This is a genomic window from Pseudomonas sp. DrBHI1 (genome assembly GCF_002205115.1).
Classification (GTDB): Bacteria; Pseudomonadota; Gammaproteobacteria; order Pseudomonadales; family Pseudomonadaceae; genus Aquipseudomonas; species Aquipseudomonas mosselii.
Genome location: NZ_NIBE01000004.1, coordinates 1 through 55,316 on the forward strand (window position 1 = coordinate 1; position 55,316 = coordinate 55,316).

Annotated in this window: 54 protein-coding genes and 1 tRNA gene (1 of these 55 running past the window's edge); 31 read left to right on the top strand and 24 right to left on the bottom strand. The window is 64.7% G+C overall.

The window, feature by feature from the left end; genetic code table 11:
* Positions 1–166 precede the first annotated feature (166 nt).
* The gene (locus CC207_RS00325) at positions 167–1,453 is read right to left on the bottom strand and encodes a leucine-rich repeat-containing protein kinase family protein (RefSeq protein WP_028692217.1); all 1,287 of its coding nucleotides are present in this window, start codon (positions 1,451–1,453) and stop codon (positions 167–169) included.
* Between the two features lie 152 nt (positions 1,454–1,605).
* On the opposite strand from CC207_RS00325, the gene CC207_RS00330 reads away from it, so the two are divergent.
* Positions 1,606–3,495 (top strand): propionyl-CoA synthetase, encoded by a 1,890-nt coding sequence (locus tag CC207_RS00330; protein WP_088851395.1) that lies wholly within the window; start codon positions 1,606–1,608, stop codon positions 3,493–3,495.
* A gap of 81 nt (positions 3,496–3,576) precedes the next feature.
* On the opposite strand, the gene zapE (CC207_RS00335) is transcribed toward CC207_RS00330, so the two are convergent.
* A complete protein-coding gene (gene zapE, locus CC207_RS00335) occupies positions 3,577–4,650 on the bottom strand; it encodes a cell division protein ZapE (RefSeq protein WP_088851396.1) in 1,074 nt (357 codons plus the stop codon).
* Positions 4,651–4,756: 106 nt separating this feature from the next.
* On the bottom strand, positions 4,757–4,999 hold the full coding sequence (locus CC207_RS00340) for a hypothetical protein (RefSeq protein ID WP_028692214.1): 243 nt from the start codon (positions 4,997–4,999) through the stop codon (positions 4,757–4,759).
* A gap of 295 nt (positions 5,000–5,294) precedes the next feature.
* Between CC207_RS00340 and CC207_RS00345 the strand changes: the two genes are divergently transcribed.
* Positions 5,295–5,369, top strand: a tRNA-Gln gene (locus CC207_RS00345).
* A gap of 55 nt (positions 5,370–5,424) precedes the next feature.
* Here the strand turns inward: CC207_RS00345 and CC207_RS00350 are convergent.
* From CC207_RS00350 to CC207_RS00360, 3 genes are read right to left on the bottom strand one after another with little or no spacing between them, the layout of a single operon-like run.
* Positions 5,425–7,809 (bottom strand): hybrid sensor histidine kinase/response regulator, encoded by a 2,385-nt coding sequence (locus CC207_RS00350; RefSeq protein WP_088851397.1) that lies wholly within the window; start codon positions 7,807–7,809, stop codon positions 5,425–5,427.
* A gap of 11 nt (positions 7,810–7,820) precedes the next feature.
* Positions 7,821–8,282 carry a response regulator gene (locus tag CC207_RS00355; RefSeq protein WP_028692212.1) on the bottom strand — a complete coding sequence of 154 codons (462 nt, stop codon included), beginning with the start codon at positions 8,280–8,282 and terminating at the stop codon, positions 7,821–7,823.
* A gap of 16 nt (positions 8,283–8,298) precedes the next feature.
* Positions 8,299–10,548 (bottom strand): ATP-binding protein, encoded by a 2,250-nt coding sequence (locus tag CC207_RS00360; protein WP_069017068.1) that lies wholly within the window; start codon positions 10,546–10,548, stop codon positions 8,299–8,301.
* Between the two features lie 323 nt (positions 10,549–10,871).
* Here CC207_RS00360 and CC207_RS00365 point away from each other — a divergent pair, with 323 nt between their 5' ends.
* From CC207_RS00365 to CC207_RS00395, 7 genes are all read left to right on the top strand, one after another.
* On the top strand, positions 10,872–11,399 hold the full coding sequence (locus tag CC207_RS00365) for a spore coat U domain-containing protein (protein ID WP_028692210.1): 528 nt from the start codon (positions 10,872–10,874) through the stop codon (positions 11,397–11,399).
* Positions 11,400–11,423: 24 nt separating this feature from the next.
* On the top strand, positions 11,424–11,957 hold the full coding sequence (locus CC207_RS00370) for a spore coat U domain-containing protein (protein ID WP_028692209.1): 534 nt from the start codon (positions 11,424–11,426) through the stop codon (positions 11,955–11,957).
* Between the two features lie 17 nt (positions 11,958–11,974).
* Positions 11,975–12,508 carry a spore coat U domain-containing protein gene (locus CC207_RS00375; protein WP_028692208.1) on the top strand — a complete coding sequence of 178 codons (534 nt, stop codon included), beginning with the start codon at positions 11,975–11,977 and terminating at the stop codon, positions 12,506–12,508.
* A 3-nt stretch (positions 12,509–12,511) separates the two neighbouring features.
* Positions 12,512–13,015: a spore coat U domain-containing protein gene (locus tag CC207_RS00380; protein ID WP_028692207.1), complete on the top strand. Its 504-nt coding sequence runs from the start codon at positions 12,512–12,514 to the stop codon at positions 13,013–13,015.
* Between the two features lie 34 nt (positions 13,016–13,049).
* Positions 13,050–13,826 (top strand): molecular chaperone, encoded by a 777-nt coding sequence (locus CC207_RS00385; protein ID WP_069017070.1) that lies wholly within the window; start codon positions 13,050–13,052, stop codon positions 13,824–13,826.
* A 68-nt stretch (positions 13,827–13,894) separates the two neighbouring features.
* Positions 13,895–16,228 (top strand): fimbria/pilus outer membrane usher protein, encoded by a 2,334-nt coding sequence (locus CC207_RS00390; RefSeq protein ID WP_088851419.1) that lies wholly within the window; start codon positions 13,895–13,897, stop codon positions 16,226–16,228.
* Positions 16,225–17,193: a spore coat U domain-containing protein gene (locus tag CC207_RS00395; RefSeq protein ID WP_028692204.1), complete on the top strand. Its 969-nt coding sequence runs from the start codon at positions 16,225–16,227 to the stop codon at positions 17,191–17,193. The genes CC207_RS00390 and CC207_RS00395 overlap by 4 nt, the downstream gene beginning before the upstream one ends.
* Before the next feature lie 68 nt (positions 17,194–17,261).
* On the opposite strand, the gene CC207_RS00400 is transcribed toward CC207_RS00395, so the two are convergent.
* The 3 genes from CC207_RS00400 to CC207_RS00410 form a co-directional block, all read right to left on the bottom strand.
* Positions 17,262–18,410: a M14-type cytosolic carboxypeptidase gene (locus CC207_RS00400; protein WP_088851398.1), complete on the bottom strand. Its 1,149-nt coding sequence runs from the start codon at positions 18,408–18,410 to the stop codon at positions 17,262–17,264.
* 115 nt (positions 18,411–18,525) lie between these two features.
* Complete coding sequence (locus CC207_RS00405) at positions 18,526–19,041, bottom strand: DUF4880 domain-containing protein (RefSeq protein ID WP_088851420.1); 516 nt, start codon at positions 19,039–19,041, stop codon at positions 18,526–18,528.
* Positions 19,042–19,472: 431 nt separating this feature from the next.
* Positions 19,473–19,787 carry a DUF6124 family protein gene (locus CC207_RS00410; protein WP_062361083.1) on the bottom strand — a complete coding sequence of 105 codons (315 nt, stop codon included), beginning with the start codon at positions 19,785–19,787 and terminating at the stop codon, positions 19,473–19,475.
* Between the two features lie 129 nt (positions 19,788–19,916).
* Between CC207_RS00410 and CC207_RS00415 the strand changes: the two genes are divergently transcribed.
* Positions 19,917–20,573 (top strand): LexA family transcriptional regulator, encoded by a 657-nt coding sequence (locus CC207_RS00415; protein WP_062361195.1) that lies wholly within the window; start codon positions 19,917–19,919, stop codon positions 20,571–20,573.
* Between the two features lie 354 nt (positions 20,574–20,927).
* On the opposite strand, the gene CC207_RS00420 is transcribed toward CC207_RS00415, so the two are convergent.
* The 4 genes from CC207_RS00420 to CC207_RS00435 are packed head-to-tail and all read right to left on the bottom strand — an operon-like array spanning position 20,928 to position 26,483.
* Positions 20,928–22,883, bottom strand: a complete 1,956-nt coding sequence (locus CC207_RS00420) for an acetyl/propionyl/methylcrotonyl-CoA carboxylase subunit alpha (protein WP_088851399.1) — start codon at positions 22,881–22,883, stop codon at positions 20,928–20,930.
* Positions 22,880–23,689, bottom strand: a complete 810-nt coding sequence (locus CC207_RS00425; protein WP_028692514.1) for a gamma-carboxygeranoyl-CoA hydratase — start codon at positions 23,687–23,689, stop codon at positions 22,880–22,882. Before CC207_RS00425 ends, CC207_RS00420 begins: the two co-directional genes overlap by 4 nt.
* Before the next feature lie 3 nt (positions 23,690–23,692).
* Positions 23,693–25,300 carry a carboxyl transferase domain-containing protein gene (locus CC207_RS00430; protein ID WP_069016852.1) on the bottom strand — a complete coding sequence of 536 codons (1,608 nt, stop codon included), beginning with the start codon at positions 25,298–25,300 and terminating at the stop codon, positions 23,693–23,695.
* A gap of 19 nt (positions 25,301–25,319) precedes the next feature.
* Positions 25,320–26,483: an isovaleryl-CoA dehydrogenase gene (locus tag CC207_RS00435; RefSeq protein WP_028692512.1), complete on the bottom strand. Its 1,164-nt coding sequence runs from the start codon at positions 26,481–26,483 to the stop codon at positions 25,320–25,322.
* A gap of 285 nt (positions 26,484–26,768) precedes the next feature.
* Between CC207_RS00435 and CC207_RS00445 the strand changes: the two genes are divergently transcribed.
* Positions 26,769–28,439: an AMP-binding protein gene (locus CC207_RS00445; RefSeq protein WP_088851400.1), complete on the top strand. Its 1,671-nt coding sequence runs from the start codon at positions 26,769–26,771 to the stop codon at positions 28,437–28,439.
* Here CC207_RS00445 and CC207_RS00450 read toward each other — a convergent pair.
* Positions 28,414–28,674: an acyl carrier protein gene (locus CC207_RS00450; RefSeq protein WP_036986668.1), complete on the bottom strand. Its 261-nt coding sequence runs from the start codon at positions 28,672–28,674 to the stop codon at positions 28,414–28,416. The genes CC207_RS00445 and CC207_RS00450 overlap by 26 nt on opposite strands.
* Before the next feature lie 223 nt (positions 28,675–28,897).
* Positions 28,898–29,059: a hypothetical protein gene (locus CC207_RS27095; protein WP_167388392.1), complete on the bottom strand. Its 162-nt coding sequence runs from the start codon at positions 29,057–29,059 to the stop codon at positions 28,898–28,900.
* A 138-nt stretch (positions 29,060–29,197) separates the two neighbouring features.
* Here CC207_RS27095 and CC207_RS00455 point away from each other — a divergent pair, with 138 nt between their 5' ends.
* The 7 genes from CC207_RS00455 to CC207_RS00485 all read left to right on the top strand — a co-directional run bounded on the left by CC207_RS00455 (position 29,198) and on the right by CC207_RS00485 (position 40,293).
* The gene (locus tag CC207_RS00455) at positions 29,198–31,216 is read left to right on the top strand and encodes an alpha-1,4-glucan--maltose-1-phosphate maltosyltransferase (protein WP_088851401.1); all 2,019 of its coding nucleotides are present in this window, start codon (positions 29,198–29,200) and stop codon (positions 31,214–31,216) included.
* A gap of 158 nt (positions 31,217–31,374) precedes the next feature.
* Positions 31,375–34,692 carry a maltose alpha-D-glucosyltransferase gene (gene treS, locus CC207_RS00460; protein ID WP_088851402.1) on the top strand — a complete coding sequence of 1,106 codons (3,318 nt, stop codon included), beginning with the start codon at positions 31,375–31,377 and terminating at the stop codon, positions 34,690–34,692.
* On the top strand, positions 34,693–36,903 hold the full coding sequence (gene glgB / locus CC207_RS00465; RefSeq protein WP_088851403.1) for a 1,4-alpha-glucan branching protein GlgB: 2,211 nt from the start codon (positions 34,693–34,695) through the stop codon (positions 36,901–36,903).
* Positions 36,904–37,033: 130 nt separating this feature from the next.
* Positions 37,034–37,354, top strand: coding sequence for a hypothetical protein (locus tag CC207_RS00470; RefSeq protein ID WP_028692506.1), 321 nt, complete (start codon positions 37,034–37,036; stop codon positions 37,352–37,354).
* Positions 37,355–37,375: 21 nt separating this feature from the next.
* The gene (locus CC207_RS00475; protein WP_088851404.1) at positions 37,376–38,524 is read left to right on the top strand and encodes a PQQ-dependent sugar dehydrogenase; all 1,149 of its coding nucleotides are present in this window, start codon (positions 37,376–37,378) and stop codon (positions 38,522–38,524) included.
* A 72-nt stretch (positions 38,525–38,596) separates the two neighbouring features.
* The gene (gene zapE / locus CC207_RS00480; protein WP_069016856.1) at positions 38,597–39,697 is read left to right on the top strand and encodes a cell division protein ZapE; all 1,101 of its coding nucleotides are present in this window, start codon (positions 38,597–38,599) and stop codon (positions 39,695–39,697) included.
* A gap of 11 nt (positions 39,698–39,708) precedes the next feature.
* Positions 39,709–40,293: a DinB family protein gene (locus tag CC207_RS00485; protein ID WP_028692503.1), complete on the top strand. Its 585-nt coding sequence runs from the start codon at positions 39,709–39,711 to the stop codon at positions 40,291–40,293.
* A 7-nt stretch (positions 40,294–40,300) separates the two neighbouring features.
* Here CC207_RS00485 and CC207_RS00490 read toward each other — a convergent pair whose 3' ends face one another.
* Positions 40,301–40,669: a CesT family type III secretion system chaperone gene (locus CC207_RS00490; protein ID WP_028692502.1), complete on the bottom strand. Its 369-nt coding sequence runs from the start codon at positions 40,667–40,669 to the stop codon at positions 40,301–40,303.
* A gap of 308 nt (positions 40,670–40,977) precedes the next feature.
* On the opposite strand from CC207_RS00490, the gene CC207_RS00495 reads away from it, so the two are divergent.
* The 12 genes from CC207_RS00495 to CC207_RS00550 are packed head-to-tail and all read left to right on the top strand — an operon-like array spanning position 40,978 to position 47,943.
* Positions 40,978–41,751 (top strand): helix-turn-helix transcriptional regulator, encoded by a 774-nt coding sequence (locus CC207_RS00495; protein ID WP_028692501.1) that lies wholly within the window; start codon positions 40,978–40,980, stop codon positions 41,749–41,751.
* A 32-nt stretch (positions 41,752–41,783) separates the two neighbouring features.
* Positions 41,784–42,206, top strand: a complete 423-nt coding sequence (locus tag CC207_RS00500) for a CesT family type III secretion system chaperone (protein ID WP_158216126.1) — start codon at positions 41,784–41,786, stop codon at positions 42,204–42,206.
* On the top strand, positions 42,203–43,714 hold the full coding sequence (sctC, locus tag CC207_RS00505; protein ID WP_088851405.1) for a type III secretion system outer membrane ring subunit SctC: 1,512 nt from the start codon (positions 42,203–42,205) through the stop codon (positions 43,712–43,714). Before CC207_RS00500 ends, sctC begins: the two co-directional genes overlap by 4 nt.
* A 1-nt stretch (position 43,715) precedes the next feature.
* A complete protein-coding gene (sctD, locus tag CC207_RS28170) occupies positions 43,716–44,615 on the top strand; it encodes a type III secretion system inner membrane ring subunit SctD (protein WP_062361107.1) in 900 nt (299 codons plus the stop codon).
* The gene (locus CC207_RS00515; protein WP_028692500.1) at positions 44,605–44,802 is read left to right on the top strand and encodes an EscE/YscE/SsaE family type III secretion system needle protein co-chaperone; all 198 of its coding nucleotides are present in this window, start codon (positions 44,605–44,607) and stop codon (positions 44,800–44,802) included. Before sctD ends, CC207_RS00515 begins: the two co-directional genes overlap by 11 nt.
* A gap of 1 nt (position 44,803) precedes the next feature.
* Complete coding sequence (locus CC207_RS00520) at positions 44,804–45,064, top strand: EscF/YscF/HrpA family type III secretion system needle major subunit (RefSeq protein ID WP_028692499.1); 261 nt, start codon at positions 44,804–44,806, stop codon at positions 45,062–45,064.
* A 2-nt stretch (positions 45,065–45,066) separates the two neighbouring features.
* The gene (locus CC207_RS00525) at positions 45,067–45,417 is read left to right on the top strand and encodes a YscG family type III secretion system chaperone (RefSeq protein WP_028692498.1); all 351 of its coding nucleotides are present in this window, start codon (positions 45,067–45,069) and stop codon (positions 45,415–45,417) included.
* Entirely contained in the window at positions 45,414–45,635 is a 222-nt protein-coding gene (locus CC207_RS00530) for a hypothetical protein (RefSeq protein ID WP_062361109.1), read from the top strand. The genes CC207_RS00525 and CC207_RS00530 overlap by 4 nt, the downstream gene beginning before the upstream one ends.
* Positions 45,632–45,970 (top strand): type III secretion system inner rod subunit SctI, encoded by a 339-nt coding sequence (sctI, locus tag CC207_RS00535; RefSeq protein ID WP_028692496.1) that lies wholly within the window; start codon positions 45,632–45,634, stop codon positions 45,968–45,970. The genes CC207_RS00530 and sctI overlap by 4 nt, the downstream gene beginning before the upstream one ends.
* 7 nt (positions 45,971–45,977) lie before the next feature.
* Positions 45,978–46,718, top strand: coding sequence for a type III secretion system inner membrane ring lipoprotein SctJ (gene sctJ / locus CC207_RS00540; protein ID WP_088851406.1), 741 nt, complete (start codon positions 45,978–45,980; stop codon positions 46,716–46,718).
* Positions 46,715–47,329 (top strand): SctK family type III secretion system sorting platform protein, encoded by a 615-nt coding sequence (locus tag CC207_RS00545; RefSeq protein ID WP_088851407.1) that lies wholly within the window; start codon positions 46,715–46,717, stop codon positions 47,327–47,329. The genes sctJ and CC207_RS00545 overlap by 4 nt, the downstream gene beginning before the upstream one ends.
* The gene (locus CC207_RS00550) at positions 47,308–47,943 is read left to right on the top strand and encodes an HrpE/YscL family type III secretion apparatus protein (protein WP_088851408.1); all 636 of its coding nucleotides are present in this window, start codon (positions 47,308–47,310) and stop codon (positions 47,941–47,943) included. Before CC207_RS00545 ends, CC207_RS00550 begins: the two co-directional genes overlap by 22 nt.
* Before the next feature lie 409 nt (positions 47,944–48,352).
* Here the strand turns inward: CC207_RS00550 and sctU are convergent, their stop codons facing one another.
* From sctU to sctN, 8 genes are read right to left on the bottom strand one after another with little or no spacing between them, the layout of a single operon-like run.
* On the bottom strand, positions 48,353–49,399 hold the full coding sequence (gene sctU / locus CC207_RS00555) for a type III secretion system export apparatus subunit SctU (RefSeq protein WP_062361113.1): 1,047 nt from the start codon (positions 49,397–49,399) through the stop codon (positions 48,353–48,355).
* Positions 49,396–50,184 (bottom strand): type III secretion system export apparatus subunit SctT, encoded by a 789-nt coding sequence (gene sctT / locus CC207_RS00560; RefSeq protein ID WP_028692491.1) that lies wholly within the window; start codon positions 50,182–50,184, stop codon positions 49,396–49,398. The genes sctU and sctT overlap by 4 nt, the downstream gene beginning before the upstream one ends.
* A complete protein-coding gene (gene sctS, locus CC207_RS00565) occupies positions 50,181–50,447 on the bottom strand; it encodes a type III secretion system export apparatus subunit SctS (RefSeq protein ID WP_028692490.1) in 267 nt (88 codons plus the stop codon). The genes sctT and sctS overlap by 4 nt, the downstream gene beginning before the upstream one ends.
* A gap of 1 nt (position 50,448) precedes the next feature.
* Complete coding sequence (sctR, locus tag CC207_RS00570; RefSeq protein ID WP_088851409.1) at positions 50,449–51,102, bottom strand: type III secretion system export apparatus subunit SctR; 654 nt, start codon at positions 51,100–51,102, stop codon at positions 50,449–50,451.
* Complete coding sequence (gene sctQ, locus CC207_RS00575; RefSeq protein WP_088851410.1) at positions 51,099–52,022, bottom strand: type III secretion system cytoplasmic ring protein SctQ; 924 nt, start codon at positions 52,020–52,022, stop codon at positions 51,099–51,101. Before sctQ ends, sctR begins: the two co-directional genes overlap by 4 nt.
* Positions 52,019–52,861 carry a type III secretion system needle length determinant gene (locus CC207_RS00580; RefSeq protein WP_088851411.1) on the bottom strand — a complete coding sequence of 281 codons (843 nt, stop codon included), beginning with the start codon at positions 52,859–52,861 and terminating at the stop codon, positions 52,019–52,021. Before CC207_RS00580 ends, sctQ begins: the two co-directional genes overlap by 4 nt.
* Positions 52,855–53,325, bottom strand: coding sequence for a YscO family type III secretion system apparatus protein (locus CC207_RS00585; protein WP_088851412.1), 471 nt, complete (start codon positions 53,323–53,325; stop codon positions 52,855–52,857). Before CC207_RS00585 ends, CC207_RS00580 begins: the two co-directional genes overlap by 7 nt.
* Positions 53,316–54,644, bottom strand: coding sequence for a type III secretion system ATPase SctN (gene sctN, locus CC207_RS00590; RefSeq protein WP_028692486.1), 1,329 nt, complete (start codon positions 54,642–54,644; stop codon positions 53,316–53,318). The genes CC207_RS00585 and sctN overlap by 10 nt, the downstream gene beginning before the upstream one ends.
* A gap of 208 nt (positions 54,645–54,852) precedes the next feature.
* On the opposite strand from sctN, the gene CC207_RS00595 reads away from it, so the two are divergent.
* On the top strand, positions 54,853–55,316 hold the 5' portion of the coding sequence (locus CC207_RS00595) for an HrpJ domain-containing protein (protein WP_088851413.1). The gene runs 379 nt beyond the window's last position; 464 of the gene's 843 nt are visible here — the first part of the coding sequence; its start codon is at positions 54,853–54,855; its stop codon lies beyond the right edge, outside the window.

Sequence of the window (55,316 nt, forward strand, 5' to 3'; positions counted from 1 at the left end):
CCCCATGTGAGAGTAGGTCATCGTCAAGATTCATTTCGCAAAACCCCTATCTGCGCGAGCAGGTAGGGGTTTTGTCTTTTCCGCGTTCCAGGCGCGAACGCCGCGCTCCCGGTAGGAGCGGCCTTGCCGAGGCGTCGGACCGGTCGGAAAGGGGCCGCACAGGTCTTTACGCGAGTTGTGTCGCCAGTTCGTTGAAAGATGGACGGGCCAGTACATCGGGTTGCTGGCAGCGTTCAGCCAGTTCCCCTAACACTGTATCGGGCTTGTCGCAGCGTACCAGCAGTTCCTCGACAAGAATGCCGAAAGCCCTTGTTTCCAGGCGTTCGAGCGCGCGTGCGGGGAGACTGTCGTCCTGTGGATGGAACGAGGCGGCGCCGAAGTCGCCCAGCAGGCACTGGCCATTCGCATCGAACAGGATGTTGTGGGCATACAGGTCGCCGTGATTCAAGCCTCGACTGTGCAGGTGGGCGCAGACCGAGGCAATACCGGCAACGAGGTGTCGCAATGCTGGCAAGGTCAGTTCTCGTGTGCCGGGGTAACGGTCACGGGTGCAGCTGTCTAGGCTGGGTGGGCCGGCCAGGTTCGACCAGTGCGAATCGATCAATTGCATCACCAGCGCCGGAAGCTGCTGCGGATGGTCGTCGATGCGCCCGGCCAGGCGTACCAACTGGGGGTGGTCACCGGCGGCGATACAGGCGCTCATCTCCGCCAGCGGCGAACCATCGCTGGTAATCGCGCCTTTGTACAGCTTGACCGCCACCGGTGCCGCCTGGCCGTTCCAGTGCGCACGGTGGATCACTCCAGAGGCACCACGGCCAAGCTCTTCTTCCAGGCGGATATCCTTCCAGTGAAGGGAGGGGCAGTTCTCCTGCGTTACAGGGGCGACAAAACCTGGCGGCAGGGGATTGTCGGCGTAGGCCAACCAAGCCAGGCGCGGCATGCGCAGCAGCCAGTCGGGCAGGGTGTCCAGCCGGTTGCTGGCCACGCGCAGCAACTCCAGCCGTACGCAATTGGCCAGGCCTTCAGGCAGGGTGGTGAGCCGGTTGCCGGCGAGCATCAGCTTCTGCAGCTGTGGGCAATTGCCCAAGGCCTCGGGCAATTGCTCCAGTGCGTTTTCTGTCAGCACCAGCGAGCGCAACGAGCGCGGCAGCGCCTGGGCGTCGACCCGGGTGATGCGGTTGTTCCTGAAACCCACTGTCTGCAGGGCTTGGCAACGGCCAATGGCGTGAGGCAGGTGGGTGAATCGGTTGTTCGAGCAGAACAGCACCTTGAGGCGATTCAAGCGGTGCAGGTCGTCGGGCAGTTCGCTCAGCCTGTTGCCGGAGAGGTCCAGTACCTCGAGGCTGTCGGCCAGGTCAAAGATCTCCCGAGGGAAATCGATCAAGTCCTGGCAGAGATTGAGGCGAGTGATGCCGCGCAGGCGGCCGGCGCGTAGGTCGTCGAGGGTATGCATAGGCTGTTCTGTCTTGATGAACGGCCATTGTAAGCAGACAGGTGCGGCAAATCTGCATATGGGTTGCGACTTAAGTCCGATGGCGGGCGGGCCGCGCCGGTCCATACTCAGGGTTCGCCCTTCAATAACAACAAGTACCGGGTTGCGAACCAATGACTTATCAGCACAGCTACGCCCATTCCATCACCGATCCCGCCACCTTCTGGCAGGCCCAGGCCGAACAGCTGGCCTGGCAGCGCAAGCCTACCCTGACCCTGCAGCAGAACGCCGACGGCACCCACAGCTGGTTCGCTGATGGGCGCCTCAACAGCTGTCACCTGGCCCTCGATCATCAGATCGAGCAGGGCCGCGGCGAACAGATGGCGTTGATCTACGATTCGCCCGTGACCGGCGTGCAGCAGACCTTCACCTACCACCAGCTGCGCGACGAGGTGGCGCGCCTGGCCGGGCTGCTGCGCTCGCTGGGCGTGGGCAAGGGGGACGGGGTGATCATCTACATGCCAATGGTGCCCCAGGCGGCGATGGCCATGCTCGCCTGCGCCCGCATCGGCGCGGTGCACTCGGTGGTGTTCGGCGGTTTTGCCGCCAACGAGCTCGCCCTGCGCATCGACGATGCTCGACCGACGCTGCTGCTGACGGCATCCTGCGGCCTGGAATTCGACCGGGTGATTGAATACAAGCCCCTGGTCGATCGCGCCCTGCAGTTGGCCCGTCATCAGCCGCGGCATGTACTGGTGCTGCAGCGTCCGCAGGCGCGCGCCGAGCTGCAGGCCGGGCGCGACCTGGACTGGCAGCAAGCGCTGGTTGGCGTCGAGCCGGTAGCGCCGGTGGCGCTCGACGCGGGTGACCCGCTGTACATCATGTACACCTCCGGCACCACCGGCAAACCCAAGGGCATCGTGCGCGAGAATGGCGGCAACGCAGTCGCCCTGTGCTACGCCATGCGTCATGTCTACGGCATGCAGGCGGGTGATGTGTGGTGGGGGATTTCCGATGTGGGTTGGGTGGTGGGTCATTCACTGATTGTCTACGGGCCGCTGATGAGCGGCTGCACCACGGTGTTTTATGAGGGCAAGCCGATTCGTACTCCGGATGCCTCGGCCTACTGGCGGGTGGTCGAGCAGTACAAGGTCAACGGCTTGTTCTGTGCGCCCACCGCCATGCGCGCGATTCGCAAAGAAGACCCGGAAGGCGAGTTGATCCGTCGCCATGACCTGGGCTCGCTGCGCCAACTGTTCCTGGCCGGTGAAAAGCTCGACTCGAGTACCCATGAATGGCTCGAGCGGGTCAGCGGCAAGCCGGTGCACGACCATTGGTGGCAGACCGAGACCGGTTGGCCGGTGACCGCGCCTTGCGTTGGCCTTGAAGGCAGCGCGGCGCGGCCTGGGTCGAGCAACCGTGCGGTACCGGGTTATCACGTGCAGGTGCTGGACGACGACGGCAAGCCGCTGGGGCCCACCCAGCAGGGCGCGATCGTCATCGCCCTGCCGCTGCCGCCGGGGTGCAGCCAGACGCTGTGGGGCGATCACGAGCGCTACCTGCAGGCGTACCTGCACAGCTACCCGGGCTATTACCACACTGGCGACGGCGGTTATCTGGACGAGGACGGCTTCGTTTACATCATGGGTCGCACCGATGACGTGATCAACGTCTCCGGGCATCGGCTGTCGACTGGCGAAATGGAGGACCTGGTGGCGCGTCATCCGGCGGTGGCCGAGTGCGCGGTGATCGGTGTGCACGACGAGATCAAGGGCCAGGTGCCGTTGGCGCTGGTGGTGCTCAAGGACGGCCAGGGCATTGGCGAGACGCAGTTGCAGGGTGAGCTGGTGGCCAGCGTGCGCGAGCAGATCGGCGCGCTGGCTTGCTTCAACCGAGTGCGCTTGGTGAAACGCCTGCCCAAGACCCGCTCGGGCAAGATCCTGCGGGCGGTACTGCGCAAGATCGCCGATGGGCAGGACTACGTGCCGCCCTCGACCTTGGACGATCCGGCGGTGCTGGCGGAGATCGAGGGGGTGCTGTCTGATCTGCCCAGGGCGAGTTGAAGTCATCGCGGCGCAAGCCCGCTCTCACGCAATCCTCAGGGGCAGAACATGACGTGGGAGTGGGTTTGTCGGAGCGCAGGGTCAGGTCGGACCGGCCTGGTGCAACTGCCCCAGCCGGCTGCGGGTGCGCATGAGGTCGGCCAGCGCCCCACCCAGGCTTTGTTCCAGTGACCGCTTGGCGATCACCGTCACTTGGCGATCTTGGTCGTACAGCACGTCCACCAGGTTGACGAAGCGCTGCTGCGCCGCCAGCGAGCACTCGGCCAGATCGTCCAGGCCCTCGATGATCCAGTGGTCGTAGCGCTCGGCCAGGGCTAGGTAGTCGATCACCGCGGTAGGCTGTTCGCACAGGTCGTGGAAGCTGAACACGACCTGGCGTCCGTTGCTGGCCAGGACGCGCAATGGGCGCTGGTTGACCTCCAGTTGCAGCGGCTGCGGCATGGGTAGCCGCAAGCGCTCGCGCTGCTGCGAATTGCCCGGCCAGACATAATGCCCTTGGGTAAATCGCTGATGCGCGCGGTTGGCCGGCAGGCTGCGAAAATCCGTGTCCCCGTCCACCTCCAGCACCTGCATGCGGCTGTTGATCAGGCGGATCACCGGCAGGAAGCGCTGGTGGTACAGCGGGTTGGGCAGCAGTCCCTCAGGGGCGTAGTTGGAGGTGACCAGCAGGAGCACGCCACGGGCGAACAGGGCATCGAACAGCCGGGTGAGCAGCATGGCGTCGCCGATGTCGTGGACGTGGAACTCGTCGAAGCACAACACCTGGCAATCCCCCAGCAGCTCGTCGAGGGTTGCCCCTAGGGCGTTGTCCAGCGCTCGATAGCGATGCATTCCCTGGTGCAGGCGGGCGAAAAAGTCGTGAAAGTGCAGGCGACGCTTGGCTGGAGTCGGCACGGCCTGGAAGAAACCATCGAGCAGCCAGCTCTTGCCGCGCCCGACCGCGCCGTACAGGTACAGGCTGCGTGCCTGGCCTGTCGCGAATGCGGCCAGCTGCGCGGCCATCGCCGTGATCACCCGGCGTTGCCCGTCACTCAGGGTGTAGCCGCGTTCGGTCGCGCGGTCCTGGAAATTGTCCGCAAGGGTGGTATCCGCAGGCGGTTCGTGGCGCAAACGCTGGCCGAGCAGGCGCAAGGGTGCGGGAATCCAGGTGGGCAAGTGGCAGGCTCCTCGGAGCGGAACTGGGGCAGGGCATAGCTTGCGCGACGCCGTGCATTTTGACCAATCGAGAATCCACCGGGCAATGATCGTGAAATGCGATAGGTCATGCCTTGTGCTCCAGCTGGCGTTCGATCATGTACTTGATCGCCAGGCGACGCTCCTTGAGATGGCGCAAGTCGTCGTCCTGGAAGTTGCCCGCCGAGATCGACTCGGCGGCCAGGACCTGGTTGTCGATGTCCATGTACTCGTCGAGCAGGCGGTCGAGCTGCGGGTCGCGTTGGCGTCGCTGCTGGACGATCTCGCGAGGGTAGTGCAAGTCCTGGTAGAGGTCGTGGGAAACGGGCATGGCGTCCTCCTTGTGATGCGCCGACGGGGTCTATCTGATTGGAAGGGAGGAACGTAATTGTGTTGAAGCGAGGCGGGGGAATTACGACGAATGGTCGTCCTGGTCGCTCACGGGCAGAAACCCCGCGAAAAGGTTCGCTACAAGTAACCTGCTGTTTTTCTGCGATTTTTTTAAAAAAAAGCTTTCCACTTCGAAAAAAGGTTGTTAAAGTGCCGGCCATTCCCAAGCAGCAACTCACGGTGCTGCAAGGAGTTGTCAGTGAGGCGGTGATTGATTCACTTGCCAGATCCGATACAGGGGCGTCGCCAAGCGGTAAGGCAGCAGGTTTTGATCCTGCCATGCGTTGGTTCGAATCCAGCCGCCCCTGCCATTTTCAAGCTGTACACTCTCCCCAAATCGCCTTTCGGCGATTTTTTCGTTTCTGCCTATCTATTTTCCAGAAGCTCGGCCAGTGCCTGGGCAAGAGCATGCTCGCTTACCGGTTTCTGAATCACCAGGCTGCCGGGCAGTTCCAGCCCCTGCAACTCGGCATACCCCGTCAGGAATACCACGGGCAGGTCAGGGAAGCGCTGACGCGCAGCCAGCGCCAGTTGCGCACCATTGAATTCCGGCATGGCAAAATCGGTGAGTAGCACCTCTATTTCATCGTTCAGCAGTGCCAATGCCTGCTCGCTGCTGTGCGCCTGACGCACCTGATAGCCATGGCGCAGCAGAACGTCGCTCATCATCTCGCGTACCAGATGGTCGTCATCCACCAGCAGCACACTGCGCCTGCCGGCAGGCCGCGCCGGCAAAGCCTGCGTACTTTGTTCCTGGGTTGCCGGCGCCTCCGGTTGATGCACCGCGGGCAGGTAGACACTGACCTGTGTGCCGCGCCCCAGCGCGGTATCGATGCGCACGCCACCGCCTGACTGCTTGGCGAAGCCGAACACCTGGGCCAGCCCCAGGCCTGAGCCCTTGCCGATGTCCTTGGTGGTGAAGAAGGGCTCGAACACCTTGGCCAGCACTTCTTCACTCATGCCGCAGCCGGTATCGCGAATCGACAGTACAACGTATTCGCCCGGATCCGGGTCTTCCGGGCGCAGAGGGCGGGCACTGATCCGGCCGTTGCGGGTGGCCAGCGTCAGTTGACCGCCGTCGGGCATCGCGTCACGGGCATTGATGGCAAGGTTGAGGATGATCATTTCGGTCTGGGTAATATCGGTCAACGCCTGCCAAAGGCGGGTATCCAGGTCCAGCCGCACCGAAATGTTGCCGCCCAGTGTGCGTCGCAACAGCTCCTCCAACCCGGACAGGGTGCGGTTGAGGTTCACTGGCACCGGTTCGAGTCGCTGTTTGCGGGAGAATGCCAGCAATTGCGCAGTCAGCTTGGCTCCGCGCTCACCGGCTTCGCGGATGTGCTGAAGGCGGGTGAGGGCCTTGTCCAGTGAGCCTTTGTCCAGATCGCGTTGGAGAAAGCTGGCGCCGGTGAGAATGACCGTCAGCAGATTGTTGAAGTCGTGCGCCACGCCTGCGGTGAGCTGGCCGACAGCTTCCAGGCGCTGCATCTGTTGCAGTGTTGCCTCTATGCGTTCGCGTTCGGCAATTTGTTCGCGCAGGTTCTCGTTGGCCTTGGCCAGTTCCAGCGTAGCTTCGCGTTCGCTGGTTATGTCCCGGGCGACCACGTACAGCAGGCTGTCATCAGGAACCACCACCCAGGACAGCCAGCGTGGTTGGCCATTGGCATGCAGGATACGCCCGACGAAGCGGGCGCTGGTGTTACCCGAGGACAACGCGGCCAGTTCTGCGAGTAGTGCCTGCTGGTCGCTTTCGAGCACCAGTTGCAGAAGCGAAGTCTGGCCCAGGCGTTCGCGGGTGAAGCCCAGGCTGGCTTCCCAGGCCGGGTTCAGGGTGACCGGCGTCAGGTCCTTGTTCAGTACTGCCAGCAGGTCCTGGGACAACTCCCATGCGCGGTCGCGTTCCCGGGTACGCTGCTCGACCCGCTCACCCAGCATTTCGTTGAGCTGTTCCAAGGCGCGCGTGGCCTGGCGTTGCTGGTGAATATCCTGCAATACTCCGGAGAAGCGAACGCATCGGTTGTCGACGAACTGGCTCTGGCCGCTGGAAAGCAGCCAGCGAGGCTCCAGGCCATTGGGCTGGGCGATACGGAACTCTGCGCGGTACAGGCCGTCACTGTCCGGGCGCATGGCCTGCTCGACGGCTGCGCGGACCCTTGCCAGGTCTTCGTGGAAGATACCGTCGTAGAACACCTCGAGGGTCATTTGCGTCTCGGTGGGAAGGCCGAACAGCGTCTTGCAACGGTCATCCCACAGCAGCAGGTTCTCCTGCGGGCGGAAATCCCAGCTGCCCATGCCTGCCGCGTCGATGGCGATGCGCGCCCGGGCCTCGACGTCGGCCAGTGCCTCCTCGGCACGGCGCCGACGCTGGCGCTCGTGTACCTCTGTCAATGCCCGATGCACTGCCTTGGGCAGCAGGGGCAGGTTCTTCTTCAGTACGTAGTCGGTGGCGCCCAGGCGGATCATCTCGACCGCATGCTCTTCGCCATAGATGCCGGAAAGGAAGATGAACGGTATGTCCGGTGCCAGGCGCTGGACAATGGCCAGTACATCAGTGCCCGATGAGCCCGGTAGCACACAGTCGCACAGGATCAGGTCGTAGCTGTCTTCGCGCAGGGCATGCTCGACGCCGACATGGTCGAACACCAGCCGTGACTGGACCTGCAGCCCGCTGCGTTCCAGGCACAAAAGCGTCAGCTCGGCGTCCATCGAGCTGTCTTCGACCAGCAGCAGGCTGAGTGGTGCGCCTTGCATTGCCAGCTGACTCAATTGCTGCCGCGCCTGTTCAGGCGCAGCGAGCCGGGCGGCGGTTCGTTGAGTACCGCCCAGAACACGCCCAGATCGGAGATCGCTGCCACGAACTCCTTGAACTCCACGGGCTTGACCACGTAGGCATTGACGCCCAGTTCGTAGGCGCGCAATAGGTCGGGTTCTTCTCGCGAGGAGGTCAGCATGACCGTCGGGATGCTGCGCAACTCGGCGGTATCGCGCACTTGCTTGAGTACCTCAAGGCCATCAACCTTGGGCAGCTTCAGATCAAGCAGCAGCACCGCCGGGTTGCCATCGTCACGCTCGGCGTAGGTGTTGCGTCGCAACAGGTAGTCCAGGGCTTCGGCGCCATCGCGCAGCACGATGACCTCATTGGCCAGTTGGCTGCGCTCCAGTGCCAGGAGGGTCAACTCCAGGTCCCTGGGGTTATCTTCGACCAGCAGAATGGGTTTGAGCATGATAGGTGCAGACGCCTCAGGAATGCGGTTGATGGCGAGGAAGGGTGAAATGGAAGCTGGCGCCCTGGCCGACCTGGCCTTCAGCCCAGACCCGGCCGTCGTGGCGCTCGATGATGCGACGCACGCTGGCCAGGCCGATGCCGGTCCCTTCGAATTCTTCCATGCGATGCAGGCGCTGGAACACACCGAAAAGCTTGTTGGCATAGGCCATGTCGAAGCCCACGCCGTTGTCGCGCACGTACACCTCGGTCTCCAGTTCGTGCTGCACGGCGCCGATTTCGATACGCGCGGGGCGGCGTCCACGGCTGTATTTGATGGCATTGGCGATGAGATTGTACAGGGCCATGTTGATGAACGCCGGATCCGCGATGACTTTGGGCATGGAGGCGACCATCCAGATGATTTCGCGCCCCTGGTAATCGGGCTCGAACTCCTGGCGGATGGTATCGACCAGGGTGTTGAGGTCGACGTCCGCCAAGCGCAGCGCCGAGCGTCCCATTTGCGAGAAGTTTAGAAGGTTGTCCACCAGTGAACCGGCAAAATGTGCGGCCTCATCGATGTGGGACAGGAAGCGTCGACCGCGTTCGCTCAAGTGTTCGCCCTCGATTTCGCTCAGCAGCTCGGTATAGCCGGCGATATGCCGCAACGGTGCGCGCAGGTCGTGGGAGACGCTATAGGAGAAGGCTTCGAGTTCCTTGTTGGAGCGTTTGAGCTCTCCGGCCAGTTGCGCCAGTTCCTCGGCCTTGCGCAGGACGATGCCCAATACGGCCATGCGCAGTTCGAGCACGCCATCGACGATGAGGGGACTCCAGGGGGCGCTGAAACCACGCACTTCCTCCTCCCAGCGTTCGAAGCTGTGGCGTGGATTGAGGTGTCCTTGGGGGCTGATCGCTTTGTCCGGCCGTCCGGCCCAGTTGACCAGGCGGGTTTGCTCAGGGCGAAACCACACCAGGTAATGCGAGTGCAACTGCGAGATCGCAACGGCCAGTACTCCGCCGACACAGCTGGCGAGCTCCGGCAGAGCTTCGATGTCACGGCTCACGTTATCGGTATGGAACACCTCCTCTTCGCCGCGCTCGCCCAGCCAGTGCACCAGGGCATTGACCTGCGCCGCAGAAGGTGTGTCTCCGATCAGGTCGCAGCGCTCGGCGCTGATGATGGCTGCGCCACTGGCTCCGGCGAAGGCCAGCAGCACTTCGGGCTGGTCGAGCAGGCCTTCGCTCACGCTGTCACGATCGGCCATCGCCGCCAGCATGCGTACGATGCGCTCACGCAGCTCGAGCAGGGTACGGGTGCGGTCGTGGGATTCGCGTGACTCGATCTGCAGCGACAGGACACTGGCAAGCAATTCGCACGCGGTGCGCGTCTGGAAGTCCACCGGTCGGGGGCGCTCGTGGTGGCAGGACACCAGCCCCCATAGTCGACCGTCGACCACGATGGACAGCGACATGGAGGCCAGGGTGCCCATGTTTCGCATGTATTGCAGATGCACGGGCGACACGCTGCGCAGGGCCGCAAAGCTCATGTCCAGCGGCTTGCCGGTCATCGGGTTCAGCGGCGGCAACAAGGGAGAGGGCTGATAGTTGGCATCTTCGATCAGGCGGATGCGATTGACCCGGTACAACTCCCGGGCCTGGCGAGGAATGTCAGACGCAGGGAAGCTCAGCCCCAGATAGCTTGGATAGCCAGGGTCGGCCTCTTCGGCCAATACCGTGCCGTTGCCCTCGGGATCGAAACTGTAGGCCTTGACCCGTCCGAAGGCGGTGAGGCGTTTGATCTGCCGCACCGAATGCTGCAGCAGTTCCTCGACGCTGGTGGCTTTGTGCACGGTGCTGACGAAAGCGCGCACCAACGGATAGTAGTCCCCCTGATAAACGCCCTCGGACTTATGGCTCGATTCGAATTCGAGAATCAGCACCTGATCATGCCGATGGGCGAGCACGCGCAGCAATGACTGGCTGGGTGCGTCCTGGCGCAAGTGCACGTCGCCAATGTGAAAAGGGAAGACGTCTCCTTGCGGCAAATAGCCCAGCTGGCCGCTCAGGTCGAAGTCAGCGCTGACCAGATCCGGGAAGGCCTGGCCGAGCAGTTCGCCTGCGGGTATGCCGAACCATCGCTCGGCGTTCTCGCTCGCCTGCAGGACGCGCAACGTGCTCTCGTCAACAGCCAGCAGGAAACCCTGGGGCTGAATGCTGCCCGGAACCTGGATCGGCTCCTGGGCGCAGCGCTCGATCGCCTGGTCGAGCGGGGTCTGGTCGGTCGTCACGGGACTCTCCTGTAGGTTCCGTCCATGCATGAGTCATGCGCTAGCACAAAATATTGCGGATGAACGGTACCAGAATGGTGGCCGCCATGCCGGAGTCTGGTCATTGGAAAGTGGGCGGGCGCCGAGGTTTCGTTCCAGACCGGAAAATTTCCTTCTGAGCCCTGCCGGTGATGGGCTGCGCGGCAGCCCCGGTGACACAAACCGGCAAGCACAGGTCCAGCCCTGCCATTTTCATTAATGCCAAAGAGGGGTAGGCCTTCCCCGGCTTGGATCCAATCGCGCTGCTACGCTCAAGCTCAATCCATACGCACAAGGATCGACCGGTGACGGAGCGCTTTGTGGCCCTGCTGTTGGGCCTGTGGTTGAGTGGCAACGCCATGGCAGCGGATTTCCTCGTCGAAGTGCAGGTGCGCGTGCAGCGTGGTTGCATGCTGGTCAACCAGCAACGCGACGCCGGTTCGCAGGCGTTGGGGCGCATCGACCTGGGCAGCGCGGCGCGCCTGGATGGCCCGGCTGCGCCGGTCAGTGGCGTGCTGCTCGCACAGCGCCCGCCGCGGTTGGAGTGCAACCCGGACACCCCGTACCAAGTGCGTGTCGATGGCGGCCAGCACGGCGGCGTCGGCGAAGTGCGCTACCTCGTAAGCCCCGATGCCCTGGCCCGGCCGATACCTTACCGGCTGTACCGTGATGCCGCCTGGCATCAGCCGCTGGCGGTGGACGTGGCGCAATCGGCGCGGGTACCGGACAGCGGCTCGGTGGAGCTGCCCCTCTACGCACGGATCGACAAGCTGGCCTGGGCCCCCCGCGCCGGGCTGTACGCCGACCTGCTCAAAGTTACGGTCACCTGGTAGGGAGGCTGCATGCTCATGGACGTGTTGCACCGTGGTTCGATCCTGCTACTGACCCTCGGCCCGCTGCTGCTGCCCAGCGGCGCGGCCCACGGCACCACCACCGGCTTTATCCAGGCACGGCTGGTGATCAGCGCCGCCTGCCAGATCAGCAGCGACCCGCAACCGGCTACCCTGGGCAACCCGGGCCTGATGGACTTCGGTGCCCGCGGGCCGACCTGGGACCAGCCGCTGACCAGCCGGGTCGACGAGGCCGGCGGCGAGGGCAGCCTGCAGATCAGTTGCTCGCCGCAGGTGCGTGCCTTCAGCGTGCGCATCAACGGCGGGCAGAACGGTGGCGACGGCGTGCGCCGCCTGCGCAACGGCCGCGAGCTCATTCCCTACCAACTGGCCATCGATCCGGGCGGCAACAGCCGTTATGGCATCGGCCAGGCCCGTACCTTCACCATCAGCGGCACCCAGCAGGTGCCCGTGCCCATCTATGGCGTGGTGGTCGCGCAACCGCGCGCGCTGCCCGCCGGGCTGTATCGCGACACCCTCAGGGTGACTCTGGACTGGTAACACGCAAGGAGACTCCGATGCCCAAGCACCTCACCCGCTACATCTTCGCCGGTCTTGGTCTGGCCCTGGCCGCCCAGGCCCAGGCGGCCACCGTGACCGGCACCATCAGCTCGACCCTGACGCTGACCGCCGCCTGCCAGGTCAACGGCAGTGGCGGCAGCTCGGGGCTGAACTTCGGCAGCCTCAACTTCGGCACCCAGGATTCGCTGTTCACCACCGCCAATGGCCAGGTGCTCGGTGGCGGCGGCGGGGCCATGAGCATTCTCTGCTCGGCAGGCACGGTGCCGACGATCAAGGTGCGTGCCGGCGCCCATGACTCGCAGTCCGCCGGGGGCACCCGGGCACTGGCCGATGGCGCGGGCAATTTCGTGCCTTACGACTTCTACACCGACGCCGGGCACACTCAATTACTGGCGATCGACGGCACCATCACCCTGCCGACCAGCACGGGCGTGGCGCAGACTGTCAACCTCTACGGGCAGGCCCGTGGCAAGGCCGGCCTGCCGGCCGGGGTGTACACCGACACGGTGGCGGTCGAGCTGAGTTTCTGAGCCATGCCGGGCGCGGTGCGGCTGCTGGCCGTCGGGCTGTGCCTGGCGCTGACCCAGGGTGCCCACGCGGTGACCACCAGCACCTTCCAGGTGACGGCACAGATCGTCGCCGGCTGCCTGGTGGTCGGCGGCGTGACCGCCTATGGCGTGCTCGACTACGGCACCAGCTCGGCGCTGTCCACCGCCACCCTGAGCACTTCGCTCGGCGGCAGCACGGTGACCTTCCAGTGCACCCCCGGCGTGGCCCTGAGCATGAGCCTGGACGGCGGCCAGAACAGCGCCAGCGGCACGCGCAATCTCAAGCGTTCGGGGGGGGCGCAACTGTTGGCCTACCAGCTGTACCGCGACGCCGCGTTCAGCCAGAGCCTGGGCATCGGCAGCAGCGTGGCGGTGAGCTACAGCGACCCGACGGCGATCAAGTTGCCGGTCTATGGCCGTACCACCCTGACCGGCACCTTGCCGGCGGGGACCTACACCGATGTCGTGCAAGTGACGGTGACCTGGTGAAAGGCCACTGCGGATAACAGAGAAGGAGAGGGGCATGGGGGCAGGCGCTAACTGGGCGCGTGGGGTCATCGGGCTGCTGCTGTTGGCCAGTGCACCGGCCTTCGCGGCCACTTCGGTGCTGATCTGGCCGATCGACCCGGTGCTGGAGGCCGACCAGAAGGCCGGCGCGCTGTGGCTGGAAAACCGTGGTTCTGCGCCGACCAGCCTGCAGGTGCGGGTGTTCGCCTGGCGCCAGGGCGAGTACCAGGAGCAGTTCCAGGCCCAGCGGGAGATCATCGGCAGCCCGCCGGTGGCCAATATCCCGCCGGGGCAGAAGCAACTGATCCGCCTGACCCGCACCGGCAGCTCGCCCGCGGGCCAGGAGCAGGCCTACCGCATCATCATCGACGAGATCCCTTCGCCGCTGCCGACCGATGCCGCCAGCGAGGGGCCGAAAGCGGCAATCCGCCTGCAGATGCGCTACTCGGTGCCGCTGTTCGTCTACGGCGAGGGGCTGTGGGGCAAGCCCGACCCAGAGGGCAGGCGCAGTGCAGAGGGCGTGGGCAAGCCGCAGTTGAGCTGGCGCGCGGTGACGGTGCAGGGCAAGCCCTATGTCGAGCTGCGCAACACGGGGCCGGTGCATGCGCGGCTGACCGACGTGGTGTTGCAGCAGGCCGGCCAGGACCGGCCGCTGGTAGAGGGGCTGCTCGGCTACGTGCTGCCCGGCGCCAGCATGCGCTGGCCGGCACCGGCCACGCCGGGCGCGGCCAGCGTGCTCAAGGGACGGGTCAACGGCCAGGAGGTGGCCCAGGCCATCAAACAGGGGCAATAAGCCGCGCTTGAACGGATCACAGGGGCCAGGGAGGACCCGGTAATGGTTGGGAGTCGTGTGTGAGCTGGGTGTGGGTGGCAACGCACCGGTTGTGCCTGGGCCTGGCGGTACTGGGGCCCGGCCTGGGCGTGGCCGACGAGCTGCCGCCGCCACCCTCGGAACAGGCCGCCATCGCCGACGCCACGCTGTACCTCGACCTGCAGGTGAACCAGGTGGCCAAGGCTGAGCTGGTGCCGGTGCAGCAGCGCGCCGGGCGCCTGTACCTGGCCAGCGAGGTCTTGCGCGAGGCGGGCATCAGGCTGCCGGGCGAACCCCAGGGCGAAGTGGCCCTGGACGAGATCCCCGGCTTGCACAGCGACTACGACAGCCAGAACCAGCGCCTGCTGCTGCAGGTGCCGCCGGCCTGGCTACCCGACCAGCAGGTCGGCGAGCGCAACCTGTACCCGGCCAGTGACGCCCGCAGCAGCTTCGGCGCCTTGCTCAACTACGACGCCTACCTCAACGACACCGATGAGGGCGGCAGCTACCTGGCCGCCTGGAACGAGCTGCGCCTGTTCGACGACTGGGGCACCTTCTCCACCACCGGGCAGTGGCGCCAGTCGTTCAATGGCGCCCAGGCCCAGGGTCGGCAGGGTTTCCTGCGCTACGACACCACCTTCCGCTACACCGACGAGCAGCGCCTGCTCACCTATGAGGCGGGCGACCTGGTGACCGGTGCGCTGCCCTGGACTACCTCGGTGCGGGTGGGCGGCCTGCAACTGTCCCGCGACTTCGGCGCCCGTCCCGACCTGGTCACCTATCCGCTGCCGGCCTTTGCCGGCGAAGCTGCCGTGCCGACCTCGCTGGACCTGTTCATCAACGGCTACAAGAGCAGCAGCACTGAACTGCAGCCGGGCCCCTATACCCTGACCAACGTGCCGTTCATCAACGGCGCCGGCGAAGCGGTGGTGGTGACCACCGACGCCCTCGGCCGGCAGGTGTCGACCACCTTGCCGTTTTATGTCACCAGTAGCCTGCTGACCAAGGGGCTGTCGGACTTTTCGGTGGCCGCCGGCAGCCTGCGCCGCGACTATGCCGTGCGTGATTTCGCCTATGGCCCGGGGGTCGCCTCGGCGACCTTGCGTCACGGGGTGTCCGACTATTTCACCCTGGAAACCCATGCCGAGAGCGCCGAGTCGCTGATGCTCGGCGGCTTGGGTGGCAACCTGCGCCTGGGTACCTTCGGCGTGCTCAACGCGGCGCTGACCCAGAGCCGTTTCGAAGGCGATACGGGCCAGCAGGTGGCGCTGGGCTACCAGTACAACAGCCGGCGCATCGGCTTCAACTACCAGCGCGTGCAGCGCCACGGCGACTACGCCGACCTGTCGCTGGTCGACAGCCCCTTCACACGCCTGAGCCAGCGCAGCGAGCAGGCCACCCTGAGCCTCAACCTGGACCGCTACGGCAGCCTTGGTGCCGGCTATTTCGACGTACGCGCCGGCGACGGCACGCGCACGCGGCTGATCAACCTGAGCTGGAGCAAGCCGCTGTGGCGCAACAGCAGCCTGTACCTGTCGGCCAACCGCGAGGTCGGTGACAGCCAGTGGGCGGTGCAGGCGCAGCTGGTGATCCCCTTCGACCTGCGCGGCACCCTGGCCTTCAGCGCCGAGCGCAGCAAGGACGGCCAGGACCTGCAGCGAGTCAACTACAGCCAGGCGGTGCCGGTGGGCGGCGGGGTGGGCTACAACCTGGGCTATGCCACCGGCGGCAACCGCGACGACTACCGCCAGGCCGACCTGACCTGGCGTCTGCAGTCGGTGCAGTTGCAGGTGGGCGCCTACGGCAGCAGCGGCGAAATGACCCGTTGGGCCGACGCCAGTGGCTCGCTGGTGCTGATGGATGCAGGCCTGTTCGCCGCCAATCGCATTGACGACGCCTTCGTGGTGGTCAGCACCAGCGGTTACGCCGACGTGCCGGTGCGTTACGAGAACCAGCAGATCGGTCGCACCGACCGCAACGGCCATCTGTTGGTGCCGTACAGCAGCGGCTACTACCGCGGCAAGTACGAGATCGACCCGATGGACCTGCCTGCCGATGTGCTGGCGCCGCAGGTGGAGCAACGCGTGGCGGTGCGCCGTGGCAGCGGCTACCTGCTGGAGTTCCCGCTCAAGCGTGTGCTGGCGGCGAGCTTGGTGCTGGTCGATGCTGACCAGCAGGAACTCAAGCTGGGCAGCCGGGTACGCCATCAGGAAAGCGGCGGCGAGGCGGTGGTGGGGTGGGATGGGTTGGTCTACCTGGAGAACCTGGCACCGCACAATCGCTTGCAGGTGGACAAGGCCGATGGCGGGCAGTGCCAGGTAGCCTTCGACCTGCCTGAAGGGCAGGGGCCGATTCCGCTGATCGGCCCGTTGGAGTGCCGATGAACTGGCTGATCCGCGGATGCCTGGCGGGTCTGCTGTCGCTGCCGGGAGCGGCCTGGGCGTTGTGCGCGTCGGTGGCCACCGCGCCGGCGGCCTTCGGCTCGGTCAACTCGACGCTGGTGCGCACCACCGTGCAGAGTGCCTCGACCACCAATGCCGGCCTGCAGTGCACCGGTTCGCTGTTGTCGCTGTTGACCAGCAATGATCATTTCTATGCCACCTTCACCTCGTCCAGCAGTGGGCTGGTGGGCCCGACCGGCGATGTGATCCCCTATACGCTCTACGCCGACAATACCACCAGTTATCCGATCAGCCGTGGCGTGCAGTTCGACTTTGCCCGCAATGGCATCATCGATGCCCTGGGCCTGCTCAACGGCACCACGCCCAAAGCCGTGCCGCTGTACCTGAAGACCGTGGTCGGTGCCAATGTCGCCGCCGGCCTGTACCAGGAAACCCTGAACATCGCCTGGAGCTGGAACTACTGCTCGGGGATTGGTATCGGTGCCATCTGCCTGGGGCGCGACATCGGCAGCGGCAACCAGACCCTGCTGGTCAGCCTCACTGTGACCAACGACTGCCAGATCACCACGCCCAACATCAGCTTCGCCAGCGCGCCGGTGGTGGCCGGATTCGGCACGGTGAACCAGAGCGTGAGCGTGTCGTGCACCAAAGGCAGCAACTACACGGTGGGGCTGGATGACGGGCAGAATGTCTCGGGCGGGCGGCGGCGTATGAAGTCCAGCGCCAACAACTACCTGGCCTACGATATCTTCAAGAGCGCCGGCGCGGTGCGCTGGGGCTCGGTGGGCGCGGCGCGGCGCTCAAGCAGCGATGCCGAGGTGAACCCCGGGGCGGGGACCGGGACCGGGAGCCAGGTGTTCAACTACAACGCCAAGGTGTACACCGACCAGGCCACGCCGCCGGCGGCGACCTATACCGACAGTGTGATTCTGGATGTGCAGTTCTGAGTAACACCACACCTGTGGGAGCGGCCTTGTGTCGCGAAAGGGCCGCTCTCACAATGGGACCGGGTTGCTCAGCGCAGATCGCCGACCATCTTCAGCAACGTCTCCAGCACCGCCCCGGCCAGCGCCTTGGAGCGCTCGCCCGACCAGCCGGTGCGCGGGTTTGGCGCATCGTCGTGGTCCTTGAACGGCATCTCCAGGGTCAGCGACAGGCAGTCATGGGCCTGGCCCACGGCATTGCAGGCCAGGGTCATGTTGGCCTGGCCCGGCTCGTCGCGGGTGTAGCCGTATTTCGTCTGGAAGTCCGGGGTCAGGCTGCACAGGGTGCTGCGGAACTGCTCTTCCAGTTTGGCGAGGCGCGGCGTGTAGCCGGGGTTGCCTTCGCAGGCCGCGGTGAACACATGGGGGATCTCCTCGTCGCCATGGGCGTCGATGAACGCATCCACGCCATGCAGCTTCATCTGGCTCTGGGCGAAGAACACTTCGGGGCTCAGTTCGACGCTGGTGTCCTGCCAGGCGCGGTTGAGGTCCTTGCCCTTGAAGTTGGTGCGCAGGTGGCCGAGGAAGGCGCCGTCCGGGTTCATGTTGGGGATCAGGTACAGGTCGGCCTTGGCCAGCAGTTGCTGGATGACCGGGCCGTTGGCTTCGAGGGCGTCGATCACGCCTTCCATGAACCACTCGGCCATGTGCTCGCCCGGGTGCTGCTGGGCGATGATCCATAGCTTGCGCTTGCCGGTCGCACCACTGCCCGCACGCAGCAGGGGAATGTCGCGCCCTTGCACGCTGCGCCCGCTGGCCAGCAGCTCGACGCCGGGAATCTGCTTGGCGCGCTCGATCAGCTGGTTGTGCCGGGCGCGCGGGTAGGGCTCGAAGTAGGCGAACCAGGCCTGCGCCTGTTCAGCCTTGAAGTCGAAGCTCAGGGCCTTGCCGTCGAACTGGCTGGGCACGCGGAACCAGGTCTGCTGGTCGTACGAGGCCACGGCATGGTAGCCGGTCCAGGCATTCTTGTAGGAGGACTGGTGGGCGTTGTCCAGGCTGAAGCGATGGACCTGGCCCGGGGTCAGGCCGCTGGCCTTGAAGTGGAACCACTGGAAGTGGTCGCTGTGGCTGTCTTTGCGGATGTTCAGGTGGACGTGCGCAGGATTGCTGGCGTCCAGGACCAGGATATTGCCGGAGTCGAAATCGCAGTCGATGTGCAGCGGGGAGAGCGTCACGGTCATTGCCAGCCTCCTGTTGGCGTTGTTGTGACCGTACTCTACACCGCTTGGCGGCGGGGGTGCGCAGGTAAATTGACTAGGAGCAGCGTGGCTGAGGCGTGGGTGCGGGCTACCGGGTTCAGGTCAACAGCCCCAGCGCCACGAGGGCGGCAACACCAAGCCCGACGGCAATCGAGCAGCCACCCAGCGACAGCGCCGCACGCCCTTGCCGGTACCAGCCGTCGTGGCCCAATTGCCGGGCAGGGGCGAGCAGGCTGCGCCAGCGCAGTTCGGTTTCGTGGAAGGCACGCAGGTGGTCGGGGGCGGCATCCAGCCAGCGGCGGAAGTCGATGCGTTCGCTGGCGGTCACCTGCGGGCTCTGCAGGCGCACGTACCACTGGCCGGCGATGCTGGCCAGCGCGTCGCCTGGGGCGCGGGCGGTCTGCAGGGCCTGGTTCATATGGCGTTCGATGCTGATCAGCGGCAGGTCCAGGCGTTCGGCGATGGCGGCGAAGCCCAGCTGGTCGAGGCGGTTGAGCAGGAACACTTGCTGGACCCGGCGCGGCAGACGCTTGAGCGCATGCAGCAGCGCGTCTTCAGCGTGCAGTTCGGCAGGGCGCGGGTCGTGCTCGAGAGGCAGCGGCAGGCGGGTCATGGACAGCTCCTTGCTCATAAGGAAAGGGTGGGGGCATCTTCCTTGATGCGGAGCCAGCTTAGGTTAAACGAGATTGATTCTCAAGTGCTGATTCCGCAAAGATTTGTAATGAGCATTCACGTGCTGACACACTTTTGCTATCATCGCGGCCATTAAACGATCTTCATTAGCCTGAAGAGCCAAAAAAAAATGACCCGGCAAAAAGCCGGGTCAAAAACCGTGATTAGCCTGATGAGGAGATAATCTGAGCGTCCGACCTGAGGACGTTGCAGGTTATCCAGCGGGTCTCGCGACCTGCTGAGTGCAATAATAATCGTTATCATTTGCCAGTCAAATGATTTTTCAGCGATTGACTAAAAAACTCTTCCTGACACACGCCTCATCCCCGGCAATCGGGGCTTTTGCCGTTCGTCGGCTATCACGTGCTCCCTTCAGATCGATGCCTTTTCCGTGGCGTGGCACTGCTCCAGCAGGGCGCGGGCCATGTTGACCATGTGCATCAGCGCAAATACCACTTCCCGCGTCGTGCCCTGCAGATGGTTGCCGGTTTCCTGTGCCGTGGCCGACGCGCAGCGCAGCAGTGCCATGGCATGGTCGCAGGCCTGGGCGTTGCTGACGCCTTCACGCAGGGTCCATAGCGAACGCTCCAGGTCGCGAGGCGTGGGGGTGGGGTTGAGGTAGAAATCGAGGGCGCGGCGGGCTGCTTCTTCGTCGAGATCTGTTTCTTCTTTTGTCGAATTGCTCATGACTGCTCCTGTGAAATCCCTTCGAGGACAATGAGCGTTGATGTTAGGTCAATTTGTATTATTTTTGAGTCCTGAGATAATTCAGGATGTGTATTGATGCCGTTCATCCAGTCCGTATCGTTCACAGCCATGGAAAACTGGATCGAATTTCTCTCGCGCTACCAGCGCGAGCACAACCTCAAGCAGCATCAATTGGCCGAGCGCCTGGGCATGACCCAAGGCGGTGTTGGCCATTGGCTGCGTGGCACGCGCAGACCCACCCTGGTGACAGTCAACGAGAAACTGGAAAAGCTCGGGCTGGTTTACCTCGAAGCGCGGGTGATGGTGGTCGAGCGTGACACCACGGTTCGCGAGACCAGAGGTGTCTATGCCGTGGAGCGGCCTCTTTCAGTCAATGCCTTGCGCCATGCCAGTTTTCGCTTTCCAGTGTTGGGCTGGGCCGATCTGGATGGGCCTTTGCCACAATCCAGTGAAATTCATGAGCTTACCGACTACATGCCTGCGGGCAATGCGTTCTGGTTACCGGTCGAGAACGATTCGATGAATGCCGCCAGTGGCAGGAGCGTGCCGCTGGGGGTGCGGGTATTGGTGGATGCCGGGGTCGAGGTGACGCCGGGCAGGCTGGTGGTGGCTCGGCAGCCCGGTAAGCCGGCGGTGTTGCGTGAGTTGATCGAGGAGGGTGGGCAGCGGATGCTCAGGCCGCTCAATACCTTGTATCCGACGGTGTTGTGCGAGGAGGGGTGCGAGTTCCTTGGTGTTGTGGTGCGGATGCACGGGGTGCTCTAGGTTCGCGCGCAGACCGTGTTGGGGCTGCGAGGTGCCAGGCGGGGGCCTTGCAGCGCTCTTGAGATCGAGCGCCGCCCGCGCGGCGCATCGCGACGCAAGGCCGCTCCCACATCTGTTTCGGGCCAGTCAATCCTGTGCCATTACCTGGTCCGCCTCGTTGGTCCGACGCGGTCCCAGCATAGACACTGCTGCCGCCCCGCCTGTCTCAAGACATGCGCCAGGGCGGGCAACCATGGCCTGACAGGTTCGGCACGTTGCAACAAATGTGGGAGCGGCCTTGCGTCGCGATGCGCCGCGCGGGCGGCGCTCGATCTCATAGGCGAAACAACCCTTTCGGCGAACACATTGCCGCCGTTACTCCGCCTCCAGCTCGACCAGCACTGTCCCCTCGCTGACCATATCCCCCTCCTGGCAAAACAGCGCCTTCACCGTCCCGGAGTGGGGCGCCCGAATGCTGTGCTCCATCTTCATCGCCTCCAGCACCACCAGCGCGGTACCGGCCTCGACCACCTGCCCCGGCTCGACCAGCACCCGCACGATGCTGCCGTTCATGGGCGCGCCCAGCCCGCCCTGATGGCTGTGGCTGGCTTCTGCCGCCGCAATCGGGTCATGGGCGCTGATGGCGTGCAACTCGCCGGCCCACTGCAGGTAAAGCGTGCCCCCCCGACGCACCGCCAGGTGACGACGGCGCAGGCCGTCCTGGTCATGACACAGCTGCTCCCCCTCCAGCCGATAGGCCGAAGGCGCGCTGCGTTCCAGCGCCACCGCCTGCTCATTCCCTTCGCACTGCAAATGCAGGCTGCTGCGCGCCGGCAAGCCCAGGCGCAGGCCATCGCGAGCCGCCCATGGCGAAGCGCGGTCGTCCTGGCGCTGCAACGCAGGCTCGCCTTGCAGCCACGCCTCGGCGGCCGCCTCCCAGAACTGCGCCGGCAGCGCCTGGGGCGCAGGCAGCAACACGTTCTGGTGACGCGGAATGAACCCGGTATCCAGCTCCGCCTCGGCAAACGCCGGGTGTGCAAGTATGCGGCGCAGGAAGGCGATATTGGTCTTCAGCCCGCCAATGGCGAACTCATCGAGCATCGCCAGCAAGCGCAGGCGCGCCTGCTCGCGGTCCTGGCCCCAGGCAATCAGCTTGCCCAGCATCGGGTCGTAGAACGGCGACACCACGTCGCCCTCGCTGACGCCGCTGTCCACCCGGCGGCCTTCGCCCGGCGCCGACTCGCGGTACAGCGCCAGGGTGCCGGTGGCCGGCAGGAACTCGTTGGCCGGATCCTCCGCATACAGCCGCACCTCGATGGCATGGCCGATCAGCGGCACCTGCTCCTGGGTGAGCGGCAGCGGTTCGCCGCAGGCCACGCGGATCTGCCAGGCCACCAGGTCGAGCCCGGTGATGGCTTCGGTGACCGGGTGCTCCACCTGCAGGCGGGTGTTCATTTCCATGAAGAAGAACTCGCCGCGGGCATCGAGCAGGAACTCGACGGTGCCGGCGCCCACGTAGCCGATGGCCTGGGCGGCGCGCACCGCGGCCTCGCCCATGGCCTTGCGCAGCTCGGGGGACAGGCCCGGCGCCGGGGCCTCCTCGACCACCTTCTGGTGGCGACGCTGGATCGAGCAGTCACGCTCGTTGAGGTACAGGCAGTTGCCGTGCTGGTCGGCGAACACCTGGATCTCCACATGACGCGGTTTGAGCACGTACTTCTCGACCAGCATCCGCGCATCGCCGAACGACGACTGCGCCTCGCGCTGCGCCGAGGCCAGGGCGTCGGCCAGCTGGCTCTCGTCCTCGACCACCTTCATGCCCTTGCCACCGCCCCCGGCACTGGCCTTGAGCAGTACCGGGTAGCCGATACGCTCGGCGGCGGCGCGGAAAGTCTCCAGGTCCTGGGCCTCGCCGTGGTAGCCCGGCACCAGCGGCACCCCGGCTTGCTCCATCAGTGCCTTGGCCGCCGACTTGCTGCCCATGGCATCGATGGCGCTGGCCGGTGGGCCGAGGAAGATCAGCCCGGCCTGCTCGATGGCGCGGGCAAAACCGGCGTTCTCCGACAGGAAGCCATAGCCCGGGTGGATCGCCTGGGCGCCGCTGGCCTTGGCCGCGGCGAGCAGCTTGTCGATCACCAGGTAGCTTTCGGCGGCCTTGGTGCCACCGAGGTCGACACGGATATCGGCCTCGCGACTGTGGCGCGCATCGCGGTCGGTGGCGCTGTGCACGGCCACGGTGGTCAGGCCCATGGCCTTGGCGGTGCGCATTACCCGGCAGGCGATCTCGCCGCGGTTGGCGACCAGCAGGGTGGTCAGCGTGGGTCGGCTCATGGGCGCGGCTCCTTGTTGTCTTGCCAGGCGGGGCGGCGTTTTTCCAGGAAAGCGCGCAGGCCTTCCTGGCCTTCGGCGCTGACGCGGATGCGGGCGATGGTGTTCTCGCAGTAGCGGCGCAGGGCCGGGCTCAGCTCGCCAGCGTCCACCTCGCGCAGCAGGTCCTTGGTGGCGCGCAGCGCCTGCGGGCTGTTGTGCAGCAGGTTGTCGACCCAGGCCTCGACCTGGGCGTCCAGCTCGCTGGCAGGGTACACCTCGGCCAGCAGGCCCAGCTCACGGGCGCGCACGCCGCTGAAGCGCTCGGCGGTGAGGGCGTAGCGGCGGGCGGCGCGCTCGCCGATGGCCTTGACCACGAACGGGCTGATCACCGCCGGGGCCAGGCCGATGCGCACTTCCGACAGGCACAGTTGCGCATCCTCGGCGCCGATGGCCATGTCGCAGCAGCTGATCAGCCCCAGCGCACCGCCGAAGGCCGCGCCTTGCACCACGGCCAGGGTCGGCGCCTTGAGCCGGTGCAGGGCATACATCAGCTCGCCCAGCTCGTGGGCGTCGTCCAGGTTGGTGTTGAAGTCCAGTTGCGCCGACTGCTGCATCCAGGCAAGGTCCGCGCCGGCACTGAAATGCCGGCCGCGGCCGCGCAGCACCACGAAACGCAGGCTGGCGTCCTCGGCCAGGCGGTCGAGGGCGACGATCAGTTCGCGGATCATCTGCGCGTTGAAGGCGTTGTTCTTGTCTTCCCGGCTCAGCCACAGGGTGGCGAAGCCGCGAGGGTCCTTGACCAGTTCAAGGGTGGCGAATTCGCTCATGGGTCACATCCGGAAAATGCCGAAGCGGCTCTGTTCGATCGGGGCGTTCAGCGCGGCGGACAACGCCAGGCCGAGCACATCGCGGGTCTGCGCCGGGTCGATGACGCCGTCGTCCCACAGCCGGGCGCTGGAGTAGTAGGGGTGGCCCTGGCGCTCGTACTGGTCGAGGATCGGCTGCTTGAGCTTCTTCTCGTCTTCGCTGCTGAACACTTCGCCACTGCGCTCGCTCTGTTCGCGCTTTACCTGGGCCAGCACGCCGGCCGCCTGCTCGGCGCCCATCACGCCGATGCGCGCGTTGGGCCACATCCACAGGAAGCGCGGGTCGTAGGCGCGGCCGCACATGCCGTAGTTGCCGGCGCCGAAGCTGCCGCCGATGATCACCGTGAACTTCGGCACCTGCGCACAGGCCACGGCAGTCACCAGCTTGGCGCCGTGCTTGGCGATGCCGCCTTCCTCGTACTTCTTGCCGACCATGAAACCTGTGATGTTCTGCAGGAACAGCAGCGGGATGCCGCGCTGGCAGGCCAGTTCGATGAAGTGCGCGCCTTTTTGCGCGGCCTCGGCGAAGAGGATGCCGTTGTTGGCCAGGATCGCCACCGGGTAGCCGTGCAGGTGGGCGAAGCCGCACACCAGGGTAGTGCCGAACAGTGCCTTGAACTCATCGAACACCGAACCGTCGACCAGGCGAGCGATCACCTCGCGCACGTCGAACGGCTGCTTGGCGTCGGCCGGGACCACGCCGTACAGCTCCTCGGCGTTGTACAACGGCGCGATCGGCGCCTGGCACTGCAGCTTGCCCTGCTTGTGCCAGTTGAGGTTGGCGACGCTGCGCCGGGCGATGGCCAGGGCGTGCTCGTCGTTGTCGGCATAATGGTCGGCCACGCCGCTGGTGCGGCAGTGCACGTCGGCGCCACCGAGGTCCTCGGCGCTGACCACTTCACCGGTCGCGGCCTTCACCAGCGGTGGGCCTGCCAGGAAGATGGTCGCCTGCTGGCGCACCATGATCGCCTCGTCGGCCATGGCCGGCACATAGGCGCCACCGGCGGTGCAGGAGCCCATCACCACGGCGATCTGCGGGATCCCCAGGGCACTCATGTTGGCCTGGTTGAAGAAGATCCGCCCGAAGTGCTCGCGGTCGGGGAACACTTCGTCCTGGCGCGGCAGGTTGGCGCCCCCGGAGTCCACCAGGTAGATGCACGGCAGGCGGTTCTGCAGGGCGATGGTCTGGGCGCGCAGGTGCTTTTTCACCGTCAGCGGGTAGTAGGAGCCGCCTTTGACCGTGGCGTCGTTGGCCACGATCATGCACTCCACGCCTTCGATCCGGCCGATGCCGGCGATTACGCCGGCGGCCGGCACGTCTTCGCCATAGACTTCATGGGCGGCCAGCTGGCCGATCTCGAGAAACGCCGAGCCTGGGTCGAGCAGGCGGTCGATACGCTCGCGGGGCAGCAGCTTGCCGCGCGAGGTGTGCCGCTCCTGGGCCTTCGGCCCGCCGCCCTGACTGACCTGGGCGAGCAGGCCGCGCAGGGCCTGGACCTGTTCGAGCATGGCCGCGCTGTTGGCGGCGAATTCCGCCGAGCGTGGGTTGATCTGGGTATGCAAGGTAGCCATGGACGCCGGTTCCTTGTGCTCAGCGGGTTTCGTTGAACAGTTCGCGGCCGATCAGCATCCGGCGGATCTCGCTGGTGCCGGCGCCGATCTCGTACAGCTTGGCGTCGCGCAACAGGCGCCCAGCCGGGAATTCATTGATGTAGCCGTTGCCGCCAAGGATCTGGATGGCCTCCAGGGCCATCTGCGTGGCGCGCTCGGCGGTGTAGAGGATCACCCCGGCGGCGTCCTTGCGGGTTGTTTCGGCGCGGTCGCAGGCCTGGGCCACGGCGTAAAGGTAGGCGCGGCTGGCGTTGAGCTGGGTGTACATGTCGGCGATCTTGCCCTGGATCAGCTGAAACTCGCCGATGCTCTGGCCGAACTGCTTGCGATCATGAATGTAGGGCACCACCAGGTCCATGCAGCTCTGCATGATGCCGGTGGGGCCGCCGGCGAGCACTACGCGCTCGTAGTCCAGGCCGCTCATCAGCACGCGCACGCCGCCGTTGAGCTGGCCGAGGATGTTTTCTTCCGGCACTTCGACGCCGTCGAAGAACAGCTCGCAGGTGTTGGAGCCGCGCATGCCGAGCTTGTCGAACTTGTTGCTGCGGCTGAAGCCTTTCCAGTCGCGCTCGACGATGAACGCGGTGATGCCGTGGGGGCCCTTGTCCAGGTCGGTCTTGGCGTAGATCACGTAGGTGTTGGCGTCGGGGCCGTTGGTGATCCAGGTCTTGCTGCCGTTGAGCACGTAGTGGTCGCCGCGTTTTTCGGCGCGCAGCTTCATCGATACCACATCAGAGCCGGCGTTGGGCTCGCTCATGGCCAGGGCGCCAATGTGTTCGCCGCTGATCAGCTTGGGCAGGTATTTGAGCTTCTGCTCGTGGGTGCCGTTGCGGTTGATCTGGTTGACGCACAGGTTGGAGTGGGCGCCGTACGACAGGGCCACCGAGGCCGAGGCGCGGCTGATCTCTTCCATCGACACCACGTGGGCCAGGTAGCCCAGGCCGGCGCCGCCGTATTCTTCCGGCACGGTGATACCCAGCAGGCCCATGTCGCCGAACTTGCGCCACATGTCGGCGGGGAACAGGTTGTCGTGGTCGATCTGCGCGGCACGCGGCGCCAGTTCGGCGGCGACGAAGGTGCGCACCTGGTCGCGGAGCATGTCGATGGTCTCGCCCAGGGCGAAGTTCAGGCTGGGGTAATGCATGTGCGGGCACCTTCTTGTTCTTGAAATGGGAGCGGTTGCTGCGGCGTTGTGGGAGCGGGCTTGCCCCGCGATGCCCGTCAGAACGGCCAGCGGTATTGCCTGGTCCGGCCTCATCGCGGGGCAAGCCCGCTCCCACAACGCCGTCATGTCTGCGGTTGACGTTAACGTAAACCTGCCTTCCGGGACTGTCAATCGCAACGTCACCTTTACGTAAACGTAAATCTGCGCCAGAGTAACGACCGCCTGCTTCAGTCATGCCCAGAACAACCACAAGAAGGGACAACCATGCCTCAACCAAGCTACACGCGCGGCCGTCAAGACAAACCCTTGCTCACCCTGACCATCGGCCAGGCCTTCGATGCCACCGTCGCCCTTCACGGCGAGCGCGAGGCGTTGGTGGTGCGCCACCAGGGAGTGCGCTACAGCTGGCGCGAGCTGGCCGCCGAGGTCGATGTGCACGCCCGGGCCTTGATGGCGCTGGGCGTGGAGGTGGGCGAGCGGGTCGGCATCTGGGCGCCCAACTGCGCCCAGTGGTGCATTCTGCAACTGGCCAGTGCCAAGGTCGGCGCCATCCTGGTCAACATCAATCCGGCCTATCGCGTGGGCGAGCTTGAATACGTGCTGCGCCAGTCCGGCTGCCGTTGGCTGGTGTGCGCCGATGCCTTCAAGTCCTCCAACTACCACGCGATGGTGCAGGCGTTGGTACCTGAGCTGGCGCTACATGCCGTGGGCGAGTTGGCCAGTGAGCGCCTGCCCGACCTGCGCGGGGTGATCAGCCTGGCCGCCGAGCCGCCCATGGGCTTCGTGCCCTGGACCGCGCTGGCTGGGCGGGCAGGGCAGGTGGAACCCGCCGTCTACGAAGCCCGGCAGCAGGGCCTGCAGTTCGACCAGCCGGTGAACATCCAGTACACCTCCGGCACCACTGGCGCGCCCAAGGGCGCGACCCTGAGCCACTACAACCTGCTCAACAACGGCTACATGGTCGGCGAGAGCCTGGGCCTGACCGAGCAGGACCGCATGGTGATCCCGGTGCCGCTGTACCACTGTTTCGGCATGGTCATGGGCAATCTCGGCTGCATCACCCACGGCAGCACCCTGATCTACCCCAACGACGCCTTCGACGCCGAACTCACCCTGCGCGCAGTGGCCGAGGAGCGCGCCAGCATCCTCTATGGCGTGCCGACCATGTTCATCGCCATGCTCGATCACCCCAGCCGCCCCGTGCTGGACCTGTCCACACTGCGCAGCGGCATCATGGCCGGCGCCACCTGCCCGATCGAGGTGATGCGCAAGGTCATCGAGCAGATGCACATGGCCGAGGTGCAGATCGCCTACGGCATGACCGAGACCAGCCCGGTGTCGCTGCAGACCGGCCCGGACGATGGCCTGGAGCTGCGCGTGACCACCGTGGGCCGCACCCAGCCGCAGCTGGAGACCAAGCTGGTGGACGCTGAAGGGCGCATCGTTGCCCGGGGCGAGATCGGCGAGCTGTGCACCCGGGGCTACAGCGTGATGCTCGGCTACTGGGACAACCTGCAGGCCACCCATGACGCCATCGACCCGGCCGGGTGGATGCACACCGGCGACCTGGCGGTGATGGACGACGAAGGCTACGTGCGCATCGTCGGGCGCAACAAGGACATGATCATTCGCGGTGGCGAGAACATCTATCCGCGCGAGCTTGAGGAGTTCTTCCACACCCACCCGGCGGTGGCCGAGGCGCAGGTGGTGGGGATTCCGTGCAGCGAGTATGGCGAGGAGGTGGTGGCGTGGATTCGCCTGCATCCTGGGCACAGTGCCACGGCGGACGAGTTGCAGCAGTGGTGCAAGGCGCGGCTGGCGCATTTCAAGACGCCACGGCATTTCCGTTTTGTCGATGAATTTCCGATGACGGTGACGGGGAAGGTGCAGAAGTTCCGGATGCGTGAGATCAGCGTGGAGGAGCTGGGGGGCTAGGCATCGCCTTGTAGACCAGGTCGACCAGCTCGGCAAAGGTGGTGTAGGTCTGGACTTGATCGGGGATGAAGATGCCGAATGTTTCCTCCACGATGGCTTGCAGTTCCACCACGTCGAAACTGTCGGCGCCCAGTTCGTCCATGGCGATGTTCGGCCGGATCCGGTGCAGGCTCTGTTCGAGGAGGCCAGCGAGGATCCATTGCAGGTGGAAGGCGATGTAGAGGCGCGAGCGCATGCCGGAGGTGACCGTCAGAGGGTGGTGCTTCTCTGTACTTGGCTTCGTGATCGGGCGCCACTGGCAGAAATACCAGGTGTATCGGGCGCGGCTTTGTGCTTGTCAGGACCGGCCTCATCGCGGTGCACACCCGCTCCCACGCAGGCGACACGGCACTTGTGGGAGCGGGCTTGCCCGCGAGGGGCCGGTTCAGGCGGTCAACCTCTCACAACCTTGTCTATCCTCAAGCTTTCACTGGCGGCTCCTGGCTCGGCGGATCGCCCACGGTCGGCGGCACGGTTGGCTTGATCGGCAGCTCGTCCGGATCCTCCTCGGGCACCGGCGGCGGCAAGGTCGGGTCGTCGATGTTCGGGTCGGGTGTCTCCGGTGGAATGGGAATGTTCATGGGCCTGGCCTCGCGGGATGAATGAAGCGTTGTCGCAGGCTTTGACCCAGGCCTGCGCCCGACGCTCATTTTTTTTGAACCCCCGCGCGCCAACAGGGCTCTGAACCCTTACCGCCACCAGCCCAGGGGAGCAGGTCGATGTCTGGTAAAGAGCCGTTCGAAAGCGTGGCCATGGCTAACGATCACCCGGACCAGGCCATCAGCCTGGCCCAGGCGCTGCTGGCCCCGCGCATCGTGATCGAGGACGCAAGCCCGGTGCTCGACGGCGGCACCTTCGCCGCCAAGGCGGTGCGCGGGCACAAGGTCGAGGTGAGCGCCAAGGTCTACACCGACGGCCATGACCGCCTGGCGGTGAGCCTGAACTGGCGCCAGGCCCACAGCAGGCGCTGGCACTGCGTGGCAATGCACTCGCCGGGCAACGATCTGTGGCAGGCAGAGTTCACCCCCGCCGATCTGGGCTTGCACCTGTTCAGCATCGAGGCCTGGATCGACCCGTTCGCCACCTTCTGCCACGACCTGGAGAAGAAGTACGCCGCCGGTGTGGACGTGAGGCTCGAACTGGAGGAGGGCCGGCTGCTGCTGGGCCAGGGCATCGAGCGCAGCGACGGGCTGTTGCGCGAGCAGCTTGAACGGTTGCAACAGCGCCTGCCGGATTTGCTGGTGGATGACCAGGTGGCGTTGCTGTTGCATCCTGATGCCGCCCAGCTGATGGCCGAGGCCGAGCACCGCAGTTACCTCACCCGAAGCCGCGAATTTGCCGTGGACGTGGACCGCGAGGCGGCGCTGTTCGCCAGCTGGTACGAGCTGTTCCCGCGCTCTGTCACCGACGATCCTGAACGTCATGGCACGTTCAATGACGTGCACCAGCGCCTGCCGATGGTCCGCGACATGGGCTTCGACGTGCTGTACTTCCCGCCGATCCACCCCATCGGCATGAAGCACCGCAAGGGCCGCAACAATGCCTTGCAGGCCGAGCCCGGTGACCCCGGCAGTCCCTACGCCATCGGCAGCCCCGAGGGTGGGCACGATGCCATCCACCCGCAGCTGGGCAGCCGCGAGGACTTCCGCCGGCTGGTCGCCGCCGCCGCCGAGCATGGGCTGGAGATCGCCCTGGATTTCGCCATCCAGTGCTCCCAGGACCACCCCTGGCTCACGCAGCACCCCGGCTGGTTCAGCTGGCGGCCCGATGGCAGCATCCGCTACGCCGAGAACCCGCCGAAGAAGTACCAGGACATCGTCAACGTCGACTTCTACGCCCCTGAATCGGTGCCGAGCCTGTGGCTGGCCTTGCGCGACGTGGTGGTCGGCTGGGTGGAGGAGGGCGTGAAGACCTTCCGTGTCGACAACCCGCACACCAAGCCGCTGCCGTTCTGGCAATGGCTGATCGCCAATGTGCGTAGCCAGCACCCCGAGGTGATCTTCCTCGCCGAGGCCTTCACGCGCCCGGCGATGATGGCGCGCCTGGGCAAGGTCGGCTACGCGCAGAGCTACACCTACTTCACCTGGCGCAATACCAAGCAAGAGCTTCGTGAATACGTCGAGGAGCTCAACCAGCCGCCGTGGAGCCAGTGCTACCGGCCCAACTTCTTCGTCAACACGCCGGATATCAATCCGTTCTTCCTGCAGACCTCGGGCCGTGCCGGCTTTCTTATCCGCGCCGCGCTGGCGACCATGGGCTCGGGCCTCTGGGGCATGTACTCGGGTTTCGAGCTGTGTGAAGGCACGCCGCTGCCGGGCAAGGAGGAGTACCTGGATTCGGAGAAGTACGAGATCCGCCCGCGCGACTTCACCCAGCCCGGCAACATTGTCGCCGAGATCGCCCAGCTCAACCGCATCCGTCGGCAGAACCGCGCCCTGCAGACCCACCTGGGGGTGGTGTTCCTCAACTGCTGGAACGACAACATTCTCTACTTCGCCAAGCGCACGCCCGAGCGTGACAACTTCATCCTCGTGGCCATCAGCCTCGACCCGCACAATGCCCAGGAGGCCAGCTTCGAGTTGCCGCTATGGGAGCTGGGGCTGGACGATAACGCCGATACCCAGGGCGAGGATCTGATGAATGGCCACCGTTGGACCTGGCATGGCAAGACCCAGTGGATGCGCATCGAGCCGTGGCACCAGCCGTTTGGTATCTGGCGCATAGAAAAGCTGCGCTAATCCCCTGTAGGCGCGGCCTTGTGTCGCGAAAAGGCTGCAAAGCAGCCCCGGCAATATCTGCAGCGTCGCTGAAATCCTGGGGCCGCTTCGCGCCCCTTTCGCGACACAAGGCCGCTCCTACAGGGGGCGTGTCGAACCGGAAATGAAAGGAGTCCCCAATGGCCAAGCGTTCCCGCCCGGCAGCCTTCATCGACGATCCGCTGTGGTACAAGGACGCAGTGATCTACCAACTGCACGTAAAATCGTTCTTCGACGCGAACAACGACGGCATCGGTGATTTCGCAGGCCTGATCGGCAAGCTCGACTACATCGCCGAACTGGGCGTCAACACCCTCTGGCTGCTGCCGTTCTATCCCTCGCCACGGCGCGACGACGGCTATGATATCGCCGAGTACAAGGCCGTGCACCCCGACTACGGCAGTATGGCCGATGCCAGGCGCTTCATCGCCGAGGCGCACAAGCGCGGCCTGCGGGTGATCACTGAGCTGGTCATCAACCACACCTCCGACCAGCACCCCTGGTTCCAGCGCGCCCGGCATGCCAAGCGTGGGAGCAAGGCCCGGGACTTCTACGTGTGGTCGGACGATGACCAGAAGTACGATGGCACGCGGATCATTTTCCTCGACACCGAGAAATCCAACTGGACCTGGGACCCGGTGGCCGGCCAGTACTTCTGGCACCGCTTCTACTCGCACCAGCCGGACCTCAATTTCGACAACCCGCAAGTGCTCAAGGCAGTAATCGGGGTGATGCGCTTCTGGCTCGACATCGGCGTCGATGGCCTGCGCCTGGACGCCATCCCCTACCTGATCGAGCGCGACGGCACCAATAACGAGAACCTCCCCGAAACCCACACCGTGCTCAAGGCCATCCGCGCCGAGATTGATGCCAACTACCCCGACCGCATGCTCCTGGCCGAGGCCAACCAGTGGCCCGAGGACACCCGCCCGTACTTCGGCGAGGGCGACGGCGACGAATGCCACATGGCCTTCCACTTCCCGTTGATGCCGCGCATGTACATGGCCCTGGCCATGGAAGACCGCTTCCCGATCACCGACATCCTGCGCCAGACCCCGGAGATCCCGGCCAACTGCCAGTGGGCGATCTTCCTGCGCAACCACGATGAGCTGACCCTGGAGATGGTCACCGACCGCGAGCGCGACTACCTGTGGAACTACTACGCCGAGGACCGCCGCGCACGCATCAACTTAGGAATTCGCCGGCGCTTGGCACCGCTGCTGCAACGCGACCGGCGGCGCATCGAGCTGCTCACCAGCCTGCTGCTGTCGATGCCCGGCACCCCGACCCTGTACTACGGCGACGAACTGGGCATGGGCGACAACATCTACTTGGGCGACCGCGATGGCGTGCGCACCCCCATGCAGTGGTCGCCGGACCGCAACGGCGGTTTCTCCCGGGCCGATCCGCAGCGCCTGGTGTTGCCGCCGATCATGGACCCGCTGTACGGTTACCAGACCATCAACGTCGAAGCCCAGGCCCACGACCCGCATTCGCTGCTCAATTGGAACCGCCGGCTGCTGGCGGTGCGCAAGCAGCAGAAGGCCTTTGGCCGTGGCAGTCTGAAGATGCTCACGCCGAGCAATCGCCGGGTGCTGGCGTACATCCGCGAATACACCGATGCCGACGGCAACAGCGAAATCGTGCTGTGCGTGGCCAACGTCTCGCGGGCGGCCCAGGCGGCGGAGTTGGAACTGTCGCAGTACGCCGACAAGGTGCCGGTGGAGATGCTTGGCGGCAGCGCCTTCCCGCCCATCGGCCAGCTGCCGTTCCTGTTGACCCTGCCGCCCTATGGCTTCTACTGGTTCGTGCTGGCCAGTCACGACCGCATGCCCAGCTGGCATGTCCAGCCTGCCGAGGGGCTGCCCGAGCTGACCACCCTGGTGCTGCGCAAGCGCATGGAGGAACTGCTCGAGTCGCCCTCCCGCGAAACCTTGCAGGCGTCGATCCTGCCGCAGTACCTGCCCAAGCGTCGCTGGTTCGCCGGCAAGGAAGGGCCGATCGACCAGGTGCGCCTGCGCTATGGCGTGCGCTTCGCCACCCCGGCGCTGCCGGTGCTGCTGGGCGAGCTGGAGGTGCACAGCGAAGGCGTGGTCACCCACTACCAACTGCCCTTCGGCCTGTTGCCAGAGGAGCAGATCAATGCCGCGCTGCCTCAGCAGCTGGCGCTGTCGCGGGTACGCCGCGGCCGCCAGGTGGGGCTGATCACCGATGCGTTCGTGCTTGAACCCTTCATCCGCGCCGTGCTCCAGGGCTGCCAGGACGGCCTGCGGCTGGGCTGTGGCGATGGCCTGGGCGAGTTGCGCTTCCACAGCACCGAGCAGTTGGCCGCGCTGCAGCTCGATGCGCAGAGCGAGGTGCGCTACCTGGGCGCCGAGCAATCCAACAGTTCGGTGGTGGTCGGTGGCAGCCTGGTGCTCAAGTTGATCCGTCGGGTCAATCCGGGCACTCACCCGGAGCTGGAGATGAGCGCCTACCTGACCGCCGCCGGCTTTGCCAATATCTCCCCGTTGCTGGCCTGGGTCAGTCGCGTGGATGAGAGCGAGCAGCCGCACCTGCTGATGATCGCCCAGGGCTACCTGAGCAATCAGGGTGATGCCTGGGACTGGACGCAGAACACCCTGGAGCGGGCGATCCGCGACCAGATGGAGCCCGGCAACGTCGAGCCCGAGGCGCATACCGATGCCCTGGCCGAGCTGACGGGGTTTGCCGCCTTGCTCGGCCAACGTCTGGGCGAGATGCACCTGCTGCTGGCTGCGCCGAGCGACGACACAGCGTTCCAGTCCCGCCCGAGCGATGCCAGGGACAGCGAGCGCTGGAGCCGGCAGATCAGCGCCGAACTGACCCGCGCCCTCGACCTGCTGGCCCAGCACCGTGACACCCTTGACCGCGACAGCCAGGCGCTGGTCGACGACCTGCGGCAACAGCGCGACGGCCTGCGTCAGCACGTCGACAACCTCGCCCGTCAAGCCCAGGGCGGCTTGCTGATGCGCGTGCACGGCGACCTGCACCTGGGCCAGGTACTGGTGGTGCAGGGCGATGCCTACCTGATCGATTTCGAGGGCGAGCCGGCGCGCCCGATCGACGAGCGTCGGGCGAAGCACAGCCCGTACAAGGATGTCAGCGGCGTGCTGCGCTCCTTCGACTATGCTGCTGCGATGATCCTGCGCAGCGCCTCGGCGGTAGACCTCTCCGAGGCGGCGCGCCAGGCCCGCCAGCGGGTCGCCCGGCAGTACCTGCACCAGTCGCGTCACGCTTTCGTCGAAGCCTACGGGCTGGCCACCGCCGCCATGCCCCACGCCTGGCAGCAGGCCGAGGGCGAGCGCGCCGCGCTGGAACTGTTCTGCCTGGAGAAAGCCGCCTACGAAATCACCTATGAAGCCGAAAACCGGCCCAACTGGCTGGCCGTGCCTTTGCATGGCCTGCATGGACTGATCAGTACCTGGGGAGAGTCTTAGATGAATGCAACCACGCGTGACAACGGCGGCCTTCGGCAACGGGACCTCGATGCCCTGGCCCGCGCCGAGCACGCCGATCCATTCGCCGTGCTGGGTCCCCATGACGATGGGGCGGGCGGCCTGTTCGTCCGCGCTTTCCTGCCCAATGCCCTGAATGCACGCCTGCTGGCGCGCCATGACGGGCAGGTGCTTGCCGAAATGGTGCAGGGCAGCGTGCCGGGGCTGTTCACCGCGCACCTCGATGAGGCACGGGCCTACCTGCTGCAGATCGGCTGGGCCGGTGGCGAGCAGGTTACCGAGGATCCTTACAGCTTTGGTCCGCAACTGGGCGACATGGACCTCTACCTGTTCGCCGAAGGCAATCACCGCGACCTGTCCGGGCGTTTCGGCGCCCAGCCGACCGAGGTCGACGGTGTCGCGGGCGTGTGCTTTTCGGTGTGGGCGCCCAATGCCCGGCGGGTCTCGGTGGTCGGCGACTTCAACAACTGGGATGGCCGCCGTCACCCCATGCGCCTGCGCCACAGTGCCGGGGTGTGGGAACTGTTCGTGCCCAGGCTCGGCGTGGGCGAGACCTACAAGTTCGAGGTGCTGGGCGCGGACGGCGTGCTGCCGCTCAAGGCCGACCCCCTGGCCCGCGCCACGGAGCTGCCGCCGAGCACCGCCTCGAAGGTGGCCGGCGCCCTGGCCCACGACTGGCGCGACGGCCAGTGGATGGAGCAGCGTGCCCAGCGCCACGCCTACAGCGCGCCGCTGTCGATCTACGAATTGCACGCCGGCTCCTGGCGTTGCGAACTGGACGATGCCGGCGAAGTCGCGCGCTTCTACAACTGGCGCGAGCTGGCCGAGCGCCTGGTGCCCTACGTGCAGGAGCTGGGCTTCACCCATATCGAACTGATGCCGATCATGGAACACCCTTTCGGCGGCTCCTGGGGTTACCAGCCGCTGTCGCTGTTCGCGCCGACTTCGCGCTATGGCAGCGCCGAGGACTTCGCCTTCTTCGTCGATGCCTGCCACCAGGGTGGCATCGGCGTGATCCTCGATTGGGTGCCGGCGCATTTTCCCACCGACGAGCATGGCCTGGCGCGTTTCGACGGCACCGCCCTGTACGAGTACGACAACCCGCTGGAAGGCTTCCACCAGGACTGGAACACGTTGATCTACAACCTCGGGCGCAACGAGGTGCGCGGCTTCATGCTGGCCTCGGCGCTGCACTGGCTCAAGCACTTCCACATCGACGGCCTGCGCGTGGACGCTGTGGCCTCGATGCTCTACCGCGACTATTCGCGCAAGGCCGGCGAGTGGGTGCCCAACCGCCACGGCGGGCGCGAGAACCTCGAAGCCATCGACTTCATCCGCCACCTCAATGGTGTCGCCGCCCACGAAGTGCCGGGCGCGCTGATCATCGCCGAGGAATCCACTGCCTGGCCCGGGGTCAGCCAGCCGGTGCAGCAGGGCGGACTGGGTTTTGCCTACAAGTGGAACATGGGCTGGATGCACGACACCTTGCACTACATCCAGAACGACCCGGTGCACCGCACCTATCATCACAACGAGATGAGCTTCGGGCTGATCTACGCCTATTCCGAGCATTTCATCCTGCCGATTTCCCACGACGAAGTGGTCCACGGCAAGCACTCGCTGATCGACAAGATGCCCGGCGATCGCTGGCAGAAGTTCGCCAACCTGCGGGCGTACCTGGCGTTCATGTGGACCCACCCGGGCAAGAAGCTGCTGTTCATGGGCTGCGAGTTCGGCCAGTGGCGCGAGTGGAACCATGACCAGCAACTGGACTGGTACCTGCTGCAGTACTCCGAGCACCAGGGCGTGCAGAAGCTGGTGGCCGACCTCAACCGGCTGTACCGTGAACGGCCGGCGCTGCACGAACAGGACTGCCGGGCCCAGGGCTTCCAGTGGCTGATCGGCGACGATGCGCACAACAGTGTGTACGCCTGGTTGCGCTGGGGCAGCCAGGGCGAGCCTCTGTTGGTGGTGGCCAACTTCACCCCGGTGCCGCGGGAGGGCTACCGGATCGGCGTGCCGTTCGGTGAACGCTGGCAGGAGCTGCTCAACAGCGATGCCGGGCTGTATGCCGGATCGAATGTGGGGAATCTCGGCGGGGTGGCCAGCGAGGCGATCGCCAGCCATGGCCAGCCGTTATCGCTGGCGCTGAACCTGCCGCCATTGGGGGTATTGGTGATGAGCCCCGCCTGATGGCGGCGTCGCCAGTAGAGAGAGGGGCCATACTGAAACATCAGGACCCAAATTCATCCTTTTGCCATCAGGCCGGCGCGTCCTAGGCTAACCCACCTAGGCGCGCGACCTTTCCTACCAGAGGTGAAGCATGAATCCCACCTTGCCAATGCTGGGCCTTGGCTGGTTGCTGGCCCTGCCGCTGCAGGCGGCGCCCCTGCCAGGGCCGTTGCTGGCCGCCAATGACAGCAACAATCCATACAACAGCCCGATCATGCGCGCCAACCCCAACAGCCGCCAGGGCAGCGTGCCCGCCACGCCACCGGTGCGCGGCCCCTCCACGCAACCCAATCCGCGCCCGCCGACCCTGGACAACCGCGGTATCGGCAATGGCGACAACCTGCGGCGCGAGCAGCAAACCCCGAATCTGGAACCCACCCGGCCACCACGTGACACCCAGCGCGTGCCGTGAGCCCCTTCGAAGGAGTCGAGCATGACGCCACGCATCTTGATGATCTCCCTGGCGGCCGCCAGTCTGTTTCCCGTATTGGCCCAGGCGGCCGCCGAGCAGCAGTTTCCCAGCGAGGAGGGGCAACTGACCGTCAGTACCGTCGCCGACGGCCTGCGCAATCCGTGGGCCCTGGCCTTCCTGCCGGGTGGCAAGGACATGCTGGTCAGCGAGCGCCCCGGCAACCTGCGTATTGTCAGCGCCGAGGGCAAGGTGGGCCCACCGCTCTCTGGCGTGCCCAAGGTGTGGGCCGAAGGGCAGGGTGGCCTGCTCGATGTGGTGTTGTCGCCGGACTTCGCCAAGGATCGAACGGTCTATCTGTCGTTCGCCGAGGAAGGCCCCGACGGCAAGGCCGGGACTGCGGTCGGCCGTGGCCAGCTGTCGCAGGACCGGGCGCGTCTGGAAAACTTCACGGTGATCTTCCGCCAGCAGCCCAAGCTCTCAGAAGGCAATCACTTCGGTTCGCGGCTGGTGTTCGACCGTGACGGCTACCTGTTCATCGCCCTGGGCGAGAACAACCAGCGGCCCACCGCCCAGGACCTGGACAAGCTGCAGGGCAAGGTCGTGCGTATCCTGCCCGATGGCGAAGTGCCCAAGGACAATCCCTTCGTCGGCCGCGACAACGTGCGCCCGCAGATCTGGTCGTTCGGCCACCGCAACCAGCAGGGCGCGGCCCTGAATCCCTGGACCGGGCAACTGTGGACCCACGAGCACGGCCCCCGTGGCGGCGACGAGATCAACATCCCGCGGCCAGGCAAGAACTACGGTTGGCCGATCGCCACCCACGGCATCAACTACTCGCTGTTGCCGATCCCGGAGGCCAAGGGCAAGCATGTCGAGGGCATGGTAGACCCGCACCATGTGTGGGAGAAATCGCCGGGCATCAGCGGCATGGCGTTCTATGACAGCCCGACCTTCAAGGCGTGGGACCACAACCTGTTCATCGGCGCGCTGGCGACCCGGGAGTTGATCCGCCTGCAGCTTGATGGCGACAAGATCGTGCATGAAGAGCGCTTGCTGGGCGACCTCAAGGCGCGGATCCGTGACGTGCGGGTTGGGCCGGATGGCTATGTGTATGTGCTGACCGATGCCAAGGATGGGGCATTGTTGAAGGTGGGGTTGAAAGACGATTGATGCCGGTGAGGGCCTGTCGCGTGGCAGCAGGCGCGCCCGCGACAAGGCCGAAAGTGTCGTACCATGGCGGGCATGACGCCCGAATCCCTCTACCAGCAAGCACTCATCGAACGCGGTTTCTTTCCTGATCCGGCTCAGGCGGTGGCCGTCACTGCATTGCAGGGCTGCTTCGATGCCCTGGTCCAGGGCAAGCCGACCCAGGGCCTTTACCTCTGGGGCCCGGTCGGCCGCGGCAAGACCTGGTTGATGGACCTGTTCCACCGGTGCCTGCCGCTACCCGCCCGGCGCCAGCATTTCCACCACTTCATGGCCTGGGTCCACCAGCGTCTGTTCCAGCTCAACGGCACCGCCGACCCGCTCAAGGCCTTGGCTCGAGCGTTGGCCGGCGAGATCCGCGTCTTGTGTTTCGACGAGCTGTTCGTCAGCGATATCGGTGACGCGATCATCCTCGGACGGCTGTTCCAGGAGCTGTTCGACGAGGGCGTGGTGATCGTCGCCACGTCCAACCAGCCCCCCGATCAGTTGTATCGCGACGGTTTCAACCGTGAACGCTTCCTGCCGGCCATCGCCGCCATCGAGCGGCACATGCGGGTGCTGTCGGTGACTGGCGAGCAGGACCATCGCCTGCATCCAGGAGCATGGCGGCAGCGCTACTGGGTGGCGCCGGCGGGAGCTGGCGGGGCGCTGGCTGCGGTGTTCGAACAGTTGAGCCCGGATGATCCCGGCAGCGAGCAGACCGTGCAGATCGGTTCGCGCCATGTGCGGGTCGTGCGCCACAGCCCCCGGGCGCTCTGGTGCCGATTCGCCGATCTGTGCGAGCAGCCCCTGGCCGCCATGGACTTCATGGCGTTGTGCGACCGTTTTCCGGCCATTCTGGTAAGTGACGTGCCGGCCCTGGGCGGCGTGCAACAGGCCGGGCGTATCGCCCGTGGCACCGAGGATGGCGCGGCCCGGGTCGAGGCCGGCGATCGCCAGCTGCCGACCCTGGCGCCCAAGGATGACAGCGTGCGCCGTTTCATCGCGCTGGTCGACGAGTGCTACGACCGTCGGGTGGCGTTGTACCTGGAGGCCGAGGTCCCGCTGGAAGCGCTCTACACTCAAGGGTATCTGGCGTTCCCGTACCAACGGACCCTGAGCCGGCTACGGGAGATGCAACTGCAACGCTTCGCCTGAAGGAGCCGACCATGGAGCCGCTGTCGCATCATCTGCTGACCCAGGCCTACAACAATGGCTGGGCCAACCACCGCCTGTACAAGGCTTGCCTGCAACTGACCCAGGACGAGTTCGTCGCCCCCCGTTGCAGCTTCTTTCCCTCGATCAAGGCTACCCTCAACCACCTGTTGACGGTGGACTGGTTCTACCTGGATGCCCTGGAGTGCGAGCAGCGCGGTGAAGCTCCCGATCCGGATGGCGAGCGTTTCTTTGTGCCTGAGCAACCCTTTGCCACCTGCACCGACCTGCAAGCTCAGCAGGTTCAGGCCGATCAGCGACTGATCACCTATTGCCGGCAATTGCGTGACGACCAGCTCGGACGTTATGTCAGCATCGTGCGGCCAGAACGGATGCAGCATGAGTCGCGTCTGCGCTTGCTGTCGCACCTGTTCGAGCACCAGATCCACCACCGTGGCCAGGTCCACGCGATGCTCAGCGACACGGCGGTAAGGCCTCCGCAACTCGACGAGTTCTTCTGCGAGGAGGAGGCGTCGCTGCGCGCCGAGGACTTTGCCGCTCTGGGATGGAGCGAGGCGCAGATCTGGGCGCAGCGCTGAACGCTGCTCAGGGCGTTTCGCTGTCGGCCAGGTCGTGGGCGCCCTGAACCAATTGTTCCAATTGGTGATGCACCATGGCGCGGTCCATTTTTACCAGGGGCTGGCGGTTCCATAGCACATGCATGCCCGTGAGCGGATCGACTCCGAGCATGGGCTTGCAGAGTTCCTGGCAGAACAGGTTCTGCTGACCCCAGCATACGCCATCGATGGCGGGAAGTTCGATGAACATCAGTAACTGGTCGGCAGGGTGCTCGGTCACGTTGCACACATGGGGGCCTACCCGCAGGCTGATCACGGGCTCGAAGGCCACAGGGGGCTCCAGTTTCAAGGCCGCGTACAGCTGGGTCAGTGCATAGTCATAGTTCTTGCCTGGCATGGCGAGTTCTCGTTGGAGGGGGCCGCCACGGTAACGATCATGCCGCATGCTCGACTATCGGAGGCTGTCGTCGTTTTTTAGCTGTTGGCTTGCGTCCGCCTTCTGCCGTGCGCCAGGTTCCGTGAACTTCCTACAAGCAATGGCGAAATACCTCCACCCATACGAGGACAATCCCTGCGTTCAAGCATGGGAGGGCATCGTAGCCTATGGCCATGTCTACACCCGTTGAGCTTCGACGTGGTGTGTAAAGGGCTCTACGGGAAGTAAGGCCTGGTGCGAGAGGGATTTCTCCAGTTGAGGACTGGTGAGTGCAAGGGCGGCAGTTGGATGTTGTCGGGGCGGGTTTTGCATCCCAAGGGCAGGAAGGCTTCTACGCGATCATGACCGGTGAGCTGGCCGTACGCGAAAAAGACAATGTCATCGATCTACAGGCCGGCGAACTGCTATTCGTCAAGCGCGGCACCTACCTGGTGGCGATCCGATGGCAGGCGTGCCAAGTCCTGTGGCTGCCGCTGGATGTGAATTTCGTGCAGGCGTTCATGCAGCGTCACGGTAAGGAATTGAGCCATCTCGAGCGCTACGATAAACCCTGTGTGAATGCCCTGCGCCTTCAGCCCTGCAGCATGGCGCGGGAGTGCGTGACCCGTCTGGCGGCGCTCGGTGGCGAAGGGCCTGCGTCGATGCTGGCAATGCTGCGTCTTGAGGAGCTGCTGCTGTTGCTGGTGTTCGGGGCGCAAGGTCGGACGCTGCTGGCGGCTCTGCGCCAACAGGGCAATCGCCATGTTGATCGGCTGCACGCCTTCATGGAGCAGAACTACCTGCGCGAGTGGCGCCTGGACCAGTACGCCGAGGCCTTCGGGCTGGGCCTGACGGCGTTCAAGAGCCTGTTCTGCTCCTTCTACAACTGCTCGCCACGCGCCTGGATCACCGAACGTAGGATCGTCCATGCGCATCACCTGTTACTTAACACGCGCATGAGCATTGTCGACATCGCCATGGAAAGCGGCTTTTCCAGCCAGTCGTATTTCAGCCAGAGCTACCGTCGGCGCTTCGGTTGCACGCCCAGCGACGCCCGTCGCTAGACGCCCCCCGACCTCGCATGGACAAGACCCGCATGAACAGACTTCCAATGCAGTTGGCCCGCCGCCTGGGCATGGCGCCCTGGCTGGCCGATGACGCTGGCAGCTACCACCTGTGCATCGATGGCCATGGCCTGTGGCTTGAACCGCGGGGCGTACAGCTGATGGTCCGCAGCTCGCTATCGTCGGTGGTCGGGCATGGCGCCAGTCTCGATCATCAGGCGCTGAGCCGCCTGATGGGCATGGTCACTGCCTGGGCTGCGCATTGCCCACAGCGGTTGGCGCTGACGCCTGACTCAGAGCTCATGCTCGAGGCTTGGATCGACGTGTCACAGGGCGATGTCGACACCCTCGAGCAGGTGCTTGGGGTTCAGGTCGCCCTGCTGAATGTCCTGTGCGCGCAACGCTGCAGCCAAACACCTGTGATTGTCCGAGGGCCCAGCGTATGGCTGCCATGAGATCGCTTGCCACCGGTTTGGCAGTCCTGCTGGTCAGTTTATTCGCCGAGGGCGAGCCGCTGGATTGGGCTGACGAGCCGTTCCACTATATCGCTCAGGGCGAGAGTCTGCGTGACGTGCTGACCAATTTTGCCGCCAACTACCAGGGTTCGGTGGTGGTCAGTGACAAGGTCAGGGACCAGGTGAGCGCCACGTTCGAGCAGCCGGATCCGCAGGCGTTTCTCGAGCAGGTCGCGGTGCTCTACAACCTGGCCTGGTACTACGACGGCGCGGTGCTGCATGTCGACAAATCGAGCGAAGTCCAGACACGGCTGATCCACCTGGACAAGGTGCGCGAGCCGCAACTGCGCGTCGCGCTCCAAGAAGGTGGTGGCTGGACCTCGCGCTTTGCCTGGCGCGCCGCAGCAAGTGGACGGCTGGTGTACGCGTCAGGACCGCCCCGCTATCTGGACCGGGTCGAGCAGACGGTCAAGGCCCTGGAGCAGCAGGCGAGTCTGCAGGACGAACTGGGCGGCAACCTCAGCGTCGAGGTGATCCCGCTCAGGCATGCGATGGCCGAGGATCGTGAGATCGACTATCGCGACCAGAAGGTGGCGGTGCCTGGCGTGGCCACGATCCTCTCCCGGGTGCTGGCCGATGCCAATGTGGTGTCGGTGGAAGGCCAATCCATGGGGGAGGGGGCACAGGTTCGCGCAGGTCGGGCCGTGGTCCAGGCCGAGCCGTCGCTCAATGCCATCATCGTGCGTGATCACGCCGAGCGCCTGCCCATGTATCGACGGCTGGTGATGGCGTTGGACCGGCCTGCTGCTCGGATCGAGGTAGGCCTGACAATCCTCGATATCAACGCTGAACACCTGGATGAGCTGGGCGTGGAGTGGCAGTTCGGTATCGGCAAGCATCAGTTGGTGGACCTTCGTACCCGAGCGGGCGTATCGGAAACCACGTTGACCGGCAGCCTGGTAGATAGTCGGGGCTTGAACCGGCTGTTGGCCAAGGTGACCCTGATGCAGGGCGAGGGCCATGCCCAGGTGGTGTCGCGACCGACCTTGCTGACCCAGGAAAATACCCTGGCGGTGATTGATCACAGTGAAACCTACTATGTACGGGTGATGGGTGAACGCGTTGCCGAGCTCAAGGCGATCACCTACGGCACCTTGCTGAAGATGACGCCACGTCTGATCCGCAGTGCGGACCGGCCGGAAATCAGCCTTAGCCTGCATATCGAGGACGGCAGCCAGAAGCCCAACAGCACCGGGCCCGACGGCATCCCCACCATCAGCCGCACGGTCATCGACACGCTGGCCCGGGTCGATCTCGGACAGAGCCTGATGATCGGCGGCATCCATCGCGACGAGACCAGCGAAAGCATCCGCAAGGTCCCGCTGCTGGGTGACATTCCCTTCCTGGGCGCCTTGTTCCGTTATCAGTCGAGCAACACCCGTCGTTCGGTCCGGCTGTTCCTGATCGAGCCGAGGCTGATTGATTCCGGGCTTGGCGAGCGTGCCTGAAATGACCTGGAAATTGCGGATCTACAGTGGTCTGAATGCCGGCGCCGAGGTGTCCTTGATGTCGGGGCGGGTGGTCATCGGTGCCGATCCTGCCCTGGCCGACCTGGTCCTGGTGGATACAGGCATCGCTGCCGTGCACCTGGTGCTGATGGTCGAGCCCCATGGCGTGCGCCTGCTGGAGTGGGGGTCGGCTGAACCACCTACCCAGGACGGGCGGGAGGTGGCTGCGGATGTCGAGCTGCAGGCCTTGGCGATTCAAGGTTGTGGTCCGTTGCGCTGGGCATTTGGCAACCAGGACGAAGTGTTCAGCGAGCGGCTTGTGGTGCAGGCCCCTGCGCCCTGGATAGGGCGCGGCTGGTTCATGGTGCCCGGCGCCGGTCTGATCTTACTGCTCGTTTTGCTTACCCGATTGTTGGTGCCCGAGGCAGAGGCACAGGACACGCCGGCAGCAGTGATTGCCCCAGTCGAGCAACCCGCTCAACCCCAGGAGCAAGCCCGGACGCGGCTGGCGCAGCTGCTGCGCGACTGGCGACTGGAGGATGCCTTGAGCGTGTCGGACCAGGGGCACGCCCTGGTGTTGCGCGGGGCGCTGCGCGAGCGCCAGCTTCAGGACTACCAGAACCTTCAGCGACAGTACCGCGAGGCATTTGGCGACTACCCGTCGTTGCGGTTGGTCGACGAGGGCAGGGCACCTTCCGCGAAACTCGATTTCCCTGTTCGAGGCGTTTCACTGGGGCGGTTGCCTTACGTGACGCTGACCGACAACCGCCGTTATCCAGTGGGGGCACTGATGCCCTCCGGCATTCGCATCCTGGCCATCGATGGGCAGGCGATCACGCTGAGCAAGGGCGGTCGGGACTATGTGATCAACCTGAAGGAGAGACCGGCGGATGATGGATGAACTCATGCGGGAGGTGCGTGACCGACGCAAGCAGGCACGCATGTTCTCCGTGCTGGAGCACGCACGGCAGGCCTGCGCCAGGCAGCTGTCTGAGCCGCTGCCACCCCCTGCGTTCCAGCGCTTGCACCACCAACTGGCAGCCCTTGACGCAGCCTTGAAGATACTCGAAAAACTGGAGGAATACTGAAATGACAACGATCAGCAGCGGGTTCCACGACGGTACCAGCAACACCATGGACATGGTCCACGAGGGCATGGTCAAGCAGGCAAGGCAGGCCAACAAGGCGGTTCTCGACTCCCTGCAGAAGCTCAACGAGAAAAGTGACGATCCCGCTTTGCTGGCTGATATGCGTCATCGCTCGAACATCTGGTCGAACGTGTTCCAGGTCGACGCGACCCTGGGCCAGACCTTCAAGAACACCATCAGCAGCATTCTGCAGAAGTTCTGAGCATGAACCATTCCGTGAACAATCTGCTGGCCCGCCTGGGCCTGCTGGGTGTCGAGCATCGTCACCATGAAGAGGCGCTTTGCATCGCGCAGTGGCTGGCCCGGGAGCCTGAGACAATGGAAGCTGCCTGTGCGATACGTACTGCCTGCCTGATGGGGCTGGGGCGTTGCGAAGAAGCCTTGGCGCAGGGCAACCAGGCGCCTTGGCCATCGCTGGGGCCTTGGTTGGCGCTGTGTGAGCGTCAGTTGGGCTATATGGCAGCCCTCGAGCGGCGGCTTGAGGGCATGGCGCAGAGCGGTAATCCTGATCTGGTTCACTTTGCCCAGGGCATGCGCGCCCAGGTGGTGGCATGAGTCCGCTGGCCTCGACGCTTGTGTTTGCTGGACAAGGTGCACAGATCGCGATGCACGTGCACAGCGATCAGGATGCTGCCGAGTTCCAGGCAAGCCTTGTTGAACATCAACCTCGCGAGCAGGTGTATTCGGAACTGACACAGCAAACGAGGCTGCAAGTGTTCGCCATGGCGATGGACCTGCTGAATGATTCCTTCACGGTGGAGGGAGGCTCATGAGTGGTATCACCGAGGTGACCCAGATGGTCACCGATCTGCAGTCGCTGGCGGCACCGGCTGCCGACTCCCGGCAGGTGGCCGAGTTCGAGCAAGCGCTATCCGGCGCCTCCGGCAGCCCCGGGGATGGACTGCTGCACCAGATAGGTCAGCTCCACCAGCAGCATGCAGAAGCCCGGCTGAGCGCGCAGGCCAGTCTGGTCTCGCGCACGGGGGATCCCGTGGCACTGATGGATGCTCACTGGGCACTGATTCGCACAAACCTGCAGGTGGAGTTGATCGCCAAGGGCGTGGGGCGCACCACGCAGAACATCGAAACTCTCATGAAAGCCCAGTAGGTGCCCTGTGAAAAGATCATGGCAGTGCGTGCTGCTTCTGGCGGTGCTGGCGCTGGGGGGATGCAGGGTCGAGCTTTACCTCGGCCTCGGCCAGCGCGAGGCCAACGAGATGCTCGCGGTGTTGGACAGCGAGGGCATCGACGCGGTGAAGGCCCAGGACAAGGACGGCAAGGTGAAGATCCTAATCGACGAAGCCGACATCGGCCACGCGGTGGCGGCGCTCAAGCGTCAAGGCTATCCGCGGGAAATGTTTTCCACGGTCAATGATGTGTTTCCCCGCGACAGTTTGATCTCCTCGCCATTGGAGGAGCAGGCGCGGCTGACCTATGTGAAGTCCCAGGAGCTGTCGCGGACCCTGTCGGAGATCGATGGCGTGCTGGTGGCCCGGGTGCATGTGGTGCTTCCGGAGCCCCGTGATGGACTGCGCACGCAGAACGGTGCGGCGTCGGCGTCCATCTTTATCAAGCACGCGGCGGATGCGGCGCTGGGGATGTACATCGGGCAGATGAAGCAGCTGTTGAGCAACAGTATCGAAGGCCTGGACTACGAGCGCATCAGCGTGGTGCTGGTACCGTCTACCCAGGCGCGTCAACCACTGGCGGGCCCGCGCCATGTCACGCTGTTATCGATTCAGGTTCTGGAAGGCTCGCGCTGGCGCTTGCTCACGCTGCTGGGTGTGCTGCTGGGGATGCTGGTGCTGAGCAACCTGGCGCAGTACCTGTGGTGGCATCAGCGGGCACGCACATGACCGAATTCCAGCTTCGCTATTGCCCGGCGAATTACTTGCACTTGAACCATTGTCCTGGAGCCCTGAGCCAGGTAGCCCCGGCATTGCCGCTTTGGCGGGAGAGTTGCACGCTCAACGGTTGGCTGATGTCTGTGCTGGGACTGTCCGAGCCTTTCGACGTGCCAGAACGGCTCGGTAAGCTGGCTTATTATCCGCAGCCGGTGTTTGAGCGGGTGCTGTCAAGTTTGGGGGGACTGCTGCATGGTCGGGCCATCAAGCAGCTGCTCGACCCTGAAGGTCAGACGCGGTTGCGCCAGGCGCTCGACCTGCAAGACCTTCGCTATTGCCTGGAAAAGTGGCCTCTGGTCATCGGCCCTTGGCCTGCCGGCTGGCAACAGGTATTGCCAGCCGGCGACCTGGATGCGTACCTGCCCGGTTGTGGATTGGCATTCTGGCTGCAGGCATGCGGCGAGGTCGATCCAGGGTTCGCTCGGCGCATGGCCCTGCGCCTGCCAGGCATGACTGCTGTGCCAACTTGGCCGATGGACGCTGAGCAACGCGACTTGGCCCGCACCCTTTGCCTGAAAGTGGCCCGAGACAGGAGCCCGGAATGTTGCCATTTATTGAATTGAATGAGGCCCGGCCGATGATCGACCCGAGCCTGAACGTATTGCGCAGCGCTGACTATCAGCAGTACCTCGATGCCCGCGGACTGACCGACAACGCATGTCAGCGTGCCCGTGATATCGATGCCCGGGCCGATGCGGTGCTTGAGGAGCATCAGCGGCTCGGACGGGAGGTCGGGCTGGAAATGGCCGCCATCGAGCAGGCGGCGTTGCTGCACGGGACACGTTTGCACTGCGACGCGTTCTATCGCCAGGTCGACCGGCAGATGAGCGAGGTGGTGCGCCAGGCCGTGTGCAAGGTGCTGGGGCAATACCCTGATATCGAGCTTACATTGGCTGCGACCCGTCAGGCGCTGGCGCGGGTTCAGCCACGGGAAGCACTGTTGCTGCACGTAAGGCCCGATCAGTTGTCCGAGGTTAGCCAGCGTTTGGATGAAGTGCTCGCGCTATATCCCGAGGTCGGGTCTGTCGAGGTATGCGCCGATGCCAGGCTTGCGCGAGGCGGATGTCGTCTGGAGACCGCAGGCTGCGTGATCAATGCCAGTATCGAAGGGCAGTTGGCCGCGTTGCAGCGGGCGCTGACGCAACGGAACCTTGATGATGAGGCTGGAGCGCCATGAACGAAGCCGTGCTGGCCGCAGCCGCGCGGGCGCTCCATGATGATCAGGAGCGTGATGCGTTACTCCAGGTGTTTTGGAAACAGCTTCGCCAGCCTGCTCGGAATCTGGCGAGGGAGAGAGCAGAAGCCATGCCTGTTCGCCGGCCACTGCCTCAGCGAGGGATCCTGGTCTAGTGTGGCGTATCACAAATAGTGACCATAACTCACGGCGCTTTTTGCGCTCATGCGGGGTTGAAAACAGGCTCGGAATGTTCATTTACAACCCGTGAAATCGAGCACGACTTCGGCCGTTCCTCGCCTGTTTTCGCCTTGTCTGATCGCCACTCGGCTACTGTTCGTACAAACCCCGGGCTTCCAACTCCGATTGTCCTGGACCTGTGGGATAGGGGTTGCCAGTGGTTTGCGGTTATCTATGCAATCTTCTCTTGCGCCTGCAACCAGCGAATCACCTCAGCGACCGGCTGGATCAAGTCACCTGGAATGTACTGCTCCACCAGGCTATCCGCGAACAGCGCCCGGGCCAGGGGAATACGTTCGAGCACCGGTATCCCTTCCTCTTCGGCGATCCGCCGGACCAGCAGGGCCTGTTCGTCGGTGTACTTGAGGGTGACCAACGGCAGGGGCGTTTCCCCGGGCCTGTAGCGCAGGCCCACGGCGATATGGGTCGGGTTGGCGACGATGACCGACGAGCGCCTGACGTCCGCGCGCAGTGTGCCGTTGTGTATCTCGCGATGGCGCTTGCGACGCTCGCGCTTGAGCTCCGGGGCACCCTCCATCTCCTTGTGCTCGCGCTTGACCTCTTCCTTGCTCATGCGCAGCTGTTTCAGATGTTGCCAGCGTTCAAGACCATAGTCGGCCGCCGAGATCGCCAGGAAACCCACGGCACAGACCCCGATAAGGTTGCCCATCAGGCTGCCCAGCAACGGCAGGATGCACTCGATGCCGCACGACGGCACCCGCAGCAGCGTGCGAAGCTGATCACTGAGCAGGCCAATCACCAGCGCGCCGAGCAGCAGGACCTTGAGCGCCGACTTGAGAAAATCGAGCAGGTTCCTGATCGAGAAGATCCGCGTCACCCCCTCCAGCGGGCTGACTTTTTTCAGGTCAGGTGTGAGCGATTGGCCGCTGAAGACGAAACCGGTCTGCAGCAGGTTGCCGGCGATGGCGGCCAGCACCGCGGTCAAAAGGAACGGCAAGGTGAGCCATAGCAACTCATGCAGCAGTTGCTTCAGCATCAGCTCCAGCGCTTGGCGAAAGGGCAGATGGAGCAGGGGGGCGGGCAGCATCATCAGCTCACCAAGATGCCCGAGAAAGTAGTCGGGAAAGCCCATGGGCAACGCGACCAGGCTCAGGATGAGTACAGTGGAGACCAGCTCCTTGCTCTTGGCCACCTGGCCGTTGCGGCGCGCATCGCGCAATTTCGCTTGCGTGGGTTGTTCGGTCTTTTCGGTGCTCATGGCTGCTCCAGCAAAGGGCCGAGCAGGCGTACCTTGGACAGTGCGATGAAAACCTGGCTTTCGGCCTGCGTCATTAGCAGGAACAGGTACGGCACCAGCAGCGCGCTGCAGACCAGGCTTTTGATCGGCATGGACAGGATGAACACGTTCAGTGACGGTGCGAAGCGGCTGACCAGGGCGAGGCCGAATTCGGCGAGGAACATGGCAATCAGCAATGGCGCGGCGAACAGCACGCAGAGGCTCAGCAGGTAGTCGAACTGGGCCAGGAAGAACGTATTCCACTGGTCGCCGATGTACGGGTAGAAGCTTGCCACCGGCCAGCTGGCATAGCTGCCCAGCAGCGCCCCTAGCAGCCCCAGGAAGGCGCCGCCGGTGAAGAACAAGGTAACGAGCGTCTGCGCCAGGAAGGCGCCGGTGGGGCTGGTCTGGCTGCCCAGAAGCGGGTTGAGGGTGGAGGCCAGGGTGGCGCCGCGCTGGTTGTCGATGAGAAAGCCGCAGGCCTCCAGGGCCCAGAACGGGATGGCCACCACGAAGCCCAGCAGCAGGCCGAGCAGCACTTCCTTGCCGATCAGCAGCCCCAGCTGTAATCCGTCCAGCGCAACGGGTAGGGTACCGGCCACGCTGGGGTAGATGAACAGGGCCAGCGAACAGGCCACGCCATTGCGCACCAGCGCGCCGCCCAGTACCTGCTTGCCGAGGATCGGCAGCAGCAGAAAACAGCCGAACAACCGGGGCAGGATCAGGCTGAAGCCCAGCAGCATCTGTTCAAGCGTCTGGACCGTCATCGTGCAGAGGAAATTCGGTTGAGCACCAGATCGGTGTAGCGGTACAACTCGCTGCCCATCCAGTCGGCAGTGACGAACAGGGTGACGACCACCGCCACCAGCTTGGCGACAAAACCTAGGGTCTGCTCCTGTACCTGGGTCAACGCCTGTACCAGGGAAACCAGGGTACCGACCAGCGCGGCCATCAGCACCGTCGGCAGCGACAGGACCAGCACCAGCCACAGCGACTGGGTGGCGAAGTGCAGAACTTCGGTATTGCCCATGTCAGCCTCCGTAGCTCAGCACCAGGCCATGGGAAAGTCGCCCCCAGCCGTCGAGCAGGACGAACAGCAGCAGCTTGAAGGGCAGTGAAATGGTCACAGGCGACACCATCATCATGCCCATGGCCAGGAGGATGTTGGAGATGATCAGGTCGATGGCGATGAAGGGCAGGTAGATCAGGAAACCTACCTCGAAGGCCCGGCTCAGCTCGCTGATGGTGAACGCCGGCAGCAGCACCAGCAGGCTGTTGCCGTCGACCCGCTCGGCATAGTGCTGGGGCCAGAGTTGGCGGGTGCTGTCGAGGAAGAAAGCGCGTTCGCGCTCGTTGACCTGGCTGTCGAGAAAAGCGCGAAACGGCGCCATGCCTTCGTCGAGAAAGCGCTCGACCGAACGGGTATCGCCGAGGGTGGTCTCATGGGCGTTCAGGTAGTCGTAGGTGGCCATGCCCACCGGGGCCATGACATAGAGGCTGAGGATGATCGCCAGGCCATACAAGGCCATGTTTGGCGGGATCTGCTGGACACCCAGGGCATTGCGCAGCAACGAGAAGACCACGGCCATCTTCAGGAACGAGGTGGCCATGACCGCGATGAACGGCACCAGCGACAGCAGCGCCAGACCGAGGATCAGGCTCAGTTCGTCCGGCAGCTGGATCATGTCGGTTGCTGCTCCAGCAGGCGGTCGACTCGCACCCCGAGGCGGCCGTCGATCTGCACCAACAGACCGGTGCCGATGCAGCGCTGGTTGGCGAGGATGCGCACCTTGGCATCCACAGGGCTATGCAGTTCAATCAGCGCTCCAGGTTGCAGGGTCGACAGTGTGTGCAGGTCGAGGGTCTGGCGACCGACTTCGAAGCTGACCGGGATGGGCAGTTGCTCCAGCGCTTGCAGCGTAGTGTCGGCCACAGGGGGGGTATCGTGCATGCGGACTAGCTCCAGATGTGTGTCTTCGAGTTGCAGCTCGGCCCAGGGGTGGCCATCGAGCACGCCCAGCAGTCGCGGGGAACTTGGCGTACCGGCAGGCAGTAGCAGGATGTCGCCCGAGCCCAGGTCGCGCAGGTCGTGCAACGTCAATTCGAGGGCGCGCCACTGCAGCGAGAGGTTGAGCTGGATGTTCAGGCGTTCGCGTAGTGGACGCCGTGGCAAGGCCGCCAGCATGTGCTCGCTGTCGCCTTGTACCCAGCAGGGCAGCAGGCCCTGCGCGCTTCTCAGCGTCACCTGCAGACCGGGTATGCGGTCGATGCTGTCTGCCGGCTCGATGCCCAGGCATTGCAGGCCGGGTAGGCGAGGGGTGTCCCGTTGCAGCACCGCCAGCTGCAGTGCGCTGGGGAGGCTGGCGAAGTCGGCTGCCTGCAACTGTGGTGCGAGCCATTGCGCCAGCTGCTGCCGACGACACAGCAGGCGAGCCGGCACGCCGTGCCAATCGATTAGCACGGTCAGGTCCAGGTCATCGCCTGGAGTGCTGACGCTCAGCGAGACCTGCCCTTGATCGTCGGCATAATGAGGTTGGCGATGGCTCAGTGACTGCTGCAAGCGCAGTTCCTGAGTGTGGGCGACAGGCAAGTTCGATGTACTCATGGTTCAGGCCAGCCTTCGTCCTCTACATGGCGCTTGTTGCGCGAGCCTTGATGGTTGTCGCCATTTGCGCCAAAGCCGAGGCTGACCGGCTGTGCGGGATCGAGTCGTTGCAGGCGCTCAAGCAGGTCCGTACCGGCCACCTGCAATTGCCGCAGGGCGGCCGGCGCAGCCTGGATCTCCACCTGCAGGCCAGCGCTCGCAGGGTTCATGCGTACTTCGACATGGCCCAGCTGAGGTAACTGCACCTGCAACAGGGCCTGTTCGCGTTTGCCAGTCCTGCTGGCGAACAGTTGCAGTTGCAGGCGCTCAACAAGCGTCTGCAGATCCTGGACGGGGGCAGCGACAGTTGATGACAGGCCCTTGTCGATCAGGGGGCGCTCGCTCGATGGGATGGGGGGGGCAAGGATTGGGTCGATATCGCGGAGTAGCAGACGATCCGGCACGTTGTTGGTATTGTCGTGGACATTTTGAGGGCCCGCCCCGGCTCGACGTGCTTCGGTCAATGAGGTTGGCTCGACTGCATCAGGTATCGCTGGCATGGGCTCCGGAAGGGGACGTTCGATGACGTCCTCGAGCAGCGCAGGTCGTTCTGCTGCGCAGGCGCGCGGGCACTTTGCGATCAAGTCAGCCATGTTCAGGACCACTTGGGTGACAGGGCGTTCAGGGCAGGCTTCGTCCTGGGTGGGTCGATGGCCAGTCTCCTGCGGCGCCCTGCGCTTTATCCGTGGATCTTCCAGCAGGTGTTCGAACAACCGTCGCTGCTCGTTGCATGGCCTAAGTCCAGGCGTTTCAGACAATGGGTTGTCCGGCAGCGCAGGGACAGGCTGGGTGTTCAGCATGGAGAACCTCCCTGGCCATGGCGCTCCTCCACTTCGAGCTCCTGGCTGTGCTCTGTACGCCGAGCGGTTTGCCGGGAAGCTTGCTCGTGCAGCTGCTTGAAACTGTCCAGCTGTTGTCTGGCCTTGGCGAGCTTCGTTTGCGCCTGCTGGCGTGCCGAGTGCTGGCGCATCAGCGCGTCCTCGCAGGCCACGACCTGTCCACGCAGGCTCGCTTCGCGCTCACCGAGCAGTCCGACCTGTCGACGCCAGTGCTCCAGGCCATGGAGGTTGGTCAGGCGGCCCATCTGCGCATCGAACAGACGCTGTTCCTCCTCGAGGGCCCAGCGCCGATAAGTCAGATGCACTTCGAGCGATTGCGTCTGGTCCGCCTGGGCTGCCTGCAAGCGGACCTGTTGAGTGTGCGCTTCGCGCTCGGCCCGTTGCAGCCGGCGTTGCATGATGGATAACAGGGCGGTCAAGGACACCGAGCGATCTCCAGCAGTTGTTCGAGGCTCTGTTGCAGCGAACTGCGCTCATGCGGCGCCTGGCACAGCCAGGCGCGAATGGCATCGCGCTTGTCGATGGCCTGATCCACGGCAGGGTCCTGGCCTCGGGTGTATTCGCCGACTCGCAGCAGCAGCTCGACTTCTTCATAGCACGCCATCCACTGGCGCAACTGGCTGGCGGCGGCGCGGTGGGCAGGGCTGACCACCTGGTGCATCACCCGGCTGACCGAGCGCAGCACGTCGATGGCCGGGTAGTGGTTGGCCGCCCCCAGTGCCTGGGACAGCACGATATGGCCATCGAGGATCGAGCGGGTTTCCTCGGCGATCGGTTCGTTCAGGTCATCGCCTTCCACCAGCACGGTGTAGAGCGCGGTGATCGAGCCCTTGTCCGCGTGCCCGGCACGTTCGAGCAGGCGTGGCAACTGGGCAAACACCGACGGCGGAAAGCCGCGTCGAGTCGGCGGTTCGCCCGCGGCCAGGCCGATCTCCCGCTGGGCCCGGGCGAAGCGGGTCAGCGAGTCCATCAGCAACAGGACCTTGCGGCCCTGATCACGGAAATACTCGGCCACGGTGGTGGCGACGAAGCCCGCACGGGCCCGCTCCATCGCCGGACGGTCGGAGGTCGCGACCACCAGCACCGCACGGCGCAGGCCCTGTTCGCCGAGCTCATGGTGAATGAACTCGCGCACTTCTCGGCCGCGTTCGCCGATCAAGGCGAGGACGATCACGTCTGCCTGTGCGTTGCGCAGCAGTGAGGCCAGCAGCGTGCTCTTGCCGCCGCCGGCGGGTGCGAAGATGCCGACGCGCTGCCCTTCAGCGCAGGTGAGCAGGCCATCGATGCAACGGATGCCCAGGCTCAAGGGTGTGTCGACCAGCTTGCGGCTCAAGGGAGCCGGCGCATCCCGATGTACCGGGTACCAGGCTTGCGGCGCGGTCTGTACGCTGCCGTCGAGCGTGTTGCCCAGGCCGTCGAGTACCATTCCCAGCAGATGATCACCCACACCGACGCGATGCTGGCTACCGGTGGGGCAGACCTCGGTGCGCGTGCAAAGCCCCTGTATGTCGCCCAACGGGGCGAGCAATGCCTGGTCCTGTTGCAGGCCGATGACCTCGGCCAGCAGTTCCTGCTCATGGTCCGGCCTACGCAGCCGGCACAGTTCGCCGACCCGCACCCCAGGCGCCAGTGCACGGATCAGGGTGCCGGTGACCTGGGTGACCTTGCCGTTGACCTGGACCAGGGTGACGTCGTTCACGGCGGCTTTCAGGGCCTGGGGAATCTGGAGCAGCGATGGCGACATGGGAAGGGTGCTGGTGCGCAAAGGAAGGACGCCATTCTAGGAGGCTTGCCATGGGGCGGATTTCACTGTGAGTCGCATGTTTTTAGATTTCGGCCGCCCTCTTTGACGCTTGCCGAAAGGCTAAAAAGAAGCGCCCGGCAATGACAGTAAGGCTCATGGCAGGCCTCTAGCATGCCGCTCATTCATGTAGTTCGATAATGAGGTGGGCATGAGCGTAGGCATCGGCTTAGCGCAGGTTGAATCGGCGGTGGCCGTGGGGGGCGGATGGGAAGGGCAGGCAACCATCCAGGTGCGGCAGGTAACCCCGATGGGGCAGCAGGTCGAGATGGCGGAAGAGGTGTCGATGGCGTTCTCGTCGTTGGCCAATGCCCGGCTCGGTGCCCGTAGCCGCATCACCGATGCGCGCCAGCATGGCTTGCAGGCAGGCCAGGCGGCCGAGGAGATGCTGGCCAAGGTACCGGATGTGCAGCGTCGTGCCCTGGATGAACTCGTGGCCTGGTTGCGCCAGCATCCCGATCTGACGCCGGGAGAGTTGCAAGCACGGCTGGATGGCTTTTCCGGCGAAGCCTGCCATCGCTACCTGGCCTTGGCCTATGCCCGTGCCGCATTGGGCAATATGGCTGATGACAGCGGCTTGCCTGGGAAGCTAGATCAGGCCATGGCGGGCATGGC

Excerpts from the sequence above, each read along its gene's own strand:
- CC207_RS00325 (WP_028692217.1), bottom strand. The coding sequence starts at position 1,453 with ATGCATACCCTCGACGACCTACGCGCCGGCCGCCTGCGCGGCATCACT.
- CC207_RS00330 (WP_088851395.1), top strand. The coding sequence starts at position 1,606 with ATGACTTATCAGCACAGCTACGCCCATTCCATCACCGATCCCGCCACC.
- CC207_RS00340 (WP_028692214.1), bottom strand. The coding sequence starts at position 4,999 with ATGCCCGTTTCCCACGACCTCTACCAGGACTTGCACTACCCTCGCGAG.
- CC207_RS00350 (WP_088851397.1), bottom strand. The coding sequence starts at position 7,809 with ATGCAAGGCGCACCACTCAGCCTGCTGCTGGTCGAAGACAGCTCGATG.
- CC207_RS00355 (WP_028692212.1), bottom strand. The coding sequence starts at position 8,282 with ATGCTCAAACCCATTCTGCTGGTCGAAGATAACCCCAGGGACCTGGAG.
- CC207_RS00375 (WP_028692208.1), top strand. The coding sequence starts at position 11,975 with ATGCCCAAGCACCTCACCCGCTACATCTTCGCCGGTCTTGGTCTGGCC.
- CC207_RS00380 (WP_028692207.1), top strand. The coding sequence starts at position 12,512 with ATGCCGGGCGCGGTGCGGCTGCTGGCCGTCGGGCTGTGCCTGGCGCTG.
- CC207_RS00385 (WP_069017070.1), top strand. The coding sequence starts at position 13,050 with ATGGGGGCAGGCGCTAACTGGGCGCGTGGGGTCATCGGGCTGCTGCTG.
- CC207_RS00395 (WP_028692204.1), top strand. The coding sequence starts at position 16,225 with ATGAACTGGCTGATCCGCGGATGCCTGGCGGGTCTGCTGTCGCTGCCG.
- CC207_RS00400 (WP_088851398.1), bottom strand. The coding sequence starts at position 18,410 with ATGACCGTGACGCTCTCCCCGCTGCACATCGACTGCGATTTCGACTCC.
- CC207_RS00405 (WP_088851420.1), bottom strand. The coding sequence starts at position 19,041 with ATGACCCGCCTGCCGCTGCCTCTCGAGCACGACCCGCGCCCTGCCGAA.
- CC207_RS00410 (WP_062361083.1), bottom strand. The coding sequence starts at position 19,787 with ATGAGCAATTCGACAAAAGAAGAAACAGATCTCGACGAAGAAGCAGCC.
- CC207_RS00415 (WP_062361195.1), top strand. The coding sequence starts at position 19,917 with ATGGAAAACTGGATCGAATTTCTCTCGCGCTACCAGCGCGAGCACAAC.
- CC207_RS00420 (WP_088851399.1), bottom strand. The coding sequence starts at position 22,883 with ATGAGCCGACCCACGCTGACCACCCTGCTGGTCGCCAACCGCGGCGAG.
- CC207_RS00425 (WP_028692514.1), bottom strand. The coding sequence starts at position 23,689 with ATGAGCGAATTCGCCACCCTTGAACTGGTCAAGGACCCTCGCGGCTTC.
- CC207_RS00430 (WP_069016852.1), bottom strand. The coding sequence starts at position 25,300 with ATGGCTACCTTGCATACCCAGATCAACCCACGCTCGGCGGAATTCGCC.
- CC207_RS00435 (WP_028692512.1), bottom strand. The coding sequence starts at position 26,483 with ATGCATTACCCCAGCCTGAACTTCGCCCTGGGCGAGACCATCGACATG.
- CC207_RS00445 (WP_088851400.1), top strand. The coding sequence starts at position 26,769 with ATGCCTCAACCAAGCTACACGCGCGGCCGTCAAGACAAACCCTTGCTC.
- CC207_RS00450 (WP_036986668.1), bottom strand. The coding sequence starts at position 28,674 with ATGCGCTCGCGCCTCTACATCGCCTTCCACCTGCAATGGATCCTCGCT.
- CC207_RS27095 (WP_167388392.1), bottom strand. The coding sequence starts at position 29,059 with ATGAACATTCCCATTCCACCGGAGACACCCGACCCGAACATCGACGAC.
- CC207_RS00455 (WP_088851401.1), top strand. The coding sequence starts at position 29,198 with ATGTCTGGTAAAGAGCCGTTCGAAAGCGTGGCCATGGCTAACGATCAC.
- treS (WP_088851402.1), top strand. The coding sequence starts at position 31,375 with ATGGCCAAGCGTTCCCGCCCGGCAGCCTTCATCGACGATCCGCTGTGG.
- glgB (WP_088851403.1), top strand. The coding sequence starts at position 34,693 with ATGAATGCAACCACGCGTGACAACGGCGGCCTTCGGCAACGGGACCTC.
- CC207_RS00470 (WP_028692506.1), top strand. The coding sequence starts at position 37,034 with ATGAATCCCACCTTGCCAATGCTGGGCCTTGGCTGGTTGCTGGCCCTG.
- CC207_RS00475 (WP_088851404.1), top strand. The coding sequence starts at position 37,376 with ATGACGCCACGCATCTTGATGATCTCCCTGGCGGCCGCCAGTCTGTTT.
- zapE (WP_069016856.1), top strand. The coding sequence starts at position 38,597 with ATGACGCCCGAATCCCTCTACCAGCAAGCACTCATCGAACGCGGTTTC.
- CC207_RS00485 (WP_028692503.1), top strand. The coding sequence starts at position 39,709 with ATGGAGCCGCTGTCGCATCATCTGCTGACCCAGGCCTACAACAATGGC.
- CC207_RS00490 (WP_028692502.1), bottom strand. The coding sequence starts at position 40,669 with ATGCCAGGCAAGAACTATGACTATGCACTGACCCAGCTGTACGCGGCC.
- CC207_RS00500 (WP_158216126.1), top strand. The coding sequence starts at position 41,784 with ATGAACAGACTTCCAATGCAGTTGGCCCGCCGCCTGGGCATGGCGCCC.
- sctC (WP_088851405.1), top strand. The coding sequence starts at position 42,203 with ATGAGATCGCTTGCCACCGGTTTGGCAGTCCTGCTGGTCAGTTTATTC.
- sctD (WP_062361107.1), top strand. The coding sequence starts at position 43,716 with ATGACCTGGAAATTGCGGATCTACAGTGGTCTGAATGCCGGCGCCGAG.
- CC207_RS00515 (WP_028692500.1), top strand. The coding sequence starts at position 44,605 with ATGATGGATGAACTCATGCGGGAGGTGCGTGACCGACGCAAGCAGGCA.
- CC207_RS00520 (WP_028692499.1), top strand. The coding sequence starts at position 44,804 with ATGACAACGATCAGCAGCGGGTTCCACGACGGTACCAGCAACACCATG.
- CC207_RS00525 (WP_028692498.1), top strand. The coding sequence starts at position 45,067 with ATGAACCATTCCGTGAACAATCTGCTGGCCCGCCTGGGCCTGCTGGGT.
- CC207_RS00530 (WP_062361109.1), top strand. The coding sequence starts at position 45,414 with ATGAGTCCGCTGGCCTCGACGCTTGTGTTTGCTGGACAAGGTGCACAG.
- sctI (WP_028692496.1), top strand. The coding sequence starts at position 45,632 with ATGAGTGGTATCACCGAGGTGACCCAGATGGTCACCGATCTGCAGTCG.
- CC207_RS00545 (WP_088851407.1), top strand. The coding sequence starts at position 46,715 with ATGACCGAATTCCAGCTTCGCTATTGCCCGGCGAATTACTTGCACTTG.
- CC207_RS00550 (WP_088851408.1), top strand. The coding sequence starts at position 47,308 with ATGTTGCCATTTATTGAATTGAATGAGGCCCGGCCGATGATCGACCCG.
- sctU (WP_062361113.1), bottom strand. The coding sequence starts at position 49,399 with ATGAGCACCGAAAAGACCGAACAACCCACGCAAGCGAAATTGCGCGAT.
- sctT (WP_028692491.1), bottom strand. The coding sequence starts at position 50,184 with ATGACGGTCCAGACGCTTGAACAGATGCTGCTGGGCTTCAGCCTGATC.
- sctS (WP_028692490.1), bottom strand. The coding sequence starts at position 50,447 with ATGGGCAATACCGAAGTTCTGCACTTCGCCACCCAGTCGCTGTGGCTG.
- sctR (WP_088851409.1), bottom strand. The coding sequence starts at position 51,102 with ATGATCCAGCTGCCGGACGAACTGAGCCTGATCCTCGGTCTGGCGCTG.
- sctQ (WP_088851410.1), bottom strand. The coding sequence starts at position 52,022 with ATGAGTACATCGAACTTGCCTGTCGCCCACACTCAGGAACTGCGCTTG.
- CC207_RS00580 (WP_088851411.1), bottom strand. The coding sequence starts at position 52,861 with ATGCTGAACACCCAGCCTGTCCCTGCGCTGCCGGACAACCCATTGTCT.
- sctN (WP_028692486.1), bottom strand. The coding sequence starts at position 54,644 with ATGTCGCCATCGCTGCTCCAGATTCCCCAGGCCCTGAAAGCCGCCGTG.